We start from the raw sequence: 57671 nt of genomic DNA on the forward strand, positions 1-57671 counted from the left end.
CAAATCCTCGCAAGACACGGATTGGCGGCCTCGGCGGGCCGTTTCCAGCGAGTCTAAACCAATAACGAATTCCGGACTAAGCGTCTTTTAGTGACCGATAAGTTTTGGCTGGTCACATTCGAAATACCCTTTTTCGGGCTCCAGAATGCAGAAAGCCGCTGCAAGAGCAGCGGCTTTCGGGTGCAGCACGGACGATCAGTAGCCGAGCGCGAAGTCTTCTTCGGCCATGTCCATCAGATTGTCGGCACCGGACAGCATGGCTTCCACATGCATGCGGGTGCGCGGCAGGATGCGAGCGAAGTAGAAGCGCGCGGTCTGCAGCTTGGCCTTGTAGAAAGCCTGCTCCTCGGTGCCGGCAGCCAGTTTCTCGGCAGCCAGTCGCGCCATGTCGGCCCAGAAGTAGGCCAGGCAGGCGTAGCCGGAGTACATCAGGTAGTCCACCGATGCGGCGCCGACTTCTTCGCGGTTCTTCATGGCGGCCATACCGACCTTCATGGTCAGTTCGCCCCACTCCTTGTTCAGCTTGGCCAGCGGCTCGACGAATTCCTTGACCGCGTCGTTGCCTTCGTTGGCCTGGCAGAACTTGTGCACGATCTTGGTGAAGCCCTTGAGCGCCTCGCCCTGGGTCATCAGCACCTTGCGGCCCAGCAGATCGAGTGCCTGCACGCCGGTGGTGCCTTCGTACAGGCAGGAGATACGGCTGTCACGCACGTTCTGCTCCATGCCCCATTCGGCGATGAAGCCGTGGCCACCGTAGATCTGCACGCCGTGGTTGGCGGCCTCGAAACCCACTTCGGTCATGAACGCCTTGGCGATCGGGGTGAGGAAGGCCAGCAGGGAATCGGCGGCTTTCTTCTGCTCCTCGTCCTGGCTGCGCTGAACGATGTCCACCTGCTTGGCGGCGAAGTACAGCATCGCGCGGTTACCCTCCGCGAAGGCCTTCATGGTCAGCAGCATACGACGCACGTCTGGATGCACGATGATCGGGTCGGCAGCTTTCTCCGGCGCCTTCGGGCCGGTCAGCGAACGCATCTGCAGCCGCTCGCGGGCATAAGCGATACCGCCCTGGAAGCCCACTTCCGCATGGGCCAGGCCCTGCAGCGCGGTACCCAGGCGGGCGGTGTTCATGAAGGTGAACATGCAGTTCAGGCCCTTGTTCGGCGGGCCGATCAGGAAGCCGGTGGCCGCGTCGAAGTTCATCACGCAGGTGGCGTTGCCGTGGATGCCCATCTTGTGCTCGAGGGAACCGCAGGAAACACCGTTGCGTTCGCCAACCTCACCCGAGGCCGTAGGCAGGAACTTCGGCACGATGAACAGCGAAATGCCCTTGGTGCCTTCCGGTGCATCGGGCAGACGGGCCAGCACGATATGGACGATGTTCTCGGCCATGTCATGCTCGCCAGCGGAAATGAAGATTTTGGTGCCGGTGACCTTGTAGCTGCCGTCAGCCTGCGGCTCGGCCTTGGTGCGCAGCATGCCCAGATCGGTACCGCAGTGCGGCTCGGTCAGGCACATGGTGCCGGTCCACTGGCCGGAAACCAGCTTGGTCAGGTAGGTCTGTTGCTGCTCGCTGGTGCCGTGGGCGTGCAGGGTGTTCATCGCGCCGTGCGACAGGCCCGGGTACATGCCCCAGGACCAGTTGGACTCGCCGACCATTTCGCTGATCGCCATGCCCAGCGACTCGGGCAGACCCTGACCGCCGTGCTCGACGTCATGGGCCAGGCTCGGCCAGCCGCCTTCGACGAACTGCTGGTAGGCCTCCTTGAAGCCAGTCGGAGTGGTCACGCCGGACTCGCTCCAGGTACAGCCTTCGATGTCGCCGACGCGGTTCAACGGAGCCAGCACCTGCTCGCAGAACTTCGCGCCTTCTTCGAGGATGGCATTGACCATGTCCGGGGTGGCGTCTTCACATCCCGGCAGGCTCTGGTAGTGCGCCTCGTAACCGAGCAGCTCGTCGCGGACGAAGCGGATATCGCGCAAGGGGGCCTTGTAGTCGGGCATAACGTAAACCTCAGCGGTGAGTTCTGGTTGCGGCGGTCGGCAGCGGCCGGCCGCGCGGATTCGATTCCGGCCGCCGATCGCAGGCGCGGAGAGTCAAACAGGCGTTTGAAACATACGTTTCGACCCAGGCGATGTCAAGCCGGTGCAAAGCAGCCGCTCATCGGCCGGCAATTCATGCTAGGCGATGCCGCAACGCGTGCAGAGGGACGAAACGGACAGTTGCGACGGCAGTCGCGACGCGCGCGCAGGGGCGGGCTCGGCGGTGAAATCAGCCGCGCCAGAAGAAACAAGAAGAGGGGAAACGACGCGGCCGGCGGGCCGCGCGGAATCAGGCCTGGGTATCGATCAGCGTGCCGAGTACTTCATCGGCGCTGCGAATCAGACGGGCGCCGAGTGCGGCGTTGTGCTCGCCAAGCTTCAGCTCGATCACCTGCTCGCTGATCTCGGTCAGCGCCTGGGAGCTGTCGACCGTCGGCAGACTGGCGGTGGCGATCGCCGAGGCAGCCTGATCGACTCGCTGCTGGGCACCCTGGTAGGCGCTCAGGCCAGCACCAAGAAGACTGTTGGAGATTTGCATGGTCGACTCCGAAGGCGGATTGCCAGCATTCAAGCAGATGGTGCCGTCAACGGCAAGGCGGATGCGCCAGCGCGGCCAGTCGCAGGTATGCGGCGACCCGCGCGGCCGACGCCTCCGCCAGGCGCGGCACGCGGCCCAGGCAGGACGCCGGCACCAGTTCGTCGAGCGTCGCGAGATTCTCTTTCAGCCGCGACATGGCGGGATCGATGATGTTGGCGACCCAGCCGGCCAGCACCAGACCGTCGTGCGCGATCGCCTCGGCGCTCAGCAGTGCGTGACTGATGCAACCCAGCCGCACGCCTACCACCAGAATCACCGGCAGTTGCAGGCGAATCGGCAAGGCGGCCAGCGTCTCCCGCGCGTTCAGCGGCACCCGCCAGCCGCCGGCCCCCTCGACAAGCGTGAAGTCGGCCCGCCGCTCCAGTACGCCCTGTACGGCGTCGGCCAGCGCCTCGGTGCTCAGTGTCACGCCGGCTTCGCGCGCGGCGATGTGCGGGGCGATGGCCGGCGCGAAGGCGAACGGGTTGACCTGTGCATAGTCCAGCGCCGGGCAGCACTCGGCCTGCAGCGCGAGCGCATCGGCATTGCGCAATCCCTGCGGCGTCGCCGTGCAGCCGGAAGCGATCGGCTTGACCGCCGCCGTCGACAGTCCGGCCGCACGCGCCGCATGCAGCAGGCCAGCGGCGATGGTGGTCTTGCCGACGTCGGTATCCGTGCCGGCAATGAAGAACGCGCGATTCAACTCATGACTCCTTGCGTAACACGCCGTAGACCACCTGATAGGTCGCCGGCAATCCCGCGGACTGGCGCAGCTGCTCGTAGGCGGCGACCAGCGCACGCAAACGCGCGCGACCGGTCAGCCCGCCGGGCCGTCCGGGGTTGAGGTTATGCGCACCGAGCGCCTTGAGCTCATGAGTCAGTTGGCGCAGATCGGCGAAATGCAGCACTTCTGGACGCACCTCCAGCGCCAGCGGGCGCAGACCGCTTTCATTGCACAGTGCCTGATAGGTGGCGAGGGGGCGAAAGCGATTGACATGGGCCAGGCCATCCACGGCCTGCCAGCTGTCGCGCAGCTCCTGCAGCGTGCCGCTGCACAGGCTGCTGAAGGCAAACGTACCGCCTGGCTGCAGGACGCGGCGGACTTCGCTGAGCACACCGGCGAAATCCTCGCACCACTGCAAAGCCAGACTGGAAAACACCAGCCCGACGCTGTCCTCGCGCAGCGGCAGATGCTCGGCGTCGCCGACGACGAACTGCCGCGCGCCGCCGGCCGGCCGCGCGTGGCGCAGCATGCCTTCGGCAATATCCAGCGCCACACCGTCGGCCTGCGGGAACCGCGCCGCCAGCGCGCGGGAGAAATAGCCGGTCCCGCTGCCCAGGTCGAGCCAGCGCGTCGGCGACGGCATGTCCGGCAATGCGGCCAGCAGATTGCCGCCGACCCGTCGCTGCAGGGCAGCGACGCTGTCGTAGCTGGCGGCGGCACGGGAAAAGGACGCCGCCACCTGGCGCTTGTCGGGCAGCACGCCCGTCGGGCGCTGGCCGGGGGAAGACTCAGTCATCCTCGCCCTCATCCATAAACGCCAGCATCGCCGTCGCCACGTCCTCGGCGCGCTCCAGCGGCAGGCCGTGACTGGCATTGGCCAGCACGTCGACTTCGACGTCCGGCAGCCAGGCCAGCAGCGCCTCGGCAGCGCTCGCCGGCACCAGCGCATCGCCGCCAGCGAACAGATGCAGCTGCGGCCCGACGTAGCGCTGCAACGCGGCGCGACCGTCCAGTTCGGCCAGCAGGCGCAGCCCGGCAGAGGCGATCGGCTGCGGCTGGTCGAGCAGACTGACCTGCAGCTGGCGCGCCAGCGTGCGCGGATCGTAGGCGCCGCGGCTGCAGAGCAGGCTGAAACGCTTGAGCGTGTCCTGCGGCCCCAGGCGGAAAGCTTCCTCGAAGGCATCGAAGACCTCGGCCGGCATGGCTGCCGCCCAGTCGTCGCGACTACGGAAACAGGGGTTGCTGCACAGCGTCATCAAGCCGGGGCAGTTGTCGCCGCGGCGTGCCGCCAGCTGCGTCGCCAGCATGCCGCCCAACGACCAGCCGGCCAGCCAGCAGTCGGCCGGCAGGCGAGCGTCCAGCTCGTCGAGCCAGGCGCTCGGCTGCTCCAGTGCCGGCAGCGGTGCGATCTCCACCTGCAGATGCGGCTGGCGCTCGCGCAGCACCCCGGCCAGCGGTTCGAGCGCCGCGGGGCCGAATGCCCAGCCCGGTAGCAGAATCAGTCGTTCACGCATCGTCGCGCTCCTCGGGCAGCAGTGCCCAGCAGTCGGCCAGCGCCTCCAGCAGGCGCTCGAGCTGCGCATCGCTATGGGTCGCGGTGAAGGTGATCCGCAACCGTGCGCTGCCGGCCGGAACGGTCGGCGGGCGGATGGCGCCGACCAGGATGCCGCGCTCGCGCAGCAACGCCGATAGCCTCAACGCCCGCTCGCTGCTGCCGACCAGCACTGGCTGGATCGGCGTCGGGCTGTCCATCAGCGTCAGGCCGATCTGCGCGGCGCCCTCGCGGAAACGCGCCACCAGACGCCGCAGATGCTCCCGTCGCCAGCCCTCGCTGCGCAGCAGTTCCAGGCTTTTCAGTGTGGCACAGGCCACCGCCGGCGGCTGGCTGGTGGTATAGATGTACGGGCGGGCGAACTGGATCAGCGTCTCGATCAGCTCCTCGCTGCCCGCAACGAACGCCCCTGCCGTGCCGAACGCCTTGCCGAGGGTGCCGACCAGCACCGGCACATCGTCGATGCCCAGACCGAATTGCTCAACGATGCCGCCGCCGCTCGCACCCAGCGGGCCGAAGCCGTGCGCATCATCGACCATCACCCAGGCGCCGTGCTGCCTGGCCGTGGCGCAGATCGCCGGCAGGTCGGCGAGGTCGCCGTCCATGCTGAACACGCCGTCGGTGACCACCAGGGTGTTGCCGGTGGCTTTCTCCAGGCGCTTGCCAAGGCTGGCAGCATCGCTGTGCAGGTAGCGCGAGAAGCGTGCCCCCGACAGCAGCCCGGCATCGAGCAGCGAGGCATGGTTGAGGCGATCCTCCAGCACCGTGTCGCCCTGTCCGAGCAGCGCGGTGACCGCCGCCAGGTTGGCCATGTAGCCGGTGGAGAACAGTAGCGCGCGCGGTCGTCCGGTGAATTCGGCGAGCGCTTCTTCCAGCCGGTGATGCGGCGTGCTGTGGCCGATCACCAGATGCGAGGCGCCGCCGCCGACACCCCAGGTCGCGGCGCCCTGCTGCATGGCGGCGATCACCTCGGGATGGTTGGCCAGCCCCAGGTAGTCGTTGGAACAGAACGCCAGCAGCCGCTCGCCATCGACGACCACTTCAGGCTGCTGCGGGGTCTGCAGCAATGGACGATGGCGATAGAGATGCGCGGCGCGGCGCTCGACGAGGCGGGAGGCGAGATCGAAGGTCATGGGCAGAACCGGTAACGGTGGATGGCCGCAAGCGGGCCATCCACCCTACGAATAAGTCGGCTTCGCGGTGAATGAGGCTCGGCTCATCCACCGCACCGCACATCAAACAGCCGCGTTGTAGAACAGCTTGGAATCGCGCTGCTCGATCAGCGCCTGCTCGATGGCGGCCTGATGCACCTCGTCGGCGTGCTCGTGGCGCTCTTCCGGCTGGATGCCCAGGCGCGCGAACAGCTGCATGTCCTTATCGGCCTGCGGGTTGGCGGTGGTCAGCAGCTTCTCGCCATAGAAGATCGAGTTGGCGCCAGCGAGGAAGGCCAGTGCCTGCATCTGTTCGTTCATCTGCTCGCGGCCGGCCGACAGACGCACATGGGACTTGGGCATCATGATCCGCGCAACGGCGAGCATGCGGATGAAGTCGAACGGATCGACGTCCTGCTCTTCGGCCAGCGGCGTGCCCTTGACCTTGACCAGCATGTTGATCGGCACCGACTCCGGGTGCTCCGGCAGGTTGGCCAGCTGGATCAGCAGGCCGGCGCGGTCGTCCAGCGACTCGCCCATGCCGAGGATGCCACCGGAGCAGATCTTCATCCCCGCCTCGCGCACGTAGCTCAGCGTTTCCAGACGCTCGGCGTAGGTGCGGGTGGTGATGATGTTGCCGTAGTACTCCGGCGAGGTGTCGAGGTTGTGGTTGTAGTAGTCCAGGCCGGCTGCGGCGAGAGCGCGGGTCTGCTCCTGATCGAGCTTGCCGAGCGTCATGCAGGTTTCCAGGCCCAGGGCCTTGACGCCCTCGACCATCTTCAGCACGTAGGGCATGTCCTTGGCCGACGGATGCTTCCAGGCCGCGCCCATGCAGAAGCGCGTCGAGCCGATGGCCTTGGCTTCGGCCGCGGCCTCCAGCACCTTCTGCACTTCCATCAGCTTCTCTTTATCGAGACCGGTGTTGTAGTGGCCGGACTGCGGGCAGTACTTGCAGTCTTCCGGACAGGCGCCGGTCTTGATCGACAGCAGCGTGGAAACCTGCACGCGGTTAGCGTCGAAGTGCTGGCGGTGCACGGTCTGCGCCTGGAACAGCAGATCGTTGAACGGCTGGGTGAAGAGTGCCTTGACCTCGGCGAGCGTCCAGTCGTGGCGGGTAACGGAAGCGGCGGTGGCGCTCATGGGTGATCCTTGTAATAAATAGCGGCTCGGCGGCCTGGCACGGATGCGGAATGGTTAGCCAAGCCCGATACGCTGTCAACCAGGAACGGAATCATGGTGAACAAGTGGCTATTTATCGAACAACACTGTCTGCTCTGCGACGAACCCTGCGCGGGCGATCCGCTGTGCAGTGCCTGCGAAGCCGATCTGCCCTGGCTCGACGCACGCTGCACGGTCTGCGCCGTGCCGCTGCCGGTGCGCGGACTGGTCTGCGGCGAATGCCTGAAGCGACCGCCTGCCTATGACCACGTCGAGGTGCCCTGGCGTTTCGCCTTTCCGGTCGACACGCTGATCACGCGCTTCAAGCACCAGGCGCACTGGCCGTACGGTCGACTGCTGGGCGAGCGACTGGCGCACCATCTGCGCCACGCCTACGCCGATGGCCTGCCGCGTCCGGACCTGTTGTTGCCGGTGCCCCTGGCCCGCCGCCGGTTGCGTCAGCGCGGCTTCAACCAGGCGCAGATGCTGGCCCGCTGGCTGAGCCGCGAGCTGGCCATCGTGTTCGATGACTGCGCGCTGGAACGGCTGCTCGACACACCGCCGCAACAGCAGCTGGACGCCGCCACGCGCCGACGCAACCTGCGCCAGGCGTTCGCCCTCAGGCCCGGCCGCGACTTGCGCGGGCTCCACCTGGCGCTGATCGACGACGTCCTGACCACCGGCGCCACCGCCGAAGCGCTCGCCCGCTTGCTCAAACGCGCGGGCGCGGCGCGGGTCGATGTCTACTGCCTGGCGCGCACGCCGAAGCCCGGCGACTGAGCGGCTCGACTCGCGGTGGAAATTCGCTGCGCGAGATTTCCACCCTACGACCTGATCGCGGCGGACCCGCGGTTGTTTAAAAGCCCGGGTGCAATACACTGAACGGTCTATCCTGCGGAGCCGGTCATGTCCCATCCCTTCGATACCCTCACGCCGGATCTGGTCCTCGACGCCGTGGAAAGCCTCGGCTATCTCAGCGACGCCCGCGTGCTGGCGCTCAACAGCTACGAAAACCGCGTCTATCAGGTGGGCATCGAGGGCGAAACGCCGTTGATCGCCAAGTTCTATCGCCCGGCGCGCTGGAGCGACGCAGCCATTCTCGAGGAACACCAATTCAGCCTGGAGCTGAGCGAACACGAGGTGCCGGTGGTGGCGCCGCTGGAGCGCGAGGGCAGGACGCTGTTCGCCCATGCCGGCTTTCGCTTCGCACTGTTTCCGCGGCGTGGCGGGCGCGCACCGGAGCCAGGCAATCTCGACCAACTCTATCGCCTCGGCCAACTGCTCGGGCGCCTGCACGCAATCGGTGCCAGCCGGCCGTTCGAGCACCGGGAAACGCTCGGGGTGCAGAACTTCGGTCACGACTCGCTGAACACCCTGCTCGACGGCGGCTTCGTGCCCCGTAGCCTGCTGCCGGCCTACGAGTCGGTGGCGCGCGACCTGCTCAAGCGGGTCGAGGACGTTTTCGCCAACACGAACTTCACGCCCATCCGCCTGCATGGCGACTGCCACCCGGGCAACATCCTGGCGCGCGACGACGCGTTCCATCTGGTCGATCTGGACGACTGCCGCATGGGCCCGGCCGTGCAGGACCTGTGGATGATGCTCGCCGGTGAGCGCCACGAGCGGCTCGGCCAACTGGCCGAACTGGTGGACGGCTACAACGAGTTCCACGACTTCGCCCCGCGCGAACTGCCGCTGATCGAGGCGCTGCGCGCGCTGCGGCTGATGCACTACAGCGCGTGGCTGGCGCGGCGCTGGGACGATCCGGCGTTTCCGATGAGCTTTCCCTGGTTCGGCAGCGAGCGCTATTGGGGCGATCAGGTGCTGATCCTGCGCGAGCAGCTGTCGGCGTTGCAGGAAGAGCCGCTCAGGTTGTTCTGAGGCATGGTGCGGCGGCGGCCGCGTGACGGTGGATGTGAAAAACGACATCCACCCTACGGTTGATCGGGCAGCAGGGTAGATCGCTCTTTATCGAGGCACCGGGTGGCGGTCCACCGGATGGCGATCTCGGCGGCTCAGGCCTCTTCGATCAGCCAATCCAGCCGCCAGCCGCCCCGGCTCTGCGCCAGCTGCTCGGCCAGCCACGGCAGCAGCTCGCGCAACTCGTCCGCCAACCCCCACGGCGGATTGGCGATGGCCAGGCCCGAACCGGCCAGGCGGCCGGCATCGTCCGCGGGGTGAACGAGCAGTTCGGCGCGCAGCAGTTTGGGCGCACCGCTACGGGAGAGGTCCTGGTAGAAGCGCTTGAGCTGGCGCTCGTCCTTGATCGGATACCAGATCACGCCGATGGTCTGACGCATACGCCCCAGCGCCTCCTTCAGCGCCGTCACGCAACGGCTCAGCTCGTCGGCCTGCTCGAACGGCGGGTCGATCAGCAACACCACGCGCTTCTCCTGCGTCGGCATCAACGCGCGCGGCACGAACCAGCCCTCGCCCAGATGCACCGCGACGCGATGGTCACCGGTCATATTGTCCTTGAGCAGCGCGCCGTCCTCGGGATGCTTCTCGTTGAGCTGCAGGCGGTCCTGCTCGCGCGTCAGCTGCCGCGCCAGTTCCGGCGAGCCGGGGTAGTAGCGTAGCGTGCCGTCCGGGTTGAGGGCGCGGATCACGCCGAGGTAGTCGTCGAGCAGCGCCGGGCGCGCCTCGGCCTGCCAGATGCGCGCGATGCCCTGCAGCCACTCGCCGGTGCGGCTGGCCTGATCGCCGGCCAGGTCATACAGCCCGACGCCCGCGTGGCTGTCCAGGTAGGCGAACGGCGCCTCCTTGCGCGACAGCAAAGCGAAGATCCGGCTCAGGACCAGATGTTTGAGCACGTCGGCGTGATTGCCGGCGTGGAAGGCGTGGCGGTAATTCATGTGATCGCTCCTCGGCAGCCGCGCAGTTTACCCGCGCTGCAGGCGCCGCACACCGGCGGCCGGGCCGAAGGTTTCCCCGTTATCGTCCCGGAGGACTAGAGTTACCTATCCCACTATGACTTCTATGGAGTTGCTCATGGACCTGCGCGATCTTCTCGCTATCGAACACCCACTCATCCAGGCACCTATGGCAGGCGCGCAGAATCATGCGCTAGCCGCTGCCGTCTGCGGTGCCGGCGGGCTGGGTTCGATTCCGGCGGGCATGCTCGATGCCCAGGCACTGGAACGCGAACTGAGCGCCATCGAAGCGCTGACCGACCGCCCGTACAACGTGAACTTCTTCTGCCACCAGACGCCCACCGCCGATCCGGCGCACATCGCCGCCTGGCACCAGCTGCTGGCGCCGTACTTCGCCGAGTTCGGCGTCGATCCGGCGCAGATTCCCAGCGGAGCGACCCGCCAGCCGTTCGATGCGACGATGGCTGCCGTACTGGAACAGCACCGTCCGGCACTGGTCAGCTTCCATTTCGGCCTGCCCACGCCCGATCTGCTGAAGCACGCCCGTGCCAGCGGAGCGAAGATCGCCGCCAGCGCCACGACCCTCGAAGAAGGTCTGTGGCTGCAGGAGCACGGCGTCGACGCGGTGATCGCCCAGGGCCTGGAAGCCGGCGGCCATCGCGGCATCTTCCTGGGCGAGGAGCTGACCACCCAGCTCGGCACCTTCGCCCTGCTGCCGCAGCTGGTCCAAGCGCTGAACGTGCCGGTGATCGCCGCCGGCGGGATCGCCGATGCGCGCGGCGTGGCAGCTGCGCAGGCGCTGGGCGCGGCTGGCGTACAGGTCGGCACGGCCTATCTGCTGTGCCCGGAAAGCCTCACCAATCCGCTGCACCGCGCCGCACTGAAGAGCGAGCGTGCCCGGCACACCGCGCTGACCACGCTATTCACCGGCCGCCCGGCACGCGGCATCGTCAACCGCATCATGCGCGAGCTTGGCCCGCTGCCCCATGGCGTGCCGGACTTCCCGCTGGCCGGCAATGCCATCAGCGCGCTACGCGCCAAGACCGAAAGCCTCGATCTGGATCACTGCACACCGCTGTGGGCCGGCCAGAATGCCAGCGGGTGCCGCGAGGTGCCGGCCGCCGAGCTGACCCGCGCGCTGGCCGCCGGCTGGCGCACCTGAGTCAGGCGGGAATGCGGACCAGCGGCGCCTGTGCCAGCGCGGCGAGGTCCGCCGAGCCGCTGCAGAAGCAGGCGATGCGCAGCTGCTCGATCAACACGCGAAAGTGCGCGACCACCGCCTCCGGCGACGCCAGCGCGCTGTCCAGCACGGCAGCGGCCTGCGCCACCAGATCGGCGCCGAGAGCGATGGCCTTCGCCGCGTCGATGCCGTCGCGGATACCACCGGAACCGATCAGCGTGGCCTGCGGACAGGCCCGGCGTACCGTCTGGATCGCCTCGGTGGTGGGAATGCCCCAGTCGGCGAACGCCTCGGCCACCGCGCGCTGATGCGCCGTGGTCGCCCGCGCCGCCTCCACCGCCGCCCAACTGGTGCCGCCGGCACCGGCCACGTCAAGCACCGCAACACCGGCATCCAGCAAGCGCTGCGCCACCGCGGCCGACAACCCGGCGCCGACCTCCTTGGCCACCAGCGGCACCTCCAGCGTGTGCGCCAGTCGTTCGATGGCGGCGAGCACGCCGCGCCAGTCGCGATCGCCGCCCGGCTGCACGGCCTCCTGCAGCGGATTGAGGTGGATGATCAGCGCGTCGGCCTCGATCATCTCCACCGCGCGCCGCGCCTCGTCGACGCCGTAGCCCTGCACCAGCTGCGCAGCACCGAGGTTGCCCAGCAGCGGAACGTCCGGCGCCAGCCGGCGCAGCTCGCCAGTGAGGCCGTGGCTGGACGCGCCGGATTCCAGCGCCACCCGCTGCGAGCCCACGGCCAGGGCGATCCCCAGTTCCTGCGCGGCCTCGGCCAGGTGCCGGTTGATCGTTTCCGCACGCCGGGCACCGCCGGTCATCGAACCGATCAGCAGCGGCGCGGCCAGCGGGCGGCCGAACAGACTGGCGGAGAGGTCCACCGCATCCAGATCCAGCTCCGGCAGCGCGCAGTGCTCGAAGCGCCACGCGGCAAAGCCGGCGCGCTGCACGCCGCGCGTGCGCAACGGGTCCAGCACGATATCCAGATGATCGTTCTTGCGGGTGGTCAGCTCGTTATCAGCCATTGCGTGCCCCTCTACTGCGCGTGCCTGCAGGATGCCAGAAGACGCTCGGTTTTATGCAGGCATCACCCATCTGTATGGAGCTAGGCAGCGACCGGCGGCGCTTCCTAGACTCGGTGGCATCTCAAGGAGGCCGTTCCATGACCGAAACCCTGCTCTGTCCGCGCAACCTGGCGTTCGAACTCTACGAGGTGCTGGATGCCGAGGCCCTGACCCGCCGCGAGCGCTTCGCCGATCACAGCCGCGAAACCTTCGACGCCGCTCTCGGTACCGCGCGCACCATCGCCGAAAAATACTTCGCGCCGCACAACCGCAAGTCCGACGAGCATGAGCCGCAGTACGTCAACGGCGAAGCGGTGCTGATTCCCGAGGTCAAGCCGGCCGTGGACGCCTTCATCGAGGCGGGCTTTCACAACGCCCAGCGCAGCTTCGACGACGGCGGCATGCAGCTACCGAACCTGCTGTCGCGGGCCTGCTTCGCGCATTTCCAGTCGGCCAACATCGCCACCAGCTCCTACCCGATGCTGAGCATGGGCGCCTCGCACCTGATCGAGGCCTTCGGTTCCGAGGAGCAGAAGCAGCGCTTCCTGCAGCCGATGCTCGAGGGCCGGTTCTTCGGCACCATGGCGCTCACCGAGCCGCATGCCGGCTCCTCGCTGTCGGACATCCGCACCCGCGCCGAACCGGCCGGTGACGGCAGCTACCGCCTCAAGGGCAACAAGATCTTCATTTCCGGCGGCGACCACCCGCTGTCGGAAAACATCGTGCACATGGTGCTGGCCAAGCTGCCGGACGCACCGCCCGGGGTTAAGGGCATCAGCCTTTTCATCGTGCCGAAGTTTCTGGTCAACGACGACGGCTCGCTGGGCGAACGCAACGACGTGCTGCTGGCCGGCCTGTTCCACAAGATGGGTTGGCGCGGCACCACCAGCACCGCGCTGAACTTCGGCGACAACGGCAACTGCGTCGGCTACCTGGTAGGCGAGCCGCATAAGGGCCTGGCCTACATGTTCCAGATGATGAACGAGGCGCGCATCGGCGTCGGCATGGGCGCGATCATGCTCGGCTACGCCGGCTACCTCTACTCGCTGAACTACGCCCGCGAGCGTCCGCAGGGCCGCCTGCCGGACGGCAAGGACCCGGCCGCCGCGCAGGTGCCGATCATCGAGCACACCGACGTCAAGCGCATGCTGCTGACGCAGAAGGCCTACGTCGAAGGCGCCTTCGATCTCGGCCTGTACGCCGCGCGCTTGGTGGACGACGAGCACACCGCCGAGAGCGACGAGGAGCGGCGCAACGCCGGCGAGCTGCTCGACCTGCTGACGCCGATCGTCAAGTCCTGGCCATCGGAGTACTGCCTGAAGGCCAACGAGCTGGCCATCCAGATTCTCGGCGGGCATGGCTACACCCGCGAATACCCGGTGGAACAGTACTACCGCGACAACCGCCTCAATCCGATCCACGAAGGCACCCACGGCATCCAGTCGCTGGACCTGCTCGGCCGCAAGCTGATGCAGAACAAGGGCGCCGGCCTGCGCCAGCTGCTCGGGTTGATCCAGGCCAGCTGCGCACGCGCCGCCGAATACGACTCGCTGACCGTACTGCGCCAGCCGCTGGAGCAGCACATCGCCCGCCTCACCCGCGTGACCCAGGCGCTGCTCGGCGATCTGGCGGCCGGCAAGGTGAACCAGGCGCTGGCCAACTCGGCGCTGTATCTGAAGGTGTTCGGCCATGCGGTGATCGGCTGGCGCTGGCTGGAACAGGCGCTGCGCGCCACGCACGGACTGACCGAAGGGCAGCCGGCCGATGCCGACTTCTACCGCGGCAAACTGCAAGCGGCGCGACTGTTCCTCACCTGGGAGCTACCGGGCTGCATGCACGAGCTGGCGCTGCTGGAGCGACGCGACGACACCTGTCTGAACATGGAGGGCGACTGGTTCTGAGCGAGGCGAACGCGCGCCGAGCGCGAGCGGGGTATTTTTGACAGACCGTCAAAACCTCGGGTTAGAATCCTGCTGGCACAGCCCATGCATATCGCGGCTGCATCTACAGGAGAACGCTTTTGGACGTCGGCAACATCAATCACCTGTTTTTCATTGGTGGCTTGCTGGTGGCCATTAGCATTCTCGTCAGTTCGTTATCGGCGCGTGTCGGCGTACCCATTCTGGTGATCTTCCTCGGCGTCGGCATGCTCGCCGGCGTCGATGGCATCGGCGGCATCGTCTTCGAGGATTACAGGCTCGCCTTCGTCATCAGCAACCTGGCACTGGCGGTGATCCTGCTCGACGGCGGCATGCGCACGCGCAAATCCACCTTCCGCGTCGCGCTGTGGCCGTCGATGTCGCTGGCGACCTTCGGCGTCGCCATCACCGCCGGCCTCACCGGCATCGCCGCCGCCTGGCTGTTCGACCTGGAGCTGATCGAGGGTCTGCTGATCGGCGCCATCGTCGGCTCCACCGATGCCGCGGTGGTATTCAACCTGCTCAACGGCAAAGGGCTGAACGAACGGGTCGGACCGACGCTGGAGATCGAGTCGGGCAGTAACGACCCGATGGCGATGTTCCTCACCGTGACCCTGATCGGCATGATCGCCTCGGGCCAGACCGAGTTCACCTGGATGGTGCTGGTGAGCCTGGTGCAGCAGTTCGGCATCGGCATCGCCCTCGGCCTGGGCGGCGGCTGGCTGCTGCTGCAGCTGATCAACCGGCTGTCGGTGGCCGACGGCCTCTACCCGCTGCTGGCGGTGGCCGGCGGCATCATGATCTACGCATTGTCCGGCGCGGTGGGCGGCAGCGGCATCATCGCCGTCTACGTCTGCGGGCTGATGCTGGGCAACCGGCCGATCCGCAACCGCCACGGCATCATGCACATGTTCGACGGCCTGGCCTGGCTCAGCCAGATCGGCATGTTCCTCGTGCTCGGCCTGCTGCTCACGCCCAGCGAACTGCTGCCCATCGCCGTGCCGGCGCTGCTGCTGTCGCTATGGATGATCCTGTTCGCGCGACCGATTTCGGTATTCCTCGGCCTGCTGCCGTTCAAGAGCTTCAACCTGCGCGAGCGCGTCTTCATCTCCTGGATCGGCCTGCGCGGCGCGGTGCCGGTGATCCTCGCGGTGTTTCCGCTGGTGGCCGGGCTGGACAACGCCCAGCTGTTCTTCAACGTCGCCTTCTTCATCGTGCTGGTGTCGCTGCTGCTGCAGGGCACCACGCTCACCTGGGCCGCGAAGAAAGCCCGGGTCGAGGTGCCACCCGCACCCTCGCCGATTTCGCGTACCGGCCTGCAGGTGCATACCACCAGCCAGTGGGAGATCTTCGTCTACCGCCTGTCGAGCAGCAAATGGTGCATCGGCGCCGCGCTGCGCGAGCTGAAGATGCCGCCCGGCACACGCATCGCCGCGCTGTTCCGCGGCAAGGAGCTGCTGCACCCGTCCGGCAGCACGCGGCTGCAGGTCGGCGACATCCTCTGCGTGATCGGCCACGAGGAGGATCTGCCCGCGCTCGGCCAGCTGTTCAGCCAGGCGCCCAAGCGTGGCCAGGACCTGCGTTTCTTCGGTGACTTCATCCTCGAAGGCGAAGCCGAGCTGGGCGCGATCGCCGCGCTCTATGGCCTCAAGCTGGACGGCATCGACGGCAGCCAGCCGATCGGCCAGTTCCTGGCTCAGCAGCTCGGCGGCCAGCCGGTGGTCGGCGACCATGTCGACTGGAACGGCCTGGCCTGGACGATCGCCGCGATGGAAGGCGGCGAAGTGCGCAAGGTCGGCCTGAAATTTCCCGAAGGCGCCAAGCCCGGCCCGCAGCTGATGTTCTGATCGCGGCGGGCGCGGCGCGCCCGTCTCGCGGACTCGCACTCGCCCGGCGCAGACCGTAGACTCAGCAGTCCCTTCGTTTGCGGCTGCATCCATGTTCTCCGTGCGCACCCTACTGCTGGCGGCCCTGGCCGCACTTTCCCTGAACGCGATGCCGGCGCTGGCTCAGGCGCTGGATATCACCGGCAGCAAACCGGCCGCCGAGGCCGAAGCCAAGCCCGCCGCCCCGTCGCTCGCCGAACAGATTCAGCAGCAGGCCGAGCAGACCGCGACCGCGCGCCAGCAGCTCGAAGAGCGCAGGACGCAATTCGCACAGGCGCCCAAGGAGATCGTCGAAGCCCGACGCGCACTCGATGCGCTCAAGGCCAAGCCGGACGAAGACCCGGCCAGGCGCTACGCCGGCCTGAACGTCGCGGCGCTCGATCAGCGCCTGGCCGAACGGATCGACGAGCTGGCCGAGTGGCAGAAACAGCTCAGCGCCGCCAACAGCCTGATCATCACCGCGCAGACCCGCCCGGAGCGTGCGCAGGCCGCCATCGGCAGCGCCCAGGCGCGCATCCAGGAGATCAACGCGCAGCTCAAGAGCGGGCGCGACGGCGGCAAGAGCCTCGGCGACGAGCAGCGCAGCCTGCTCAACGCGGAACTCGAGACCCTCGGCGCACAGATCGAACTGCGCCGCCAGGAGCTGGCCGGCAACAGCCTGATGCAGGACCTGGGCAAGGCACGCCGCGACCTGCTCGCCGAACGCATCGCCCGCGCCGAGCTGGAAACCCAGGCGCTGCAGGCGCTGATCAACGAGAAGCGCCGCGCCGAGTCCGAGCAGACCGTCGCCGAGCTGTCGGCCAAGGCCGAGCAGGCCGGCTCCGATACCCTCCTGGCCGCCGAAAGCGCGGAGAACCTCAAGCTCTCCGACTACCTGCTGCGCGCCACCGAGCGGCTGAACGACCTCAACCAGCAGAACCTGCGCACCCGCCAGCAACTCGACACGCTGACGCAGACCGACCAGGCGCTGGAAGAGCAGATCAGCGTGCTCGAAGGCAGTCTGTTGCTGTCGAAGATCCTCTACCAGCAGAAGCTGACCCTCCCCAAGGTGACGCTGGACAAGAACCTCGCCGACGAGATCGCCGACCTGCGGCTCTACCAGTTCGAGCTGAACCAGGCGCGCGAGAAGGCCGGCAACGCCCAGAGCTACGTCGATCAGCTGCTCGCCAGCCAGCCGGCCGAACAGGCGACAGCGGAGCTGCGCGCCGCGCTGCTGGAACTGCTCAACACCCGCAACGAGCTGCTCGACCGGCTGAACCGCACGCTCAACGCGCTGCTCAACGAATCGATCACCCTGCAGCTGAACCAGAAGCAGCTGCACGATACGGCGAGCGCCCTGAGCGCGACGCTCGACGAGCAGATGTTCTGGATTCCCAGCAACAAGCCGCTGGACCTGAGCTGGCTGGCCAGCGCGCCGCAGCGTCTGGAGCGCCAGCTCGCCAGCATTCCCTGGCGCTCGCTGCTGGGGGAGCTGGGCGCCGGCCTGAAGGAGCGTCCGCTGCTGTTCCTGCCGCTGCTGCTGGCAATTGCCGTACTGCTCTGGCGGCGCCCGGCGATCAACGCCAAGCTCGATGCGCTGAGCCGCGACGTCGGCCATTTCCGTAACGACAGCCAACTGCATACGCCTTTGGCGCTGTTGCTCAACCTGCTGCTGGCGCTGCCCGGTGCGCTGCTGCTGGCGCTGTGCGGCTATCTGCTGCAGATGGACGCGCGTGGGCAGAACCTCGGCCTCGGTGCCGCGCTGTACGAGATGGCCCAAGCCTGGCTGGTGTTCTACACCGCCTACCGCATGCTCTCGCCGGGGCGGGTGGCGGAGCTGCACTTTCGCTGGTCGAAACCGCAAGTGACCTTCCTGCGCGACGAGCTACGCCGCCTCGGGCTGGTGGTGCTCACCCTGGTGGTGGCGGTTAGCATCGCCGAGCAGCAGCCGGCCAATCTCGCCGACGACGTGCTCGGCCTACTGGTGATCATCGCCTGCTATGCGCTGATGAGCTGGCGCATGACGCGCATCCTGCGCAAGGGACCGGCCAGCGAGAATGCGCCGCACGGACGGCTGCTGCTCGGCATGCTGTTCAGCGTGCTGCCGCTGCTGCTGATCGGCGTGGTCGGCATGGGCTACTACTACACGGCGCTCAAGCTCACCGAGCGGCTGATCGACACGCTCTATCTGCTGATGCTCTGGGTCGCGCTGGAGGCCACGCTGGTCCGCGCGCTGACCATCGCCGCGCGGCGCCTGGCCTACCAGCGCGCGCTGGCCAAGCGCCAGAGCAGCGAGGAGAACGGCAACGCCGACACCGAGACGCTGGAGGAACCCGGCCTGGACATCGAGCAGGTCAACCAGCAGTCGCTGCGCCTGACCCGCCTGGCCACCTTCGGCCTGTTCGTCGTCGCGCTGTACTGGGTCTGGTCGGACCTGATCTCGGTGGTGTCCTACCTGGATAACGTCGCGCTCTACGAATTCACCAGCGGCAGCGGCGATACGCTGACAACCTCGGCGATCAGCCTGAACGACCTGCTCGGCGCGCTGGCCATCGTCGTCATCACCCTGGTGCTGGCGCGCAACCTGCCCGGCCTACTGGAGGTCGCGGTGCTGTCGCGGCTGAACCTGGCGCCCGGCAGCGCCTACGCCACCGGCACGCTGCTGTCGTACACGCTGGTGGGCACCGGCATCGTTTCCACGCTGTCGACCCTCGGCGTCAGCTGGGACAAGCTGCAGTGGCTGGTGGCCGCGCTGTCGGTGGGCCTGGGTTTCGGCCTGCAGGAAATCTTCGCCAACTTCGTCTCCGGCCTGATCATCCTGTTCGAGAAACCGGTGCGCATCGGCGACGTGGTGACCATCGGCAACCTCTCCGGAACGGTCAGCCGCATCCGCATCCGTGCCACCACCATCACCGATTTCGACCACAAGGAAATCATCGTTCCGAACAAGACCTTCGTCACCGACCAGCTGCTCAACTGGTCGCTGAGCGACACGGTCACCCGCGTCACCATCCGCATCGGCGTGGAATTCGGCTCGGACCTGGAGCAGGTTCGCGAGCTGCTGTTCCAGGCCGCGCGGGAGAATCCGCGCGTGCTCAAGGACCCGGAGCCGCAGGTGTTCTTCCTCAATTTTGGCGAGAGCCGCCTGGAACACGAGCTGCGCCTGCACGTGCGCGACCTCGGCGACCGCAACCCGGTGATCGACGAGATCAACCGCCGCGTCGACCGCGAGTTCCGCGAGCGCGGCATCGTCATCGCCTTCCGCCAGCTGGACGTGCATCTGAAGGACTACGCCGGACGTGAGCTGCTGCTGCCGAAGAGCCAGCCGGTCGTGACGGGCGGCCCGCTGATCAAGGATCCCGACCCAAGCTGAACCCCACTGCGCGGTAAGAGCCTAATCTGACTGAACGGGCCGCTGGTGCAGCGTGCCGCGAAACGCCGCGCCGCTCTGCCGCCGCACATTCACCGCCCCGCTGCCGGGCATACTTGCGGAGCCATCTTGAAGACCCTTACCGAGCTGCACTTCGACAATCGCTTCGCCCGCCTCGGCGACGCATTCTCGACAGCCGTCGAGCCACAGCCGCTGGCCGATCCGCGCCTGGTGGTGGTCAGCGAAGCCGCACTGGCGCTGCTCGATCTGGACCCAGCAGAGGCCGAGCAGCCGCTGTTCGTCGAGCTGTTTTCCGGGCACAAACTCTGGTCGACCGCCGAGCCGCGGGCGATGGTGTATTCCGGTCATCAGTTCGGCGTCTACAACCCGCAGCTGGGCGACGGCCGCGGCCTGCTGCTCGGCGAGGTGCGGAACGCCGCCGGCGAGCACTGGGACTTACACCTCAAGGGCGCCGGCCAGACGCCCTACTCGCGCATGGGCGATGGCCGCGCGGTGCTGCGCTCGTCGATCCGCGAGTTCCTCGCCAGCGAGCACCTGGCGGCGCTGGGCATCCCCAGCACGCGGGCGCTGTGCGTCACCGCCTCGGCCACGCCGGTCTACCGCGAGCGCCAGGAGCGCGGTGCCATGCTGCTGCGCCTGGCGCCCAGCCACCTGCGCTTCGGCCACTTCGAGTTTTTCTACTACACGCGCCAGCACGCCGAGTTGAAGCAGCTGCTCGACTACAGCCTCGAGGCGCACTTTGCGCAGCTGCGCGAACAGCCCGAACCGTACCTGGCGCTGTTCCGCGAGGTTCTCGAACGAACCGCCGCGCTCGTCGCGCGCTGGCAGGCCTACGGCTTCTGCCACGGCGTGATGAACACCGACAACATGTCGCTGCTGGGCATCACCCTGGACTTCGGCCCGTACGCCTTCCTCGACGATTTCGACGCACGTTTCATCTGCAACCACTCCGACGACCGCGGCCGCTACTCGTTCGAGAACCAGGTGCCGATCGCCCACTGGAACCTCGCCGCGCTGGCGCAGGCACTGACGCCGTTCGTCGAGGTGACGCGCCTGCGCGAGACGATGGAACTGTTCCTGCCACTCTACGAAGCCGAATGGCTGGACCTGATGCGCCGCCGGCTGGGCTTCACACGGGCCGAGGCGGACGACGAACGGCTGGTGCGCCGCCTGCTGCAACTGATGCAGGACAGCGCCGTGGACTACACGCGCTTCTTCCGCGAACTCGGCGACAGCCCGGCGCCGCAGGCCGTGCAACGCCTGCGCGAGGACTTCGTCGACCTGGCCGGCTTCGACGCCTGGGCCGCCGACTATTGCGCGCGCAGCGCCCGCGACGCCACCGAGACCGACCGGCAGGCGCGCATGCACGCGGTGAATCCGAAGTACATCCTGCGCAACTACCTGGCGCAGCAGGCCATCGAGGCCGCCGAACAGGGCGACTATGGCCCGGTGCGTGAGCTGCACGCGGTGCTCGGCCGGCCGTTCGACGAGCAGCCGGGCATGCAGCGCTATGCCGAGCGGCCGCCGGAATGGGGCAAGCATCTGGAAATCAGCTGTTCGTCGTAGGGCGCCGCTCACACCTGACTGCCACATCGCAACGGCAGGTTGCGCCAGCCCTACGGGGCTGAATGTCTTGCGTAGTGGCGATTGGTTTGGAAGCTGTACAGGCAAGAAGAGCCGTAGGGTGGAAAACACGCGCAGCGATGTTCCACCTCCTCGCCGGCAGCGAGGAACTCAGCCCTCCAACGCCGGGCTCTGCAACGGCAAGGTCACCCGAAACAACGCCCCCTGCCCCTCCTCGCTCTCGACCTGGATACGCCCGCCATGCGCGTTGACGATCTGCTCAGCGATGAACAGGCCAAGCCCCAGCCCGGCGCTGCTCTCGCTACCCTCGGCGCGCTCGAACTGGCAGAAGATGCGCGCCAGGCTTTCCGGCTTGATGCCGATACCATGGTCGCGCACCTCGATCCGCGCGCCCTCGGCGCAGGGCCCCACGCTCACCTGCACCGGATTGCCGGCGCCGTAGCGCATGGCGTTGGTGAGCAGGTTGGCCACCACCTGCTCGATGCGAAAGGCGTCCCAGACGCCGACGACCGACTCGGCCTGCTGCAGCTGCAACGTGCAGCCGCGTCCTTCCATTTGCGCGGCGAAGCTCTCCAGCACATGCGCGACCAGCTCGGCGAGGTCGATGCGGCTCGGGCGGATCGACAGCTTGCCGGTGCGGATGCGCGAAACATCCAGCATGTCGTCGATCAGGCGAATCAGGCTCTGCACCTGCCGCTCGTCCTTCTCGACCATGCTGCGCAAACGGTCCTCGCTGAAGGCGGCGAAATTACCGCGCGCCAGCTGCAGCTTGCGCAGCTGCACTTCGAGGATCAGCGTGTTGAGCGGGGTCTTCAGCTCGTGAGAGACGATGGACATGAAGTCGTCGCGCATGCGCACGGCATTCTCCAGTTCGGCCTGGGTGCTGCGCAGCTCGTCAAGCAGCACCTCCTGCTCGCGCCGGCTCTTTTCCAGCGCCTCCAGCTGACGCGCCATGCGCTTGCGGTTGCGATAGAGGTCGACGAACACGCTGGCCTTGCTGCGCACCGCGTGCGCATCCAGCGGCTTGTGCAGGAAGTCCACCGCACCGCTCTCGTAACCCTTGAAGGCGTAGTTGAGCTCGCGCCCGGCGGCGCTGACGAAGACGATGGGAATGTGCTTGGTGCGCTCGGTGCCGCGCATCAGCTCGGCCAGCTGGAAGCCATCCATACCGGGCATCTGCACGTCGAGGATCGCCAGCGCGAATTCGTGCTGCAGCAACAGTTCCAGCGCCTGCTCGGCCGATTCGGCCTCATGCACGCGGATGCCCGGTGCCTGCAACAGCGCGCCGAGCGCCAGCAGGTTCTCCGGTAGGTCGTCGACGATCAGCAGATTCGCCTCATCGGTTTGATAGGGCATGGCTCACTCCAGTTCGCGCAACAATCGGTGTATGTCGCGCAGAGGCAAAATGTAGTCCGGCGCGAAGCGCTGGAGTGCGGCGCGCGGCATGCTGTCGACTTCCGCCTCGTCCGGATCCTGGACGATGGTCAGACCACCGGCGCGATGAATCGCTTCGAGGCCGGCGGCGCCGTCCTCGTTGGCGCCGGTCAGCAGGATGCCGGCCACGCGCTCGCCCCAGGCGTCGGCGGCGGACTCGAACAGCACGTCGATCGACGGCCGGGAAAAATGCACGCTGTCGTCCTGACTCAGCGACAGGCTGGCGTCCTGCTCGACCAGCAGGTGATAGCCGGGCGCGGCAAAATACAGGGTGCCGCCGCGCACCGTCTCCTTCTCGTCGGCTTCCTTGACGTGCAGGCCGGTCTTGCGCCGGAAAATCTCCGCCAGCTGCGTCGGCACGCCTGACGGGATGTGCTGCACCACCAGCAGCGGCAGACGGAACGTCGCCGCCAGCCCGTCGACCAGCACGCTGAGCGCGGCCAGGCCGCCCGCCGAGGTGCCGATAACCACCGCCTCGATGGGCGGCTGCCGCTTGCCGGCCACGCGCCGGGGTGCCTGGCTGCTCATAGCTTGCGGAAGATCCGTTCCGATTTGTCGAAGGCCTCGAACTGCCCGGCGTAGGCGGAGAATTCCACCGTTTCCTTGGCGCCCAGGCCAAGGAAACCGCGATGGCAGAGCGAGTCGTGGAACAGTCCGAAGGCACGGTCCTGCAGCGACTTGTTGAAATAGATCAGCACGTTGCGGCAGGAGATCAGCTGGGTTTCGGCAAACACGCTGTCGGTCGCCAGGCTGTGATCGGCGAAAGTGACGTTCTGCTTGAGCGCCTTGTCCATCAGCACCGCGTCGTAGGCGACCGTGCAATAGTCGGCGAAGCTGGTCCGGCCGCCGGCCTGCTGATAGTTGTCGGTGTATTTGTTCAGGTGCTGGACGGGGAAGATGCCCCGGCGCGCCTGTGCCAGCGAGCGCGGGTTGATATCGGTGGCATAGATCAGCGAGCGCTCCAGCAGGCCTTCCTCCTTGAGCAGGATGGCCATCGAGTAGACCTCCTCGCCGGTACTGCAGCCGGCGATCCAGATCTTCAGCGACGGGTAGGTGCGCAGTACCGGCACCACCTGCTCGCGCAGTGCGCGAAAGTATCCGGGGTCGCGAAACATCTCGCTGACCGGGATGGTCAGGTACTGCAGCAGATCCATGAAGGCCCGCGCGTCATGGAGAATGCGGTGCTGCAGCGCCGAGATGTTCTCGCAGTCCAGCTGCTTGAGCGCAAGCGCCACCCGGCGCTTGAGCGAAGCGCCGGAATAGTCGCGAAAGTCGTAGCTGTACCTGAGGTAGATCGCCTCGATCAGCAGCTTCAGCTCGATATCGGTGCTGCGCTCGGGCATGTCACAGCAGCTCCACTTTCGGCAGCCAGACGCGGATCAGCGAGAACAGCCGGTCGAGGTCGATCGGCTTGGCCAGGTAATCGTTGGCACCGGCGCTCAGGCTGCGGTCCTGGTCGGTTTTCATCGCCTTGGCGGTGACGGCGATGATCGGCAGCTTGGCCAGACGCGGGTCCTTGCGGATTTCCTGCATGGCGGTGAAACCGTCCATCTCCGGCATCATGATGTCCATCAACACCAGATCGATGGTGCTGTCGTGCCGCAGCTTGGCGATGGCTTCCAGGCCGTTGCGGGCGATCTCCACCACGGCGCCCTTCTGTTCCAGCGCGCTGGTCAGGGCGAAGACGTTACGCACGTCGTCGTCGACCACCAGCAGCTTGCGTCCCTCGAAGGCCTTCTCGCGGCTGCGCGCGCTCTTGAGCATTCTCTGCCGCTCCGGCGGCATGTCCGACTCGACCTTGTGCAGGAACAGCGTGACCTCGTCGAGCAGCCGTTCCGGCGAGCGCGCGCCCTTGATGATGATCGAGCGCGAATACTTGAGCAGCGCCGCCTCCTCATCGCGGGTCAGGTTGCGCCCGGTGTAGACGATCACCGGCGGGAAAGAGCAGATGTCCTCCTTGGCCATGCGCTCGAGCAGCTCGCTGCCGTCCATGTCCGGCAGCTTGAGGTCGATGATCATGCAATCGAAGGCGGTGCTGCGCAGCAGCTCGAGCGCCTGCTCGCCGAACTCGACAGCGGTGATCTCGATATCCACATCCTCGATCAGCCGCGACACGCTCTCGCGCTGGCGGGCGTCGTCCTCGACCAGCAGGATGCGCTTGACCTTCTGCGCCAGCTTGGCCTCCAGACGGCTGAACACCTCCTTGAGCTCGTCGCGGGTGGTGGGCTTGAGCGCGTAGCCCACCGCGCCCATCTGCAGCGCGGCCTCCTTGCGATCCTCCACCGAGACCACGTGCACCGGGATGTGCCGGGTCGCCGGGTTCTCCTTCAGGCGTTCGAGCACGGTCAGCCCGGAATGGTCGGGCAGGCGCATGTCCAGCAGGATGGCATCTGGCTTGTACTGCACGGCGGTGTCGAAACCGTCGTCGGCGTTCTGCGCGATCAGGCAGCTGTACTGCAGCTCGTGCGCCAGCTCGCGCAGGATGCCGGCAAACTGCGGCTCGTCCTCGATGACCAGCACCGAGCGGGCGGTGAACGGATAGGCGTCGCGATCATCGGCAATCGACGCGACGACCGGCCTGGGCGCCGGTGCCGGTGCCGGTGCCGGTGCCGGTGCTTCGGCGCGCGACACGACGGGCGATGCGACAGGCAGTGGCGCAGGCGGCACCACGCGGCTGGGAGCGGCGTAATGCTCCGGCAGCAGCAGGGTGAAGGTGCTGCCCATGCCGACCTCGCTCTGCACCTCGAGCGAGCCACCGAGCAACTGCGCCAGCTCGCGCGAGATCGACAGCCCCAGCCCGGTGCCGCCATAGCGTCGGTTGGTGGTGCCGTCGGCCTGGCGGAAGGCCTCGAAGATCGCCGCTTGATGCTCCGGCGCGATGCCGATGCCGGTGTCACTGACGCTGAAGGCGATCCGGCCGTCGCCGTGCGGTGCGATGCGCAGGCACACCGAGCCGCTCTCGGTGAACTTGAAGGCATTGGCCAGCAGGTTCTTGAGAATCTGCTCCAGACGCTGGCGATCGGTGTACAGGCTCGGCGGCAGGTCGTCGGCCAATTCGACGCGCAGCTCCAGCGCCTTCTCCAGCGACTGTGCCAGGAACAGGCTCTTCAGCCCGTCGGCCAGCCGGGCCAGAAGAGTTGCCTCGGGGTGCACGTCGAGCTTGCCGGCTTCGACCTTGGCGATGTCGAGGATATCGTTGATCAGCGTGAGCAGATCGTTGCCGGCCGAATAGATCGAGCGGGCGAACTGCACCTGATCGTCACTGAGGTTGCCCTGCGGATTGTCGGCCAGCAGCTTGGCGAGGATCAGCGAACTGTTCAGCGGCGTGCGCAGTTCGTGCGACATGTTGGCGAGGAATTCGGACTTGTAACGGCTGGCGCGCTGCAGTTCGTCGGCGCGCTCCTCGAGCAGCAGCTGCGCCTCGCGCAGACGCCCGTTCTTCTCGTCCATCTCGTCGCGCTGGCGGGCCAGGGTATCGGCCTGCTCGGCCAGCTGCTCATTGGTCTGCTCCAGCTCGACCTGCTGCTCCTCCAGATGCATCTGCGATTCGCGCAGGGCGCTGGACTGCTCCTCCAGCTCCTCGTTGGCGGCGCGCAGTTCTTCCTGTTGCACCTGCAGTTCTTCGTTGAGCTGCTGGGTTTCGGCGAGCACGCGCTGCAGCCGCTGACGATAACGCGCCGCCTCGATGGCCGCGCCGATGGCCGCGCCGACCCGGCGCAGCAACTCGCGATCCTGCTCGCGCAGGGGACGCAGGAAGCCGAGTTCGATCACCGCGTTGAGCATGCCGCTGTCTTCCACCGGCACGATCAGTACCGAGCTCGGCACGGTCGCGCCCAGTGCCGAGCTGACGCGCAGATAGTCGGCCGGCAGCTGTTCGAGGGCCAGTTCGCGCCGCTCCAGCGCGGCCTGGCCAACCAGCCCGGCGCCGAATTCGAGCACAAGGTTGTCGTCCAGCCGCTGCGGATCGTAGGCGAACTCGGCGACGCGCTGCAGCTTGCCGTCCTGCACCACGTAGAGCGCACCGACGGCGATGTCGAGATAGCGCGCAAGAAACTGCAGGATGCTCTGACCCAGCGCCGGCAGCGCCATCTCGCCGATGATCGCCTCGCCCAGCTGGCTTTGCCCGGTGCGGTACCAGGCCTGTTGTTCAAGCAAACGGGCGTGCGCCTGCTGCCCGGCGAGCAGCGTGCTGTAGGTGTTCGACAGGCCGAGCAGATCGCGGCGGCCGAACCAGGCCAGCAGGCCGCTGAAGATCAGGCTGAACAGCAGGAAACCGCCGATCAGCGCGGTGGTGGTCATCTCGCTGAAGTCGGTACGTTCGGCGCGAATCTGCCGCTCGGTGGCGATGAAATCGTTGAGGAATTGGCGAATCTTGCCGGACAGATTCAGCCCGCGCGCCGTGGCCACCAGCTCCTGGATCGATTCGCCATGATCACGCGCGGCAATGCCCTGCTCGGCGAACCGCACCCATTCGGCGAACACCGAGCGCGCCTGCTCGACCCGGCTGAGCTGCATCGGGTTGCCACGGGCGTAGCGCTGCAGGTCGTCCAGCTGCTGGCGCATCAGCGGCAGCTCGCGGTTGTAGGGCTCCAGGAAAACCGCCTCGCCGGTGATCAGGTAGCCACGCATGGAGGCTTCCAGGTCACCCATCATCTTCGCCGCCTCATGGGCGTGGGCGACGCCGCGCACCGATTCGTCGACCCAGTGGCTCACCTGGAGCAGGTAGTAGACGATGACGCTGAAGAAGAACGCGCTGAGAAATCCGAAGCCCAGTGGAACGGTCACGTTGCGGCTGAGGATGCGTTTGAAGTTGCTCTGCTCGACGAAGGAATCGCTCATCTGGTGTCCTTTCCGGCGGCCACTGGCATCGCGCGCGGCAACCGCTGTCCGCGCGTGACCCATCGGTCACGAAATTCCGTGATCTTCCGGCATGTTCTTGAGTGTTGCGCGACGCTAATAGGTTTCCGCGCAGCGAGCTGGGGACTGTACACAACCCGTTCTGGCAGCACAAAAGTAGCTGACGTCAGGTCCGCGCGCGGCTCAGCGTCGGGCGATGATCCACACGGCATGGATGATGCCCGGGATGTAGCCCAGCAGCGTGAGCAGGATGTTCAGCCAGAAGGCACCGGCGAACCCCACCTGCAGGAATACGCCGAGGGGCGGCAGAAGGATGGCAACAATGATGCGGATCAGGTCCATGTCGGGTCTCCGTCGGGTCTACAAGACGGCCTGGCGGCCTGTGCAGTCGACCGGAATGAGGTCTGACGGTTCCGTTTCGCGCGGAAGGGGAACGGCAACCGCCGCCGATTGGCAGCGGTTGGCAGCTCCGGGAGGCGTCCGGGTCGGACGCCAGGGTGCGCCAACAGGCGCAGGAGTGAGGGTGGACGCGACCGGCCAGTCGTGGAGCCGGTCTGTTGCGTCCGGCGCCATCCGCCTTGTGGGCGAACAGCGCGACCAAGCGGTTCGCTTAGTGTGCTAACTATTTCAAAGAAGAACTGCCTGGGCCATTGGCGGAAGGTCGAATCCCGGCCGGCTTGCGCGGCGCATCGTCTATCCTGCCGGGACGCTGGAATACCGGAACGTCTGGGCCGGGCGGCAGTCATCTGCTCGAGCGCCAGAAATTTCACAGGAACCGTCATGCCCAAGCCCCTGCTATCGCGCCTGCGCCTGCTTGCCCTCGCGCTGCTCGCCCTGAGCCTGTCCGCCTGTGCGCTGCTGCCCTCGCACGACCCGCTCGAGGTGCAGGTCGCCGGCATCCAGCCGCTGCCGGGCGAAGGGCTGGAGTTGCGCCTGCTGGTCAAGCTGCGCCTGCAGAATCCCAACGACGCCGCAGTGGACTACGACGGCGTGGCGCTGAGCCTCTCGGTCAACGACCGACGCCTGGCCAGCGGGGTCAGCGACCAGCGCGGCAGCGTGCCACGCTTCGGCGAGCGCGTAGTCAGCGTGCCGGTGACCATCTCGGCGCTGTCGGTTGCGCGGCAGGCGCTCGGGCTGGCCGATGGCAGCCGGCTCGATGCGCTGCCCTACGTGCTGCGCGGCAAGCTCGGCGGCGGGCTGTTCGGCACGCGGCGCTTCACCGACAAGGGCACGCTGGACCTGTCCGGCGTCGCCAATCCGTATCGCCCGCTGCCGTAGCGCTGGTTAGTCCGGCCGACAACGGCCGGCGCGGCAGCGGTTGGCTTGGTGCCCGGGGTCTTCCTGCATCAGCTTGCGGGTCACGCCGTTGGTCCAGCCGAAGCCGTCCTGACGCTGGTATTCGCCGCCGCTCGCGGCCTCGGTACAGGGCCGCAGCACGTACTTTTCAACCAGCTTGTTTTCGCGCTCGAACAGGTAGCTGACGATCTCCAGCCAGCGCCGTTCGATCTCCAGCGCCAGCGCTTGATGGCCGTAGTGCTGCAGGCCGCGAATGCCTATCCACTGCAGCGGCGCCCAGCCGTTGGGGCAGTCCCATTGCTCGCCGCTGCCATACACCTCGGTCGTGCGCAGGCCACCGGGTGCCAGCAGCCGCGTGCGCACCACCTCGGCCACACGTGCCGCCTGTCGCGGGTCGGCCAGCTGGACGAACAGCGGCATCAGGGTGGCGGCGGTGAGGTTGTCGCGCTGGCGCTGAATCGCCCAGTCATAGTCGAAGTAGGCGCCGCCGACGTCGTTCCACATATGGCGCTGCATCGCCGCGCGCCGCCGCTCAGCATAGTCGTGGAATTGCCCGGCATCGCGACGCAACCCCTCGACCGCACAAAGCCGGGCGATCTGCCGCTCCAGCTGGTAAAGCAGCGCATTGAGATCGACCGGCAGGATGCAGGTGGTGCGGATGCTTGCCAGGCGACACGGATCGTCCAGCCAGCGCGAGCTGAAATCCCAGCCGGACTCGGCCGCGGCACGCAGGTGGCGATATACCTCATGCGCCGGACGCGAGGAGTGCCGCGCGGTCTCGACGTCCTCGCGATAGGCCTCCTCGCGCGGCGTGTCGCGTTCGTCCCAGTAGCGGTTGAGCAGGCAGCCGTCGGCCAGGCGCACGCAGCGCCGATGCGCCTCGCCCGGACGCAGCTCGGCGCCGCCGTCCATCCAGAAGGCATATTCCTTGCGCAGCTGCGGCAGGTAGTCGGTGGCGGGATGCACGCCGGTCTGCTCGAACAGTTCGGTCATCAGGGCGAATACCGGCGGCTGCGAGCGGCCGAGGTAGTAGCTGCGATTGCCGTTGGGCACGTGGCCGTAGGTATCGATCAGGTAGGCGAAGTTATCGGCCATCGAGCGCAGCAGCTCGCAGTGGCCGCTCTCGTCGAGGCCGAGCATGGTGAAGTACGAGTCCCAGTAGTACAGCTCGGTGAAGCGTCCGCCCGGCACCACGTAAGGGTGCGGCAACGGCAGCAGCGAGGAGAACGGCGGATGCTCGCGCGGCTGGCGGGTCAGCACCGGCCACAGCCGATCGATGTGCGCCGCCAGGCTGTCGTCCGGGTTGGCGACGAACGCCTTCGGCGGTAACTCGTACGGGCTGAAGTTGGCGTGCACGAATGCGCCGAGGTCGAAGTTCGCGGCATCGCGCTGTGCGCGGTAGTCGTCGAGAATCGCCTGCGGCTCGCGGCACGGCACGCAGTCAACGAAGGTCTTGCTGTCGACGAACACGCGCTGCATCTGCACCGCGACGAACAGCTCCTCGTAGCGCTCGGCTGGGGTCAGGCTGTCGGCCATGCCGGCAAGCTCGACGGCGGGGGCGATGTCGGTCATTGCTCGTGATAGTTCCATAGCAGGCCGCCGTCGACCACCAGCGTCGTGCCGGTGATGTAATCGGCCTCGTCCGAGGCGAGAAAGGCCACCGCGCCGGCGATGTCGCGCGGCTGGCCGAGCCGGCGTGCGGGAATGTCCCGCAGCAGGCCGGCGAGCTTGTCCGGCTGCTGCAGCAGCTCGCGGTTGATCGGCGTTTCGATGGCGCCGGGCGCGACGTTGTTGACGGTGATGCCCAGCGGCGCCAGCTCGATGGCGAGGTTGCGCATGAGCATCTTCAGCCCGCCCTTGCTGGCGCAGTAGCTGGCGAAGTTGGGGTGCGGCAGCTCCTCGTGCACCGAACTGTTGTTGATGATGCGCCCGCCGTGGCCGGCCTCGCGCAGATGGCGGGCAAAAGCCTGGGCGAGGAAGAACGGCCCGCGCAGGTTGACCGCCAGCACCCGCTCGTAATCCTCCAGGCTCGCGTCGAGAAAGCCCGCCTGCGTCTGGATGCCGGCGTTATTGACCAGGATGTCCAGCCGCCCGAGCTGCGCCACGCTCTCGCGCACCAGCCGCTGGCAATCCTCCACGCGGGACACGTCGGCGGCGACGATGCAGGCACGGCGCCCGGTGGCGCGGACCTGCGCCGCGCTTTCGCGGGCGTCGGCATCGTCTTCGCGACCGTTGATGACGACATCGGCGCCGGCCTGCGCCAGACGCACGGCGATGCCGCGGCCGATGCCCTGGGTACTGCCGGTCACCAGTGCGACCCTGCCATGCAAATTCATGCGTGATCTCCACCGCGGGCGTTCGCCCATGCCGTTCTGACGCGCCCCGTCCCGGCATGTTCCGCCGTCCCGCCAGGCGGCGCGCGAGAGGCGGCCGCTGCGCTTTCTCGGACTGCGACAAAAGCGCACAATAGAGCGCTTTCCGCCGCCCCGAAGAAGGACTTCATGACCACCCCCGACCTGCGCAAAGGCTACCTGCTGGGGCTCGTCACCTTCGGCATCTGGGGCATGTTCCCGCTGTACTTCAAATCCATCGAACAGTTCGGCGCCCTGGAGATCGTCACCCAGCGCGCGATCTGGTCGGCGCTGTTCGGCACGCTGGTGCTGCTGGTCTGGCGCCACCCCGGCTGGCTGCGCGAGCTGCTCGAACACCCGCGGCGCATCGGCGTGCTGGCGATCTCCAGCCTGCTCATCGCCAGCAACTGGCTGATCTACGTCTGGGCGGTGAACCACGGTCACATGGTCGCGGCCAGCCTGGGCTACTACATCAATCCGCTGGTCAACGTGCTGCTCGGGCTGATCGTGCTGCGCGAGCGGCTGCGTCCGCTGCAGTGGCTGGCGGTGGCGATGGCAGCTGCCGGCGTGGCCTTGCAGCTGCTGACGCTGGGCGAGTTTCCGTGGATCTCCATCGCGCTGGCGCTGAGCTTCGGCAGCTATGGGCTGTTGCGCAAACAGGCGCCGGTGGCGGCGCTGCCCGGGCTGGTGGTGGAAACCTGGCTGCTGCTGCCGGTGGCGCTGATCTGGCTGTTCTTCTTCGGCAACGGCGCGAGCACCGAGCCGGCGCTGTGGACCACCCGCGAAGCGCTCTGGCTGATGGCCGCCGGGCCGGTGACGCTGATCCCGCTGCTGTGCTTCAACGCTGCCGCGCGCCACCTGCCCTACTCAACGCTCGGGTTTCTGCAGTACATCACCCCGACGCTGTTGCTGATTCTCGCCGTGCAGCTGTTCGACGAGCCCTTCCCGGCGGACAAGCAGCTGGCGTTCTTTTTCATCTGGGCGGGGCTGGCGGTGTACAGCGTCGATACCTGGCGGCTGATGCGCAAGACCGCAACGGCCTGACCGCGACCGCGCCGCTCACTCCGGCGCTTGCAGCTTGAGTTCCACCATCAGGTCGTCGGCCAGGGTTTCCAGGCGGCCTTGCAGGACTTCCAGCGACAGCTCGCTGGGCACCGCCAGCCGCGCCTCGGCACGGAACAGCGGCTCGCCGCTCATCGGCGCCGACAGCACGTCGGTGTCAAGACTCTCCAGGTTGACGCCATGCTCGGCGAGCAGGCGGGTGATGTCGCGCACGATGCCGGGACGGTCGTTGCCGACCAGCTCCAGCTCGATTTCCTGCCAGCTGGTCGGCGGCTCGCTGCCGCTGTGCGCCAGCAGTACGCGAATGCCCTGCGCCTGCAAACCCTGCAGCGCCGCGGTGAGTGCGGCATGGGCTTCGCTCGGCACCGCCACCCGCAGGATTCCGGCGAACTGCCCGGCCATGCGCGACATGCGGCTCTCCAGCCAGTTACCGCCATGTTCGGCGATGCACTGAGCCAGCCGCTCGACCAGCCCGGGCTGATCCTCGGCGATGACGGTGAGTACGAGGTGATCCATTGCCTGCTCCTTTGACGCTAAGCGGTTCGCATGAAAAGACGTTTTCTAGGTATAGCAGGCAGCGACGCAGCGGCCGGCGCCGGGCACAACCGGCCATCGCCGCGCGGCAGGAAAGCGCCACTTTCAGCGGACTGATTTTCCCCGGCGCTTCATGTAGTATCCGCCGACCCGGACTACAAGAAATTGCATCCGACAGTTTTGAAAGAAGAACCAAGTGAGGCGAGTAATGACTGAGCGCGTTCAAGTCGGTGGCCTGCAGGTCGCCAAAGTCCTGTACGACTTCGTGAACAACGAAGCGATTCCCGGTACTGGCGTCGATGCCGCGGCCTTCTGGGCCGGCGCTGATCGCGTCATCCACGACCTGGCGCCGAAGAACCGCGCGCTGCTCGCCAAGCGTGACGAACTGCAGGCCAAGATCGACGCCTGGCACCAGGCGCGTGCCGGTCAGGCTCACGATGCCGTCGCCTACAAGGCCTTCCTGCAGGAAATCGGCTACCTGCTGCCGGAAGCCGAAGACTTCCAGGCCACCACGCAGAACGTCGACGAAGAAATCGCCGCCATGGCCGGCCCGCAGCTGGTGGTGCCGATCATGAACGCGCGCTTCGCGCTGAACGCCGCCAACGCTCGCTGGGGCTCGCTGTACGACGCCCTCTACGGCACCGACGCGATCTCCGAAGAAGGCGGCGCGACCAAGGGCCCGGGCTACAACGAGATCCGCGGCAACAAGGTCATCGCCTACGCGCGCAACTTCCTCGATGAAGCCGCGCCGCTGGAAAGCGGCTCGCACGTCGATTCCACCGGCTACCGCATCGAAGGCGGCAAGCTGGTCGTCGCACTGAAGAACGGCAGCACCACCGGCCTGAAGAACCCGGCGCAGCTGCAGGGCTTCCAGGGCGAGGCCGGCGCACCGGTCGCCGTGCTGCTGAAGAACCACGGCATCCACTTCGAGATCCAGATCGACCCGTCCAGCCCGATCGGCCGGACCGACGCCGCCGGCGTGAAAGACATCCTGATGGAAGCGGCGCTGACCACCATCATGGACTGCGAAGACTCCATCGCCGCCGTCGACGCCGACGACAAGACCGTCGTCTACCGCAACTGGCTCGGCCTGATGAAGGGCGACCTGGTCGAGGAGCTGGAAAAGGGCGGCAAGCGCATCACCCGCGCGATGAATCCGGACCGCGTCTACACCAAGGCCGACGGCAACGGCGAGCTGACCCTGCACGGCCGTTCGCTGCTGTTCGTGCGTAACGTCGGCCACCTGATGACCAACGACGCCATCCTCGACAAGGACGGCAACGAAGTGCCGGAAGGCATCCTCGACGGTCTCTTCACCAGCCTGTGCGCGATGCACAACCTCAAGGGCAACACCACCCGCAAGAACACCCGCACCGGCTCGGTCTACATCGTCAAGCCGAAGATGCACGGCCCGGAAGAAGTCGCCTTCGCCACCGAGCTGTTCGGCCGTGTCGAGGACGTCCTTGGACTGCCGCGTAACACCCTGAAGGTCGGCATCATGGACGAGGAGCGTCGCACCACGATCAACCTCAAGGCGTGCATCAAGGAAGCGCGCGAGCGCGTGGTGTTCATCAACACCGGCTTCCTCGACCGCACCGGCGACGAAATCCACACTTCCATGGAAGCCGGCCCGGTGGTGCGCAAGGCCGCCATGAAGGCCGAGAAGTGGATCAGCGCCTACGAGAACAACAACGTCGACGTCGGTCTGGCCTGCGGCCTGCAGGGCAAGGCGCAGATCGGCAAGGGCATGTGGGCCATGCCCGACCTGATGGCGGCGATGCTCGAGCAGAAGGTCGGCCACCCCATGGCCGGCGCCAACACCGCCTGGGTCCCGTCGCCGACCGCCGCCACCCTGCACGCCATGCACTACCACAAGGTCGACGTGCAGGCACGCCAGGCCGAGCTGGCCAAGCGCGAGAAGGCGTCCATCGACGACATCCTCACCCTGCCGCTGGCGCAAGACACCAACTGGAGCGAGGAAGAGAAGCGCAACGAGCTGGACAACAACTCGCAGGGCATCCTCGGCTACATGGTCCGCTGGGTCGAACAGGGCGTCGGCTGCTCCAAGGTGCCGGACATCAACGACATCGCGCTGATGGAAGACCGCGCCACCCTGCGTATCTCCAGCCAGCACGTGGCCAACTGGATGCGCCATGGCGTGGTGACCCAGGAGCAGGTGGTCGAGAGCCTCAAGCGCATGGCCGCCGTGGTTGACCGCCAGAACGAAGGCGACCCGCTGTACCGCCCGATGGCGCCGAACTTCGACAACAGCGTGGCCTTCCAGGCGGCCCTGGAGTTGGTCCTCGAAGGCACCAAGCAGCCCAACGGCTACACCGAGCCAGTGCTGCATCGCCGCCGTCGCGAGTTCAAGGCCAAGAACGGCCTGTAACCCGCATCAACGCGACACAAGAACCGCCCCCCGGGGCGGTTTTTTTATGCCTGTCGGTTTCCCGGCGTTAAATATCAGGCGTTTTACAATCCGTAACGTGACCCGATTTGCCTCTTCAGTCACAATCTCGGCCAGGCTGGCTTTTGGCTATCACTTTCCACGGCCTGCACCGGAGTCGACGCATGCTGAAGAATTTCTCGCTGACCGCCAAATTGTCCCTGGTCCCCGCCGTGGCGCTGTTCGGGCTGGTGCTGTACGTTTTCTACACCTCGCTGCAACTCTCGGCGACCGACTCCCGGCTGGAGCGGCTGGAAACCCGCAGCTACCCGACGCTGGAAAAGACCGACGCAGTGATCTTCCAGTTCTCCCGCGTGCCGGCGTTGTTGAACAACGCCGTGGCCGCCGGCGAACCCGGCGTGCTCGACGAGGCGCGCCAGGTACTGCAGCAGATCGACACGCAACAGCAGTCGCTGGCCACGCTGCTGGCCGACCAGCGCGCCCAGCAACAGGCGCTGGAGGAGTGGCGCACGGCAGTGCGCGGCTATGCCGACAACGCCCTCGCCGCCTCCGGCAAGCTGATCGACGGCAGCGCCTCGTTCGACGATCTGCGCCCGAGCCTCGACCGCATGGCCAGCGAGCTGGCCCAGGCCCAGCAGCTGGGCAGCACCTTCCGCGCGCAGGCCTACGGCGACTTCCAGCAGACCCTGGCACAGACCCGCGAGACCAATGCGGCCACCACGCGCCTGGGCATCGTCATCAGCCTGGTGCTGGTGGTGCTGGTGGGGCTCGGCGCCTGGCTGGTGATCCGCAGCGTGATGGCCAACGTGCGCGGCGTGATCGCCTCGCTGCAATCGATCGCCCGCGGCGACGGCGACCTGAGCCAGCGCGTCAACGTCGAGTCGAACGACGAGATCGGCGCCATGATCGAGCTGTTCAACGGCTTTCTCGACAAGCTGCAGGGCACCATCCGCCAGATCATCGAGGCGGCCAACCCGCTCGGCCAGGTTTCCAAGGAGCTGTACCAGCTCACCCAGGGCGCGGAAGAGAACGCCAAGTCGCAGCAGCACCACACCGACTCGATCACTCGCGACATCCTCACCATGACCGGCAGCATCCAGGAAGTGGCGCAGCGTTCGCGGCAGGCCTCCGATCAGGCCAACGCCGCGGCGCGCCAGACCGCCAGCGCGCGCGAGCACGTCAGCAGCCTGTCGACCGGCATCAGCGACCTGGGCGACAGCGTGATGGGCGCGGTCAAGGCGATGGAGCAGCTGGAAGAAGAAACCCAGGAAGTCGGCTCGGTGCTGACCGTGATCCGCAGCATCGCCGAACAGACCAACCTGCTGGCGCTGAACGCCGCCATCGAAGCGGCCCGCGCCGGCGAGCAGGGCCGTGGCTTCGCCGTGGTCGCCGACGAGGTGCGCAACCTGGCGCAGAAAACCGCCGCGTCCACCGCCGAGATCCAGCAGATCATCCAGCGCCTGCAGAACAGCGCCAACACGGTGCTCAACGTGATGACCAGCAATGGCGAGAAGTCCCGCGCCAGCATCCAGCGCTCGGTCGAGGCCACCGAGCTGCTGCAGACCATCGCCCGCACGGTCAACCAGATCGACGAACTCAACGCCGGCATCGCCCAGTTCACTCAGGAGCAGATCGGCCTGTCGAGTTCCATCCAACAAGAAACCCAAGTGTTGCAGCAGGACGCACAAGCAACCGCCAACGGCGCCGAAGCCACCGCCCGCCTGGGCGAGCAGCTGGTGACGACCGGAGACCACCTGCGCGCCGCCACCAATCAATTCCGCGTTTAACCTTCTGGAGCATCACATGACTGCACTTCGTGTCGCCGGTCTGGCAGCCATCTGCCTGGCCGCCACCCCGGCCTTCGCCCTGGAACAGGGTGAACACCGTTTCAACGGTTTCGGGACCGTCGGCGTCACTCACCTGGGCGGTGAGGATGACGGCCGCAGCTACGGCATCAATGGCCAGACCAACGATTCCTGGCGCGGCGATCAGCTGTCCAAGTTCGGCGCGCAACTGAGCTATGGCCTCACCGACAGCGTCGGCGTGACCGTACAGGCCACCGCCAAGGCGCAGCAGGACGAGTGGAAAGCCAATCTGGAATGGGCCTACCTGTCCTGGCAGACCACCGACCAGCTGATGCTGCGCGCCGGCCGCCTGCGCAGCCCGGTGTACATGTATTCCGAAAGCCTCGACGTCGGCTACAGCTACCCGTGGCTGCGCCTGCCCGACGAGGTCTACAGCCAGGTGCAGGTGACCAACTACGAAGGTCTCGACGCGGTCTACACCGTGCCGTTGTCCTACGGTTCGGTGACCTTCCAGCTCGCCGGCGGCCAGGCCAAGAACCGTGACTATTACGCCTACGACGACCAGTTCGATATCGATTACGACAAGCTGTTCGGCGCCAGCGTCAGCCTGGCCACCAACCAGTTCGGCACGCTGCGCATCGGTTACGTCGAAGCGGATATCACCACCGATATCAACGGCACCGTGAACAACTACCTCACCGGCAATCCGAACGACAACCTTTCGCTGCTGGTGCTGGACAAGGAAAAGGGCAAGTTCACCTCGATCGGCTACCAGTACGACAACGGCACCTGGGTCAGCAACAACGAGTGGACCTCGCGCATGATCGAGAACGACGGTCTGGAAGCGATCGACTCGTTCTACCTGATGGGTGGTCGCCGCTTCGGCGATTTCCTGCCGCACGTCACCTATGCGCAGCTGGACGACAACGGCGGTCGCCAGAGTTCCTGGACGCTGGGCCTGAACTACCAGGCGGCGCCGACTGTGGTGGTGAAGGGCGAGTACAAGCGCGTCGACACCCAGAACGGCTACGACGGCGTGTTCACCCGTAACGCCCAGGAAGTCTTCGACAACGAAGTCCACAGCCGCTTCGGTGGTGCACTCGGCGGCGCTCCGGCCCGCAACTACGACGGCGACATCGTTTCCGTCGGCGTCGATTTCGTCTTCTGAGGAGCGTCCCGATGAAAGCATTCCTTCGCATCCTCACCGCCGCCACGCTGCTCGGCGCAGCTTCCCTGGCCCAGGCCGAGGTCGCGGTGATCGTCAATTCCGCCGCGGCCAAGACGCCGTCGCAGTCGGACGTCGCCAACATCTTCCTCGGCAAGGACAAGTCCATGAAGGGCGTCGACCAGGCCGGCTGGAATCCGGTCAAGGAAGCCTTCTACGCCGGTGTGACCAGCAAGAATGAGTCGCAGCTGAAGTCCTACTGGTCCGGGCTGATCTTCACCGGCAAGGGTCAGCCGCTGCCCAGCGTCGCCGACGATGCCGCCGTGGTGGCCAAGGTCGGCGCCGAAGCCGATGCCATCGGCTATGTCGACAGCGCCGCGGTCAACGGCTCGGTCAAGGTGCTGTTCACCCTGCCCTGATCCAGGCCGCAGCGAAAGCCGCCCCTCCGGGCGGCTTTTTCATCCCCGCCTCAATAAGCGCCGCGCGCGCCGCCTTCGCCGCCCGTGCCGGTGCTGCCCGGCTCGCCATGCCGCTTGCCGTCGGCGCCCTGGTCGATTTCCGTGGCCTTGGAGCCATCGTTGCCGGTGCCCTGGGTATCGGTACTGCCACCCTTGCCGGTGGCGGAATTCTGCGCCGCGCTGCCGAAGCCCTTGCCGCTGTAATCGCCTCCGTGGGCGCTTTCCTCCATCGCCTCCTGGCCGTTCTCCGAACGGCTATTGGCGTTGTCGGGAGCGGCCTGCACGCCAGCGGCCAGCAGGGCGGCAAACGCCAGTACGGTCATCTGAATCGGCTTCATGATCGTCACCTCTGTGAGGGGTTGCCTAAATTCGGGCAACGGCGAACGCACAAGGTTTCATCGCGCCGGGAACAACCGGGCGGTCGGCGCACGGCTTAAGCGCTCGCGCTCGTTGCTAGCAATCCTCCTACTGATTGCCATCACGTTGGCGACCGTTTCCCGCACCACAACTGAACTTCGCCACAGAGTGCTGGTCGCTTATTAACTTTTTCCACCACTCCCCGCTCGACTGACCAGGTACCGAACATGGATGAAGATCGTACGCAGGACGCCCACGCGCCGACCGTCACGCTGCTGACCGGCAATGAACTGCTGGGGCTGTTCTTCCGCCACTTTCTGGGCGAGCAGGCGCAACTGAACGTCCGTCTGGCCGATTTCCGCCAGGCGCCGGAGGCACGCGCGGATCTGATCCTCGTCGATGCCGGCCAGGCGCAGACCGAAGAGCTGTCCGGGCTGATCGATCAGCTCGACGAACGCGCGCCGCTGGCACTGGTGAACATCGTTCCGCAACAGGCCGAGCAGCTGCTCGACAAGCATCCGGGCATACGCGGCGTGTTCTACAGCCACGCCACCCGCGAGCACCTGCTCAAGGGCATCGGCACGCTGCTCGCCGGCGGCGACTGGCTGCCGCGCCTGCTGATGGAGCGCCTGCTCGGCCAGCTGCGGCGGATGCGCCGGCTGGCCGAGAGCAAGGCCACGCTGACACTGCGCGAGCGGGAAATTCTCACGCTGGCCGGCAAGGGCCTGTCGAATGCGGAAATCGCCGAGCAGCTGTGCCTGAGCCCGCACACCATCAAGAGTCACATCCACAACCTGCTGCGCAAGATCGGTGCATCCAACCGGGCCGAGGCGGCCTACCTGCTGCGCAGCCGCCTCGACTGGGACGAATGCCGCGCCTGACCACCCGTCGCCCGAGGAATCACCCATGTTCAGAACTTCGTCATTCGCCCTGCTCCTGCTGTTCGGTGCCACCGCTGCGCTCGCCGAAAACAGCGCGCGTCAGGAACAGGACGGCAGCGCCAACCTCGCCAGCGTGACGCAAAGCCAGGCCATAGACGCCCGCGCCGAGCAGCTGCAGTCCGGCGACGACAATACCAGCGACCTCCAGCAGAGCGGCGAAGGCAACAGTGCGCTGATTCGACAACTGGGCGAAGGCAACGACGCCCGCGTGCAGCAGGTCGCCGATAGCCATTTCAACCAAGCCGCCATCTACCAGCAGGGCGCCGGCAACGCCATCGAGGTGGAGCAGAGCGGGCGGGCCAACGTGCTGCAGGCACACAGCGTGGGCGAGGACAACCTCATCCGCGTGCAACAGACCGGCTTCGCCAACGCCGAGGTGAGCCAGATCGGCGTCGGCAATCTGCTGAGCGTCGTCCAGCAGGGCTTTTACGAAGGCTCGACCCTGGTCGTGGCGCAGGATGGCGAGGCCAACCTGGCGATGATCGAGCAAGGCGATGGCAATCGCCTGCGCCTCGAACAGAGCGGGGTGCTGAACAGCGCGGCGATCCGCCAGGACAGCTACCACAACGAACTCGACTTCGCCCAGCGTGGCAACGACAACCGCCTCGACGTGGCGCAGACCGGCTACGGCTCGCGCATCGAGGGCAGCACGAGCGGCAATCGCAACGCGGTAGAGATCAGCCAGTCGCATGCGCTGAACCGCGCCAGCGTGGTGCAGAACGGCGACGACAACCTGGCCCGCATCGAGCAGGCCTACGAGAACCATCAGGCCGAGATCAGCCAGCTCGGCAGCGCCAACGAAGCCGTCATCCGTCAGAGCATGGCGGCCGGCGTCTACACTGGTCACAGTGCCCTGATCCAGCAGAACGGCAACGGCAACCAGGCGACCATCGTCCAGCAGTGACGCCACGCCCGCCGCGCCACGGATTGGCTGCGCACCGCCCGGCGCTGTCGAGCGGTGCCTTTCGAGGAGGCAGAACGGATGCTCGACCTGATTTTCGCCCAGTGGCTCGCCGCCACGGCACCCGCAGTGGCACCCGCAGTGGATGCCAGCCTGGAGCTGCGCGGCGTCGCCGAGCAGCGCGTGGAGCTGGCGCTGTGCTTCCAGGGTAGCGGCCAGCACGTGCGTTACCGGCTGCAGGTCCGCTCGCGCAGTCAGGCCGGCACCTCGCGCAGCGACCAGGCCGGTGCGCTGGTGGCCGGCGCCACCCGTCAGTGCCCGCTGCGCAATCGTCTCGGCGTGGCGCAGGACGGCCAGATCAGCGCCGAACTGCACTGGTGGATCGACGATGTCGAACAGCCGTTGCTCGAACGCCGCTGGCCGCAGGAGGAAGACGAAGCCCCACCCGCGCTGCCGCCGCGCGAAGGCGAAGTGGTCGCCTGAGGCAGTGTCAGCCCGGCGCCGGCGCGCCACCGGCCAGATGCTCGATGAACCAGTCGCCAGCCAGCCGGGTCACTTCATCCAGCGTGCCCGGCTCGTCGAACAGGTGCGTCGCGCCGGCCACCACCTCCAGCCGACGCACACCCGGCAGATATTCGAGCGCTGCCCGGTTGAGCGCCAACACTTCGCCATCCCGGCCACCGACGATGAACAGCGTCGGCACGCCAACCTGCGCCAGCGAATGCTCGGCCAGATCGACCCGGCCGCCACGCGATACCACCGCCGCAATGTCCGCCGGGCGCGACGCCGCGGTGATCAGCGCCGCGGCGGCACCGGTACTGGCACCGAACAGGCCGATGCGCAGCGCGCGCAACGATTCGTCCTGACGCAGCTGGTCGATCACCCCGGTCAGGCGCTGGCTGAGCAGCGGAATATCGAAGCGCAGCTGGCGGGTGAGCTCGTCGAGCGGCTGTTCATGCTCGGTGAGCAGGTCGAACAGCAGCGTCGCCAGCCCGCGCGTGTTGAACGCCCGCGCCACGCGCTGGTTGCGCGGGCTGTGCCGGCTGCTGCCACTGCCGTGGACGAACACCACCAGGCCGCCGGCGTTCGCCGGCACGCAGAGCTCACCGTGCAGCCGCGCCTTGCCGAGGGTAAAGCGCATGGGTATCGCGCCAGCAGTATTCATGGGCGCTGCCCTCCCCGGTTCCAGGCGCGCTGCAGCAGCTCCACGACCTCGGCGTCCGAGGTCTGGTCGAAGTTCACATACCAGCGGCCGATCGCGTAGAGATCGTGCGGCTGGTGCACGCAGACGACCTGCTCGGCCAGCTGCGCGAGCTGCGCAACGCTCTCCGGTGCCGCCACCGGCACGGCCACCACCACGCGCCCGGCACCCATCGCGCGCACCGCCCGTACCGCCGCGCGCATGGTCGCGCCGGTGGCCAGACCGTCGTCCACCAGAATCACCGTGCGCCCCTCCACCGCCGGGCGCGGATGCTGGCCCCGATAGGCCTGTTCGCGACGCTGCAGTTCGTGGCTTTCGCGGGCGATGGTGCCGTCGATTTCGGCCTGCGAGGCCTGGGTATAACGCACGATGTCCTCGTTCATCACCCGCACGCCGCCGCTGGCGATGGCGCCCATCGCCAGTTCGCGATTGCCCGGTGCGCCGAGCTTGCGCACGACGAGGATGTCCAGCTCCAGGCCGAGCCGTTCAGCGACCTCGAAGGCGACCGGCACGCCACCGCGCGGCAGGGCGAGTACCAGCGCGTCGGGCCAGTCGCCGGATTGCGCCAGTTGCTCGGCCAGCGCCCGACCGGCCTCGACGCGATCGGGGAAGGGAATGGTCGGTGACATAAGCAGACCTCCTCGGCGGACAGACCTATTCAGTCTGGCTCAGGAATGCACGGCTGTCGGCAAATCCGCGGCACCCTGCGATCTGCCACGGACGAGCTGTACGATGGCGCCGCTGGACTACGCTGAAATAGCCCTTTCACACCGTGTTGAGACTTCGCCATGGACAAGCATCGTCAAAGCATCAGCGACAAGCTGCTCAAACCCGAACACCACGATCCCTACCTCAGACCCTGGCACCAGCGCAGCGACACGCTATGCCCACAGTGCGGCGCGGCCTACCAGGCCGGGCGCTGGACCTGGCACGGTCTGGTCGACGCGAGCAACGCGGAAGAGGCCACCTGCCCAGCCTGCCAGCGCATCGCCGAGAACGTGCCGGCCGGCACGGTCAGCCTGCGCGGAGCCTTCGTCAAGCAGCATGCCGATGAGCTGTGCGGGCTGGTCCGCAACACCGAGGAGCTGGAGAAGAGCGAGCATCCGCTGGAACGGCTGATCGCCATCAGCGACAGCGCCGACGGCCTGGATGTGACCACCACCGGCCTGCACCTGGCTCAGCGCATCGGCCACGCGCTGGAGGCGGCCTACGACGGTGAATTGCAAATCCACTACAACCACGAGGAGTACTACGTCGACATCCACTGGCAGCGCGACTGAGCGCGCTCAGCAGGGCTGCGGCGGCAGGCAGGTCGCCGCGACCTGGCCGCTGGCCGCCAGCAGCCGCAGGTACTCATCGTAGCGATAGGTCGGCCCGTCGACGCAGGCATAGCTGCTGCCGATGTAGCAGTGCCCGCACAGCCCCACACCGCAATGCATGCGCCGCTCCAGCGACAGCCAGATCCGGCTGGCCGCCAGGCCCTGGTCGATACAGCGGCGCGCTACCGCCAGCATCAGCGGCTCCGGCCCGCAGCAAAGCACCTTGGTCGGCACCTCGGCCTCATTCAGCGCCCACGCCAGCGCCTCCAGCGGACTGCCCTGGGGCAGGCCGTCATTGCCCTGGTCGAGCGTCTCGACCAGCCTCAGGCGCCCACACCAGCGCACCCGTTCGCGCGCCAGCACCTGATAGGAGCGGTTGCGCGCAGCGTAGATCAACTGCAGCTCGCCATCGGTACTGTCGATCAACCCGGCCAATGGCGCCAGCCCGCAGCCGCCGGCCACCAGCAGCAGCCGCTCGCCCGGTTCGACCGCAGGCCAACCGCGACCAAACGGCCCGCGATAGCCGAGCACGGCGCCCGGCGCGAGGGCGAACAGCGCCGCGGTAAGTGTGCCGGTCTGGCGGATCAGCGCGCTGAAGCGGCCGTCGGCATCCGGCGGGCTGACATAGGTGAAGACCGCCTCGCCCACGCCCGGCACGGCGAGCATGAAGAACTGCCCGGGCTGCACCACCGGCTCATCGGCCAGCGGCTCGATGGCGAAGCTGAAGTGCCGCGCCGCCTCGCCATCGTCGTAGTACTCCAGCAGGCGCATGGGCCGTGGCGTCAGGTCGATCATGGCTGGCCGATCCTCTTCATCACCTGGTGCACACCGATGCCGCCGGGGCACACCGCATCGCAGCGTCCGCAACCGACGCAGCCGTCGCGGCCGAAGCGCTGGCGGAAGTCGTCGCCGAACTTGTGGTACCAGAAGCGTTGCACGCGCTGGCCCGGTGTGGCGCTGGGGTTGTGCCCGCTAGCCTCCTTCTGGAAGCCCTGATACAGGCAGGAATCCCACACGCGCTCCTGCACCACGCCACCCGCGCTTGGCTGCTGCAGCGGCGCGAAGCAGGAACAGGTCGGGCACACCGAGGTGCACCCGGAGCAACCCAGACAGCGCAGGCCCAGTGCTTCCCAGGTCTGGCTATCGACGGTTTCGCCATTGAGCGCCGCGCAGCCGAGCGCGATCTCAGCCTGTTCGCCCTGCTCGACGGCCACCTGCATCGCCTGAGCGTCGCGCTGCTGCGCCCAGTCCGCCGGCGCGGGCGTAAGCGCCAGGCCCGTCAGCGCCCGCTCGCCCTGCTCGGAGGCGACCAGCAGCAGCCAGCGCTGCTCCAGCGGGCAGAGGATCAGATCGGCGGTGTGTGGCCGCACCTCAGGGCCGCTGTCCATCATCGCGCAGAAGCCGTGCCGGCAGCTGTGCGCGCAATCCACTCCGACCAGCAGGGTCGCCGCGCGGCGCGCCTGGTAATGCGGGTCGGCGGCGAAGAAGCGGTCCTGATAGGCCACCGCCGTCAGATCGCAGGCGGCGAGGCCGAACAGCACCTGCGGACGCACCGCCGGCGGCAGCGCGATGAACTGGCCATTCTCGTAGCGAAACAGCGCCTCGCGCTCGGCGAAGAAGAACGCCTTGGCGGAAAACACCGGCGGCTCGGCCGGCATCACGAAGGGTCGCTCGTCGTCAGCGTTCAGCCGTTGCCAGCGCAGCGTGCCCTGCCCGTCCGCCAGCGGTTGGTACAGCTGTCGCGCGCACGCCAGATGCGCACGCAGGCGCTCGGGACGATCCAGCTCATAGGCCTGCATGCTCGGCCTCCTGCGGACGTTCCAGCTCGCTGCGCGGCGCCTGGCCGGGCGGCAACGGCGTCAGCGCCACGGCGCAGGCCTTGAGTTCCGGCATGTGGCTGATCGGGTCCTGCGCACTGCTGGTCAGACGATTACAGGGCGCCTCGCGGAAGTGATAGGGCATGGCGACGGTGCCCGGCGGCACGTCGTCGGTCAGGTGCGCACGCGTTTCCAAGACGCCGCGGCGCGACGCCACGCGCACGCCCTGCGCCTCGTCCAGGCCCAGCCGCGCGGCGTCCTGCGGGTGGATGAACAGCAGGCCGGCGGGAATCTCCCGCTCCAGCAGCGGAGACTTGCGCGTCATCGCCCCGCCGCCGTAGTGGAAGTGCAGACGCTGGGTGGTGAAACAGAATGGGTAGTCGGCATCCGGGCATTCGTCCGGTTCGACCTGCGACACCGGGATCAGCTGCGCGCGGCCACGCGGGAAACAGTGCCGGTGGAGGATCGCCGTGCCGGCCGGGTGCGCCTCGTCGCACGGCCATTGCAGCCCGCCCGCCGGCGCCAGCCGCGCGTGGCTGATGGCGCTGAACAGCGGCGCCAGCGCGGCCATTTCGGCGAACACCTCCGCCGCGCTGGTCCAGCGCATGCCCTCGTAGCCCATGCGCTCGGCCAGCGCGGCGAGGATCTGCCAGTCCGCCCGCGCCTGCCCGGGCGGTTCGATGGCCTTGTGCAGCAGCTGCATGCGCCGCTCGCAGTTGCTGAAGGTGCCGTCCTTCTCGGCGAACGACGCGGCGGGCAACACCACGTCGGCGAAGCGCGCGGTCTCGCTCAGGGTCAGCTCGACCACCACCAGGAAATCCAGCGCCTGTAGCGCGCGGGCCAGCTTGTGCTGGTCCGGGTCGGTGACCACCAGTTCCTCGCCAAGCACCATGAGCGCGCGGAACTCGCCGCGCAGCGCCGCCTCGCTCATGCCCAGCGAGGCCAGCCCAGGCGCCGACGGCTGCTCCACGCCCCAGGCGCGGGCGAACTTCTCGCGCACCTCCGGGTCGCTGACCTTCTGGTAGCCGGGGTAGACGTCCGGCAGGCAGCCCATGTCGCAGGCGCCCTGCACGTTGTTCTGTCCGCGCAACGGATTGACCCCGGTGCCCGGCCGGCCGAGCTGGCCGCAGACCAGCGCCAGGTTGGCCACCGCGATGACGTTGTGGGTGCCGCTCTGGAACTGGGTGATGCCCATGCCGTAGGCGATGAAGGCGCGCCGCGCCTGGCTGTAGGCGCGCGCCAGCTCGATCAGCGCCAGCACCGGCACGCCGGTCTGCGCGCTGGTGATCTCCGGGGTGAGGTCGCGCACATGGGCGCGCAACGCCGCCTCGTTGTCGCAGCGGCAGGCGAGGAAGTCGCGGTCCTCCCAGCCGTTGGCGAAGATGATATGCAGCAACCCGTTGAGCAGCGCGATGTTGCTGCCCACGCGCAGCTGTACGTGCTGGTCGGCCAGCCGCGCCAAGCGCGTGCGTCGCGGGTCGACGACGATCAGCCGGGCGCCACGCGCCTGGGCCCGCAGCATGCGCGCGCCGATCATCGCGTGGTTCTCGCTGACGTCGGCGCCGATCACCAGGATCAAGTCAGCCTCGTCGATATCGGCGATGGAATTGGTCATCGCCCCGGAGCCCAGGGTGCGGCTCAGTCCGGCTACCGACGGGCTGTGACAGATGCGCGCGCAGTGGTCGATGTTGGCGGTGCCGAGCACCGCGCGGGCGAATTTCTGCGCGGCGTAGTTATCCTCATTGGTGGCGTGGGCGCAGCTGATCACCCCGACGCCGTCCGGCCCGACTGCTTCCAGCGCCGCACGGAACTCGCTGGCCACCAGCGCCAGCGCCTCGTCCCAGCTGGCTTCGCGAAACTGTCCGTGCTCCTTGATCAGCGGCATGCGCAGGCGGTTGCCGGTGTCGATGGCAAAACCGCTGGCCCAGCCCTTGGCACACAGCTGCCCGGCGCTCACCGGATGCCCCGGTTGCGGCTCGACGCCGACCACGCGGCCGTCCTCGACGCGCAGGCCCAGCCCGCAGCCGACGCCGCAGAAGGTGCAGATGCTCGCGATGGTCTGCATGACGGTGCCCGATGAGTCGTTCAACTCTCAGCATAGGCCAGTCAGGCCGGACGTCGACCGCGCCCGTCACCGGCGGCCGACGGGCGCTGGATCAGGCTGCGCGCTGCGCCAGGCCCTTGAGGACGTTGCGCAACAGCTGGTCGCCGCAGACGCGATAGTTGCTATGCCCGGGCTTGCGGAACAGCGCGTTCAGCTCGGATTTGGACAGCGGCAAATCCACCGCCTGCAGAATCGCCTGCAGATCGTCGTCGCGCAGCTCGAAAGCCACGCGCAGTTTCTTCAGGATCTGGTTGTTGCTGACCGGCAGCTCCAGCGGCGGCGTCGGACGGCTGTCGTCCTTGCCGCGCTTGAAGTACACCAGGCCATCCAGAAAACGCGCCATCGCCGGGTCCGGGCATTCGGCGTAGCCGTCCTCGTCTTCGCGCTTGAGCCAGGCGCGCACCTCGCCTTCACTCGTGGCACAGCCGCCGAGCGCCGCAATCTCGCTCATCTGCGCATCGCTGGCGTTGAGGATGTAGCGCAGGCTGCGCAGCACATCGTTGTTGAGCATGAAAAATCCCTAGTTCGTTGAATGGCGAGCGCGGCGGCCCGCAAAAGCCGGGGAGTATAAAAAGGATAGCCGTGCGTTTCAGGAATTCGCCCCGGCCGGCCGCACAATGACCGCCCGCGAACCGCTCGCTAACCTGCGCGCCTTGCCGTTTCCACCTGCGAGGTCCGCATCACCGAACTGCAACTGCCGCTCGACCTCGTACCGAGGCGCTGCGCGCCACCATCGTCACGCGGGCTGAAGATCCGCGACGCCGAGCGGCTCGACTTCATGTTCAAACGCAGCCACGACGCACGCAGGATTTCGCACAGTAGTGAAGTCACCGCGCGGGTGAAACCCACGGCGTTTGTCGAGCTGGAATAAAAAAAGGCAGGCTCAAAGAGCCTGCCAAAAGGAGCACCACAACAACACAGGAGAAAACTTTGGATCGTGCAGCCAGCCGGGCCGCGCCTCAGCCAGGCAGCTGGCGCAGCAGGGCGAACGCATCCTGCAGGCGCCCTTCGCTGACCACGAAACCGCGCAGTTGCGCTTGCGCATCGAAAGCGCGGGCAAGCATGCCCAGTTCGTCGAAACTGAGCTGCCAGTCGAGGTGGTCGCCGGTGGTCTCGCCGGCCAGTTGCAGCGGCAGGCGCGGGGTCTTCACGCGGATCAGCATGGGCGGCAGCTGCAGCGCCTGCGGTTGACCGAGCAACTTTTTGGCAAGGGCACTGGCCGCCAGTTGCGTCGGCTGCAGGAACGGCAGCACGCGGCCGTCGATCTCGGCGCAGTCGCCGAGGGCATGGATATGCTCGACGCTGCTGCGCAGGAGGCGGTCGACCTGAATGCCGCGGCCCACTGCCAGCCCGCTGCGGCGCGCCAGCTCCACGTTGGGGCGCAGGCCGATGGCGGCGATCGCACTGTCGCAGTCGACCACATGACCGTCGTTCAGATAGGCGCGAATGCCGTCGCCGCTTCGCTCGAGGCGCTGCAGGCCGCTGCCCAGGCGCAGCTGAACACCGCTTCCGGCCAGGCAGGCCTGCAGCCGCGCGCTGACGGTCGCCGGCATCAGCGATGCCAGGACGCTGCTGGCCTGGTCGACCAGCACCACCTGCTTGCCGCTGCTGTGCAGGTCCATCGCCAGCTCGCTGCCGATCAGCCCGGCGCCCAGCACCAGCACGCGACGGGCGTCACGCAGCTGCGCCTCGGCAGCCTGGTACTCGCCCTGGCTGTTGAGCGTCAGCAGCAGCTCATGACCCGGCACGGGCGGCACCAGGGCATTGGCGCCGGTGGCGAGCACCAGTTGGCCGTAGGCATGGCTGGCGTCGGCGGTATGCACGCGGCGCGTCTGCGGGTCGATCGACTCGACCCGGGTGAAGGGCTGCACGGTCACCTGGTACTGCTCGGCGAAGCGTGCGGCGCTCAGACGGGTCAGGTCCGCGCTGCTGCGGCCCTGGCTGAATACATGGCTGATGTCCGGCTTGTTGTACTCGTCGCCGCTGTCGGCGGTGAGCATGCGGATGGGCACCTCCACGTCCAGTTTGCGCAGGCTCTTGACCAGTTGGCAGGCGGCGAACCCCGAGCCGATGATGAGGATTTCGCGGCTCATGCGGCTTTCTCCCGCAGCACGTCGAAGACATCCTTGCCCAGGCTGCAGTCGGGGCAGAGGAAATTGTCCGGCACCTCGCTCCAGGGGGTACCGGCAGCGACGCCTTGGATTGGTTCGCCGAGTTCAGGTCGGTAAACCCACTGGCAGACGCTGCACTGCATGGCCGGGCCGGCGTCGCCCGAAAGCACCACGGACGGCGGGATCGCCGCTTCGGGCGTGACGGGCGTGGCGCTCGGGTTGACCCCTGGCGGTGTGTTCAAGGCCCATTCGCGCGCCAGTTGCCGGCCATGCGCGCGGCAGGCTCCCAGGGCGCTGCCATCGGGGCGCCATTTGCTCTTGAGCGATAGCGAGGTGCTGAAGCCGGCATCCATCAGGCGGGTCTGGATGCGGTCTACGGCGCCGCCGTTCCAACCGTAGCTGCCGAAGGCGGCCGCCTTCTTGTTGCGAAAGCGCAGGCCGGTGATCTCCTCCAGCATGCCGGCGATCTTCGGCATCATCACATTGTTCATGGTCGAGGAGCCGACCAGGATGGCCTTGGAGCGGAACACCTGGGTGAGGATCTCGTTCTTGTCGTGGCGAGCGACGTTGAAGATCTTCACCGCCACGCTCGGATCGGCCTCGTGGATGCCCTGGGCCAAGGCATCGGCCATCATCCGGGTGTTGTTCGACATGCTGTCGTAGAACAGGGTGATGCGGTTTTCCTGGTAGTGATCGGCCCACTCCAGATACTTGCCGACGATCTGTGCCGGATCGGTGCGCCAGACCACGCCGTGGGCGGTGGCGATCATCGACAGCGGCAGATTGAAGCCGAGCACCTCGTTGATCTTGGCGGTGACCAGCGGGCTGAAAGGCGTGAGGATGTTGGCGTAGTAACGCAGGCACTGCTCCAGCAGCTCCTGCTGATCGACCTCGTCGTTGAACAGGTGCTCGTCGCAATAGTGCTGGCCGAAGGCGTCGTTGCTGAACAACACGGCGTCGCCGCTGAGATAGGTCATCATGCTGTCGGGCCAGTGCAGCATCGGCGTTTCGATGAACACCAGTTGCTTGCCATTGCCGATGTCCAGGCTGTCGCCGGTCTTCACCGGGATGAAGTTCCAGTGCGGCTGGTGGTGATGGCCGGTGATCGAATCGATGGCATTGGCGGTGCAGTAGATCGGTGTGCCCGGGATGTGCGCCATCAGCTCGGACAGCGCGCCGGCGTGGTCCTCTTCGGCATGGTTGATGACGATGTAATCGATGCTCGCCAGGTCGATCTGGCTGGCCAGGTTGAGGATGAACTCGCGGCTGAAGCGATGGTCGACGGTGTCGATCAGTACGGTCTTCTCCTCGCGGATCAGATAACTGTTGTAGCTGGTGCCCTTGAGGGTCTTGTATTCGGTGCCGTGAAAGTCACGAACCTCCCAATCGCGCTGACCGACCCAGTGGATGTTTTCTTTGAGCAAAATCGTCATGCGGAGGATTACCTTGCAGAGGTGGATAAAAAAGCCTGCCCACCCTCTATTGCAGGTGCCGTGCCATTACTTAAGCAATTGATATATATCGATTTTTAGCATTCTATTTGTCCTAATGACAAAGCCCTTGTATTGTCCGATCGACATATATGAGTCAAAAGGACAGAAGATGGCGCTTTCGATGGACAGCCTGGCCCGCATCGCACTCGACCTGCAGTGGGGCATCTCCAACCAGGACCGTTTCCAGCAACTGATCAACAGCCTGCGTCAGTTGCTGCTGTGCAATGCGCTGGCCCTGCTGCGCTACGAGGGGCAGATGTTCCGCCCGCTGGCGATCGAGGGGCTGGCCCCCGACGTGCTCGGGAGGCGCTTCCGCCTCGGCGAGCATCCGCGCCTGGAGGCCATCGCCCGCGCCGGTGACGTGGTGCGCTTTCCTGCCGACAGTCAGTTGCCCGACCCCTATGACAACTTGATCCTGCCGAGCCGCGAGCAGCTCAAGGTGCATGCCTGCATCGGCCTGCCCCTGTTCGCCAACCAGACGCTGATCGGCGCGCTGACCATCGACGGTTACGACCCCGCCCAGTTCGATCACTTCAACGACGAGGAACTGCGCCTGATCGGCGCGCTAGCCTCGGCGGCGCTGAGTAATGCGCTGCTGGTCGAGCGTCTGGAACAGCAGACTGTGGCACCCATCAGTAACGCACCGGCAAACAAACCCGGCGCCGACGAGATCGTCGGGCTGTCGACCAGCATGTTGCAGCTGAAGAGGGAGATCGGCGTGGTCGCCGGTTCCGACCTGAACGTGCTGATCACCGGCGAGACTGGGGTCGGCAAGGAGCTGGTGGCCAAGGCCATCCACCTCGCCTCGCCGCGCGCCGGCCATCCGCTGGTCTACCTGAACTGTGCCGCACTGCCCGAGTCGGTGGCCGAAAGCGAGCTGTTCGGCCACGTCAAGGGCGCCTTCACCGGAGCCATACACCACCGCGCCGGCAAGTTCGAGATGGCCGACAAGGGCACGCTGTTTCTCGACGAGATCGGCGAGCTGTCGCTGACCTTGCAGGCCAAGCTGCTGCGCGTGCTGCAGTACGGCGACCTGCAGCGCATCGGCGACGACCGCAGCCTCAAGGTCAACGTGCGCATCCTCGCCGCCACCAACCGTGACTTGAAAAGCGCGGTGCTGGCCGGGGAGTTTCGTGCCGACCTCTACCACCGCCTCAGCGTGTTCCCGATCAGGGTGCCGGCACTGCGCGAGCGGCAGGAAGACATCGCCCTGCTCAGCGGCTTCTTCTGCGAACGGTGCCGCAGCCAGCTGGGCCTCGGCGGACTGGCGCTGAGCAAGGCCGCGCTGACGCTGCTGCAGCGCTACCCCTGGCCTGGCAACGTGCGCGAACTGGAGCATGCCATCCACCGCGCGGCGGTACTGGCGCGGGCCGAACAGGGCACGGGGGAGGTGCTGCTCAAACCGTCCTATTTCTGCCTGGAAGGGCCGACTGCCACCGTCAGCCAGCTGCCACCGGCACCCGCCGGCCTGTCCGGCGTTGGTTTGCGCGAGGCACTCGACGAATTCCAGGCGCGCCTGATTCGCCAGACGCTGGAGAGCTTCAACGGCAACTGGTCGGCCACCGCCCGCGAGCTGCAACTCGATACCGGCAATCTGCATCGCCTGGCAAGGCGCCTGGGCATCAAGTAGCCGGACACGCAGTCTGGTCAGCCTCGCGTCGGCTGTCGTTTGCTCGCATACCGGCTCGCTCTGCCGGCCCAGGCGAGCGGCACTGCAGCGAGTCGCTGCCATTGCGGGTCTCCCGGTGGTAGACGTAGCGGGAAAAGAAGCGGCTATCCCCCGTCGGCTGGCCGCGCTGCCGACCTTCACAAATCAGCGATAGCTCCGCTTGCGATACGGCGCCATGAACGAACGTTCGATATCGCTCGCTCCGCTGCTGCGCAGTGTTCCCTAACGCCGGGTAGCAGGGATCGGCCACCATTGGTGCACGGACAGGGTTCAGTCGGAGACGCGCGAAGCGGTTTGTAGCGCGCGTGACGAACACGTCCGGAAAATAAATCCCTCCCCTTTTTGCTCACCGCGGTGCTAGCGCCGATGGGCCGGGCGCGTCAGATCGGCTCCTCGGCGGCCTTGCCCGCCGGGTTCGCCCGCGTCGGCATGGCGAGGATTTCCGGCACTACCTCGCGGGCAAACACCCGATGCAGCCGGCGCAGCTCCGTCAGCGGCTCGCGGTGATGATCGACGCGGATGTCCCACAGCGGATATTCCTCCTGATCCACCACATAGACGGTCGCCGAGGACTCGCCGCAGCGGTCGCCACCACCGGCGTCACCCGCCGCGAGCGCTTCCATCAGCCGCTCCACCAGCGGGCGCGCGCTGGCGCGGCGATAGGCCTCGGCCGCCGCCTCCAGCACCGTGCGCCCGGCCAGGCGGTTGCCCTGCACGCAGAACTGTTCGGCGGCGATGGCACCGGCCCAGGGCGGGCATTTCGCGCCGGTCCAGCAGGCCACCTCGCCGCGTCGGTCGATCACCGCGCACTGGCGCAGCTCCATGCACGGATCGATGTCCCTGAGCCGCTCGATCACCTCGGCCGCGGCACACCCCTCGCGCAACAGACGCAGGCCGTCGATGCCGAGGTAAGGGTTGATCTGCGCCTGCGTCGCTACCGCGCCAACGCGCGCGGCGGCATGGCTTAGCAGCTTGCCGACCGCCGGCATGGCGGTGGCCGCAGCCACCCCGAACTGCCCCGTGCGCGGGCAGCGGGCGATGATCGAAAAGGTCATGGGCTCGATTCCAGAAGGGGATGAAACTTGGAAGGCGCCTCGGCCCGCTTCGTTCCAGCCCCTCCGCCAATCAGCGCATGCGGCTGCGACCTGCCCGATCAGGCAGCGCGAAAATAGCCAACCTTGCGGTTGAGTTCCTGGGCGAGCTGGGTGAGGTCCGCGCTGGAGGAAGCGACCTGGTTCGACGCCGCCGAGCTGGCGACCGTCGAGTCATGGATGCGCGTCACGCTCTGGTTGACCTCTTCCGCCACGGCGCTCTGCTCCTCGGCGGCGGTGGCGATCTGCGCATTCATCTCGTTGATCGAGCCGACCTCCTGGCGAATCTTGGCCAGCGCGCTTTCCGCCTGCAGCGTCTGTTCGACGGTCTGTTGCGCCAGCTGCCGGCTCGACTGCATGACCTCCACCGCCCGGCCGGCGCCCGCTTGCAGCGAGGCGATCATGGCGCTGATCTCGCTGGACGACTGCTGCGTGCGATTGGCCAGCGAGCGCACCTCGTCAGCCACCACCGCAAAGCCGCGGCCATGCTCGCCGGCACGCGCCGCCTCGATGGCCGCATTGAGGGCCAGCAGGTTGGTCTGCTCGGCGATGGCGGTGATGACCTGCAGGATCTTCTCGATGTCGCCGCTTTCGGCCGACAGCTGGTTGACCGTATCGGTGGCAGTCTCCAGCACCTGGGCAAGGTTGTGGATCGACGACGCCGTCTCGCCCACGATGCGTGTGCCAGTCTCGACCTGCTCGTCCGCGCTCTTCGCTGCGGCCGCCGCCTGGGCCGCGAAGCTCGCGACCTCATTCACCGTCGCGGCCATCTGGTTGATCGCCGTGGCCACTTGCTCGGCCTCGGCAGATTGATGCTGGATCTGCTGATTGCTGCTCGCTGACGAGCTGAGCAATTCGCCCGACGCCGTACCGACGCCACTCGCCGCCGCGCGCACCTCGGCGATGATCGCCGTCAGCTGCGTGGCCATCTTCGCCGTCGCGCCCATGACACTATTGGGGAACGGCGTGACGATCACCTGTCCGAGGTCACCACTGGCCAGGTTGTTGATCACGCGGGCCACCTCGTCCGGCTCGGCGCCGAGCGTCGAGCGCAGCTTGCGGATGATCACCAGGGCGATGGCCGCGCCGAGCAACACGGCGATCCCGGTCACCGCGACGATCAAGGCGAGGAAGCCGCTGGCGGTGTCGCGCACGATGGTCACGTCCTCGTTGATGCTCGCTTCCTGATGGTCGATGAACGCGTTGATCAGGCGCAGCCACTCGGTGTAAGCGCCAGCGACGTTATCCAGCAGGAAGGCATGGGCGCGCTCCGAGCCTTCGGCGAAGCGCAGCTCGACCACCTGTTGCGTCAGCGCGTTGGTTTTCGCCTCGATGGCTTCGATCTGCCCCATCAGCTGCTTCTCCACAGCGTCGGCCGCGGACTGCGCGAGCATTGCCTTCATCGGCGCCGCCGAGTCCGCATAGAGCTGCGCCAGGCGCTCGATCTCGGCCACCTGGCTACGCGCGAATACCGGATCGGCGGCACTGACGGCATCGCGCACAGCGATTGCCCGGTCATGCACGCTGCCACGGAAGTTGATCGCGTAGCGCTGCTTCAGGCCTGCCTGGGTGCCGATCTGGTTCATGCTGCGGTCGATGATGCCGACCTTCACGGCACTGAGGACCGCCACCGCGACCATCAGCGCCAGGATCACGCAGAACCCCAGCCCCAGGCGCATGGATACCGACATCTGCCTGTTCATTCGCTGTTTCCCCTGTTAGCTACTTCAATCGTTACCGGCCGAACGAAGCTCGGCGGCCCTGAGGCAAAAAACCTGTACAAGGTACTGTCACCCTGCCACTACCTTGTACAAGTTTTTCCGCACGCCGTACACACGAACAAAAGCCGCATAGCGCCAGAAACCGTCAAGCGGGCGGCAAGCAGAAGGAAACAAAACTTTACGCCCTCAACATCTTGTACAGATTTCGAGCAATGCGTGGCGGCGCGGTAGGCGCTGGCACCCCGCGCGGCGGAAGGGTCGTACCGCGGCGCCCGGACAGCCGACCTGCAACCGACAGGCGAATGCCGATCGAAACGACACGTCCGACGAGGCGCGGCGTGCTCGCCAAGCATCCTCCCGGCATGACGCATGCCGCGATCATCGCGGTCGCATCGCCGCCGACAGCGTCCGCAACAGAACCCCGAAACAGGACGACTCGAAGGGCATATGTGACGAGAACCAACCGGTCAGGCGGTCAGGCGCAACGGGGCGGAATCGTCGCTGGTAGAGTCGGCGGCGCCTTCCCGATCACTGGAGAAATCATGCGTCCACTGTTCAATGCCCTGTTGCTGGCCCTGCCCCTTTCGCTCTCGTCACTGGCCTTCGCTGCCGAGTCGCCAGCCGGGCGCTGGCAGACCATCGACGACGAAACCGGCAAGCCCAAGTCCATCGTCGAGATTCAGCAGACTGCTGACGGCTCGCTGACCGGCAAGGTCGTGGAAATCCTGCATTCGGAGCACGGGCCGAACCCGCTGTGCGACGAGTGCGAAGGTGAGCGCAAGGGCCAGCCCATCACCGGCATGACCATCCTCTGGGACCTGAAACCGGACGGTGAGCAGGTCTGGAGCAACGGCACCATCCTCGACCCGGCCAATGGCAAGACCTACCGCTCCAAGGCCACATTGCTCGATGGCGGCGACAAGCTCGAAGTACGCGGCTACATCGGCATCGAGGCGCTGGGACGCAGCCAGACCTGGGTTCGTCAGTAACCCCGGCGAGCAGCCACCCGAGCCACCCCGCAGACAGCAAAAAGGCGCCCTTGGGCGCCTTTTTTATTGCGGTCAGCTACCTGCCGATCAGACCTTGCTGCGCTCGAAGCGCTTGCGGTCGTTCTCGTTGAGGTACTTTTTGCGCAGACGGATCGACTTCGGCGTCACTTCCACCAGCTCGTCGTCGGCGATGAATTCCAGCGCCTGCTCGAGGGTGAACTTGATCGGCGGCACCAGGGCGATGACCTCGTCCTTGCCGGAAGCGCGCATGTTGTCGAGCTTCTTGCCCTTGGTGGGGTTGATCACCAGGTCGTTGTCACGGCTGTTGATACCGCACAGCTGGCCTTCGTAGATCTCCTGGCCCGGCTCGAGGAACAGCTTGCCGCGGGCCTGCAGGGTTTCCAGCGAGTAGGTCAGCGCGGTGCCGGTGGCCATCGAGACCAGCACGCCGTTCTGGCGATTGGTGACTTCGCCGGCCTTGATCGGGCCGTAGTGGCTAAACGTCGAGGTCAGGATGCCGGTGCCGGAGGTCAGGGTCAGGAAGTTGTTGCGGAAGCCGATCAGGCCGCGCGCCGGAATGGTGTACTCCAGGCGCACGCGGCCCTTGCCGTCCGGGATCATGTTGGTCAGATCGCCCTTGCGCAGGCCCATCTGCTCCATCACCGGCCCCTGGTGCTGCTCCTCGATGTCGATGGTGACGTTCTCGTACGGTTCCTGCTTCTCGCCGGCCTCGTTCTCGATGATCACCACTTCCGGACGGCCGACGGCCAGCTCGAAGCCTTCGCGACGCATGGTTTCGATCAGCACCGACAGGTGCAGCTCGCCACGGCCGGAAACCTTGAACTTCTCGGGGCTCTCGCCCGGCTCGACGCGCAGCGCCACGTTATGCAGCAGCTCCTTGTCCAGACGGTCCTTGATGTTGCGGCTGGTGACGAACTTGCCTTCTTTGCCGGCGAATGGCGAGTCGTTGACCTGGAAGGTCATGCTCACGGTCGGCTGGTCGACGGTCAGCGGCGGCAGCGCCTCGACGGCGTTCTGGTCGCACAGGGTGTCGGAGATGTACAGCTCGTCCATACCGGACACGCAGACGATGTCACCGGCTTCGGCTTCGGCGACTTCGACGCGCTGCAGGCCGGAGTGACCCATGATCTTCAGGATGCGGCCGTTGCGCTTCTTGCCGTCGGCGCCGATGGCGGTGACCGGGCTGTTGGCCTTGATGGTGCCGCGGGCGATGCGGCCGATGCCGATCACGCCGAGGAAGCTGTTGTAGTCCAGCTGGGAGATCTGCATCTGGAACGGGCCGTCGAGGTCGACCTTGGGCGCCGGCACGTGATCGATGATGGCCTGGAACAGCGGGTCCATGTTGTCTTCCAGCTTCTCGTGGTCCAGACCGGCGATGCCGTTCAGGGCGCTGGCGTAGACGATCGGGAAGTCGAGCTGCTCGTCGGTGGCGCCGAGGTTGTCGAACAGGTCGAAGATCTGGTCGACAACCCAGTCCGGACGCGCGCCGG

48 protein-coding genes (1 of these 48 cut by a window edge) are annotated in these 57671 nt (G+C 66.8%); 19 read left to right on the forward strand and 29 right to left on the reverse strand.

What is annotated here, in order from left to right:
* Positions 1-195: 195 nt before the first annotated feature.
* From HU825_RS03280 to bioB, 7 genes are all read right to left on the reverse strand, one after another.
* A complete protein-coding gene (locus HU825_RS03280; protein ID WP_043295453.1) occupies positions 196-2001 on the reverse strand; it encodes a phenylacyl-CoA dehydrogenase in 1806 nt (601 codons plus the stop codon).
* 328 nt (positions 2002-2329) lie between these two features.
* A complete protein-coding gene (locus HU825_RS03285) occupies positions 2330-2578 on the reverse strand; it encodes a hypothetical protein (RefSeq protein WP_234302900.1) in 249 nt (82 codons plus the stop codon).
* A 46-nt stretch (positions 2579-2624) separates the two neighbouring features.
* Complete coding sequence (gene bioD, locus HU825_RS03290; protein WP_234302901.1) at positions 2625-3320, reverse strand: dethiobiotin synthase; 696 nt, start codon at positions 3318-3320, stop codon at positions 2625-2627.
* Between the two features lies 1 nt (position 3321).
* On the reverse strand, positions 3322-4137 hold the full coding sequence (gene bioC, locus HU825_RS03295; RefSeq protein WP_043295450.1) for a malonyl-ACP O-methyltransferase BioC: 816 nt from the start codon (positions 4135-4137) through the stop codon (positions 3322-3324).
* Positions 4130-4855: an alpha/beta fold hydrolase gene (locus tag HU825_RS03300; RefSeq protein WP_234302902.1), complete on the reverse strand. Its 726-nt coding sequence runs from the start codon at positions 4853-4855 to the stop codon at positions 4130-4132. The genes bioC and HU825_RS03300 overlap by 8 nt, the downstream gene beginning before the upstream one ends.
* The gene (gene bioF / locus HU825_RS03305; RefSeq protein WP_234302903.1) at positions 4848-6026 is read right to left on the reverse strand and encodes an 8-amino-7-oxononanoate synthase; all 1179 of its coding nucleotides are present in this window, start codon (positions 6024-6026) and stop codon (positions 4848-4850) included. Before bioF ends, HU825_RS03300 begins: the two co-directional genes overlap by 8 nt.
* 102 nt (positions 6027-6128) lie before the next feature.
* Positions 6129-7184, reverse strand: coding sequence for a biotin synthase BioB (gene bioB, locus HU825_RS03310; RefSeq protein WP_043295447.1), 1056 nt, complete (start codon positions 7182-7184; stop codon positions 6129-6131).
* A gap of 93 nt (positions 7185-7277) precedes the next feature.
* On the opposite strand from bioB, the gene HU825_RS03315 reads away from it, so the two are divergent.
* Positions 7278-7982, forward strand: a complete 705-nt coding sequence (locus HU825_RS03315; protein ID WP_054094029.1) for a ComF family protein — start codon at positions 7278-7280, stop codon at positions 7980-7982.
* Between the two features lie 126 nt (positions 7983-8108).
* On the forward strand, positions 8109-9083 hold the full coding sequence (locus HU825_RS03320; RefSeq protein WP_043295445.1) for a serine/threonine protein kinase: 975 nt from the start codon (positions 8109-8111) through the stop codon (positions 9081-9083).
* A 134-nt stretch (positions 9084-9217) separates the two neighbouring features.
* On the opposite strand, the gene HU825_RS03325 is transcribed toward HU825_RS03320, so the two are convergent.
* Positions 9218-10057, reverse strand: coding sequence for a 23S rRNA (adenine(2030)-N(6))-methyltransferase RlmJ (locus HU825_RS03325; RefSeq protein WP_234302904.1), 840 nt, complete (start codon positions 10055-10057; stop codon positions 9218-9220).
* Positions 10058-10193: 136 nt separating this feature from the next.
* On the opposite strand from HU825_RS03325, the gene HU825_RS03330 reads away from it, so the two are divergent.
* Positions 10194-11237 carry an NAD(P)H-dependent flavin oxidoreductase gene (locus tag HU825_RS03330; RefSeq protein WP_043295443.1) on the forward strand — a complete coding sequence of 348 codons (1044 nt, stop codon included), beginning with the start codon at positions 10194-10196 and terminating at the stop codon, positions 11235-11237.
* A 1-nt stretch (position 11238) separates the two neighbouring features.
* Here the strand turns inward: HU825_RS03330 and fni are convergent, their stop codons facing one another.
* Entirely contained in the window at positions 11239-12279 is a 1041-nt protein-coding gene (gene fni / locus HU825_RS03335) for a type 2 isopentenyl-diphosphate Delta-isomerase (RefSeq protein ID WP_234302905.1), read from the reverse strand.
* 137 nt (positions 12280-12416) lie between these two features.
* On the opposite strand from fni, the gene HU825_RS03340 reads away from it, so the two are divergent.
* From HU825_RS03340 to selO, 4 genes are all read left to right on the forward strand, one after another.
* Entirely contained in the window at positions 12417-14219 is a 1803-nt protein-coding gene (locus tag HU825_RS03340; protein WP_234302906.1) for an acyl-CoA dehydrogenase, read from the forward strand.
* Between the two features lie 119 nt (positions 14220-14338).
* Entirely contained in the window at positions 14339-16084 is a 1746-nt protein-coding gene (locus tag HU825_RS03345; protein ID WP_054094023.1) for a potassium/proton antiporter, read from the forward strand.
* 91 nt (positions 16085-16175) lie between these two features.
* A complete protein-coding gene (gene mscK, locus HU825_RS03350; protein ID WP_234302907.1) occupies positions 16176-19475 on the forward strand; it encodes a mechanosensitive channel MscK in 3300 nt (1099 codons plus the stop codon).
* A gap of 126 nt (positions 19476-19601) precedes the next feature.
* Positions 19602-21059, forward strand: a complete 1458-nt coding sequence (gene selO / locus HU825_RS03355; protein ID WP_234302908.1) for a protein adenylyltransferase SelO — start codon at positions 19602-19604, stop codon at positions 21057-21059.
* Between the two features lie 168 nt (positions 21060-21227).
* On the opposite strand, the gene HU825_RS03360 is transcribed toward selO, so the two are convergent.
* From HU825_RS03360 to HU825_RS03380, 5 genes are all read right to left on the reverse strand, one after another.
* Positions 21228-22433, reverse strand: a complete 1206-nt coding sequence (locus tag HU825_RS03360) for a hybrid sensor histidine kinase/response regulator (protein WP_234302909.1) — start codon at positions 22431-22433, stop codon at positions 21228-21230.
* 3 nt (positions 22434-22436) lie between these two features.
* Positions 22437-23039, reverse strand: a complete 603-nt coding sequence (locus HU825_RS03365; RefSeq protein ID WP_043295436.1) for a chemotaxis protein CheB — start codon at positions 23037-23039, stop codon at positions 22437-22439.
* Positions 23036-23854, reverse strand: coding sequence for a CheR family methyltransferase (locus HU825_RS03370; protein WP_054094019.1), 819 nt, complete (start codon positions 23852-23854; stop codon positions 23036-23038). Before HU825_RS03370 ends, HU825_RS03365 begins: the two co-directional genes overlap by 4 nt.
* Before the next feature lies 1 nt (position 23855).
* Entirely contained in the window at positions 23856-27350 is a 3495-nt protein-coding gene (locus tag HU825_RS03375; RefSeq protein WP_234302910.1) for a response regulator, read from the reverse strand.
* 201 nt (positions 27351-27551) lie between these two features.
* Entirely contained in the window at positions 27552-27710 is a 159-nt protein-coding gene (locus tag HU825_RS03380) for a YqaE/Pmp3 family membrane protein (RefSeq protein ID WP_015275395.1), read from the reverse strand.
* A gap of 438 nt (positions 27711-28148) precedes the next feature.
* On the opposite strand from HU825_RS03380, the gene HU825_RS03385 reads away from it, so the two are divergent.
* Positions 28149-28646, forward strand: coding sequence for an LEA/WHy family protein (locus tag HU825_RS03385; RefSeq protein WP_003286663.1), 498 nt, complete (start codon positions 28149-28151; stop codon positions 28644-28646).
* A 6-nt stretch (positions 28647-28652) separates the two neighbouring features.
* Here the strand turns inward: HU825_RS03385 and treF are convergent, their stop codons facing one another.
* Together treF and HU825_RS03395 are read right to left on the reverse strand one after the other, a co-directional pair.
* The gene (gene treF / locus HU825_RS03390) at positions 28653-30236 is read right to left on the reverse strand and encodes an alpha,alpha-trehalase TreF (RefSeq protein ID WP_234302911.1); all 1584 of its coding nucleotides are present in this window, start codon (positions 30234-30236) and stop codon (positions 28653-28655) included.
* Positions 30233-31000, reverse strand: coding sequence for an SDR family oxidoreductase (locus tag HU825_RS03395; protein ID WP_054094016.1), 768 nt, complete (start codon positions 30998-31000; stop codon positions 30233-30235). Before HU825_RS03395 ends, treF begins: the two co-directional genes overlap by 4 nt.
* A 165-nt stretch (positions 31001-31165) precedes the next feature.
* Between HU825_RS03395 and rarD the strand changes: the two genes are divergently transcribed.
* On the forward strand, positions 31166-32059 hold the full coding sequence (gene rarD, locus HU825_RS03400) for an EamA family transporter RarD (RefSeq protein ID WP_054094015.1): 894 nt from the start codon (positions 31166-31168) through the stop codon (positions 32057-32059).
* 15 nt (positions 32060-32074) lie between these two features.
* Here rarD and HU825_RS03405 read toward each other — a convergent pair whose 3' ends face one another.
* Positions 32075-32593: a glycine cleavage system transcriptional repressor gene (locus HU825_RS03405; protein ID WP_003286668.1), complete on the reverse strand. Its 519-nt coding sequence runs from the start codon at positions 32591-32593 to the stop codon at positions 32075-32077.
* Positions 32594-32819: 226 nt separating this feature from the next.
* On the opposite strand from HU825_RS03405, the gene HU825_RS03410 reads away from it, so the two are divergent.
* The 4 genes from HU825_RS03410 (at position 32820) to HU825_RS03425 (ending at position 38407) form a co-directional block, all read left to right on the forward strand.
* Positions 32820-35000, forward strand: coding sequence for a malate synthase G (locus HU825_RS03410; RefSeq protein WP_077682215.1), 2181 nt, complete (start codon positions 32820-32822; stop codon positions 34998-35000).
* A gap of 182 nt (positions 35001-35182) precedes the next feature.
* Complete coding sequence (locus HU825_RS03415) at positions 35183-36805, forward strand: methyl-accepting chemotaxis protein (protein ID WP_043295429.1); 1623 nt, start codon at positions 35183-35185, stop codon at positions 36803-36805.
* 16 nt (positions 36806-36821) lie between these two features.
* On the forward strand, positions 36822-37991 hold the full coding sequence (locus tag HU825_RS03420; RefSeq protein ID WP_234302912.1) for a hypothetical protein: 1170 nt from the start codon (positions 36822-36824) through the stop codon (positions 37989-37991).
* A gap of 11 nt (positions 37992-38002) precedes the next feature.
* Positions 38003-38407 carry a phosphate ABC transporter substrate-binding protein gene (locus HU825_RS03425; protein WP_156715603.1) on the forward strand — a complete coding sequence of 135 codons (405 nt, stop codon included), beginning with the start codon at positions 38003-38005 and terminating at the stop codon, positions 38405-38407.
* A gap of 50 nt (positions 38408-38457) precedes the next feature.
* Here the strand turns inward: HU825_RS03425 and HU825_RS03430 are convergent, their stop codons facing one another.
* On the reverse strand, positions 38458-38784 hold the full coding sequence (locus HU825_RS03430; protein ID WP_234302913.1) for a hypothetical protein: 327 nt from the start codon (positions 38782-38784) through the stop codon (positions 38458-38460).
* 318 nt (positions 38785-39102) lie between these two features.
* Between HU825_RS03430 and HU825_RS03435 the strand changes: the two genes are divergently transcribed.
* The 3 genes from HU825_RS03435 to HU825_RS03445 all read left to right on the forward strand — a co-directional run bounded on the left by HU825_RS03435 (position 39103) and on the right by HU825_RS03445 (position 41128).
* On the forward strand, positions 39103-39684 hold the full coding sequence (locus tag HU825_RS03435; RefSeq protein WP_043295498.1) for a helix-turn-helix transcriptional regulator: 582 nt from the start codon (positions 39103-39105) through the stop codon (positions 39682-39684).
* Between the two features lie 25 nt (positions 39685-39709).
* Positions 39710-40648: a hypothetical protein gene (locus HU825_RS03440; RefSeq protein WP_234302914.1), complete on the forward strand. Its 939-nt coding sequence runs from the start codon at positions 39710-39712 to the stop codon at positions 40646-40648.
* A 78-nt stretch (positions 40649-40726) separates the two neighbouring features.
* Positions 40727-41128: a hypothetical protein gene (locus HU825_RS03445; protein ID WP_043295424.1), complete on the forward strand. Its 402-nt coding sequence runs from the start codon at positions 40727-40729 to the stop codon at positions 41126-41128.
* 7 nt (positions 41129-41135) lie between these two features.
* On the opposite strand, the gene HU825_RS03450 is transcribed toward HU825_RS03445, so the two are convergent.
* Positions 41136-41810, reverse strand: a complete 675-nt coding sequence (locus HU825_RS03450) for a dienelactone hydrolase family protein (RefSeq protein ID WP_081002754.1) — start codon at positions 41808-41810, stop codon at positions 41136-41138.
* On the reverse strand, positions 41807-42475 hold the full coding sequence (locus tag HU825_RS03455; protein WP_008569491.1) for a phosphoribosyltransferase: 669 nt from the start codon (positions 42473-42475) through the stop codon (positions 41807-41809). Before HU825_RS03455 ends, HU825_RS03450 begins: the two co-directional genes overlap by 4 nt.
* Positions 42476-42634: 159 nt before the next feature.
* Here HU825_RS03455 and HU825_RS03460 point away from each other — a divergent pair, with 159 nt between their 5' ends.
* Positions 42635-43126: a BCAM0308 family protein gene (locus HU825_RS03460; RefSeq protein WP_008569490.1), complete on the forward strand. Its 492-nt coding sequence runs from the start codon at positions 42635-42637 to the stop codon at positions 43124-43126.
* Positions 43127-43132: 6 nt separating this feature from the next.
* On the opposite strand, the gene HU825_RS03465 is transcribed toward HU825_RS03460, so the two are convergent.
* The 6 genes from HU825_RS03465 to norV all read right to left on the reverse strand — a co-directional run bounded on the left by HU825_RS03465 (position 43133) and on the right by norV (position 50630).
* Entirely contained in the window at positions 43133-43960 is an 828-nt protein-coding gene (locus tag HU825_RS03465; protein WP_234302915.1) for an FAD/NAD(P)-binding protein, read from the reverse strand.
* Positions 43957-44964 (reverse strand): 4Fe-4S dicluster domain-containing protein, encoded by a 1008-nt coding sequence (locus HU825_RS03470; protein ID WP_234302916.1) that lies wholly within the window; start codon positions 44962-44964, stop codon positions 43957-43959. The genes HU825_RS03465 and HU825_RS03470 overlap by 4 nt, the downstream gene beginning before the upstream one ends.
* A complete protein-coding gene (gene fdhF / locus HU825_RS03475; RefSeq protein ID WP_234302917.1) occupies positions 44951-47047 on the reverse strand; it encodes a formate dehydrogenase subunit alpha in 2097 nt (698 codons plus the stop codon). Before fdhF ends, HU825_RS03470 begins: the two co-directional genes overlap by 14 nt.
* A 91-nt stretch (positions 47048-47138) precedes the next feature.
* Entirely contained in the window at positions 47139-47597 is a 459-nt protein-coding gene (locus HU825_RS03480; protein WP_043295418.1) for a YehS family protein, read from the reverse strand.
* A 448-nt stretch (positions 47598-48045) separates the two neighbouring features.
* Complete coding sequence (norW, locus tag HU825_RS03485) at positions 48046-49179, reverse strand: NADH:flavorubredoxin reductase NorW (RefSeq protein WP_234302918.1); 1134 nt, start codon at positions 49177-49179, stop codon at positions 48046-48048.
* Positions 49176-50630 (reverse strand): anaerobic nitric oxide reductase flavorubredoxin, encoded by a 1455-nt coding sequence (norV, locus tag HU825_RS03490; RefSeq protein WP_234302919.1) that lies wholly within the window; start codon positions 50628-50630, stop codon positions 49176-49178. The genes norW and norV overlap by 4 nt, the downstream gene beginning before the upstream one ends.
* Before the next feature lie 169 nt (positions 50631-50799).
* Between norV and norR the strand changes: the two genes are divergently transcribed.
* Positions 50800-52320 carry a nitric oxide reductase transcriptional regulator NorR gene (norR, locus tag HU825_RS03495; RefSeq protein ID WP_043295415.1) on the forward strand — a complete coding sequence of 507 codons (1521 nt, stop codon included), beginning with the start codon at positions 50800-50802 and terminating at the stop codon, positions 52318-52320.
* 419 nt (positions 52321-52739) lie between these two features.
* On the opposite strand, the gene HU825_RS03500 is transcribed toward norR, so the two are convergent.
* Positions 52740-53414, reverse strand: coding sequence for a DUF1028 domain-containing protein (locus HU825_RS03500; protein WP_043295414.1), 675 nt, complete (start codon positions 53412-53414; stop codon positions 52740-52742).
* A 98-nt stretch (positions 53415-53512) separates the two neighbouring features.
* Positions 53513-55153: a methyl-accepting chemotaxis protein gene (locus HU825_RS03505; RefSeq protein WP_054094002.1), complete on the reverse strand. Its 1641-nt coding sequence runs from the start codon at positions 55151-55153 to the stop codon at positions 53513-53515.
* Positions 55154-55713: 560 nt separating this feature from the next.
* On the opposite strand from HU825_RS03505, the gene HU825_RS03510 reads away from it, so the two are divergent.
* Complete coding sequence (locus tag HU825_RS03510) at positions 55714-56160, forward strand: DUF2147 domain-containing protein (RefSeq protein WP_043295412.1); 447 nt, start codon at positions 55714-55716, stop codon at positions 56158-56160.
* Positions 56161-56247: 87 nt separating this feature from the next.
* Here the strand turns inward: HU825_RS03510 and typA are convergent, their stop codons facing one another.
* Positions 56248-57671, reverse strand: the 3' portion of a protein-coding gene (gene typA / locus HU825_RS03515) for a translational GTPase TypA (protein WP_043295407.1). The gene runs 397 nt beyond the window's last position; only the last 1424 of its 1821 coding nucleotides appear in the window; its start codon lies off the right edge, out of view — the gene reads right to left on this strand; its stop codon occupies positions 56248-56250.

The sequence above is a fragment of the Pseudomonas phenolilytica genome, assembly GCF_021432765.1.
Lineage (GTDB): Bacteria > Pseudomonadota > Gammaproteobacteria > Pseudomonadales > Pseudomonadaceae > Stutzerimonas > Stutzerimonas phenolilytica.

Excerpts from the sequence above, each read along its gene's own strand:
- HU825_RS03280 (WP_043295453.1), bottom strand. The coding sequence starts at position 2,001 with ATGCCCGACTACAAGGCCCCCTTGCGCGATATCCGCTTCGTCCGCGAC.
- HU825_RS03285 (WP_234302900.1), bottom strand. The coding sequence starts at position 2,578 with ATGCAAATCTCCAACAGTCTTCTTGGTGCTGGCCTGAGCGCCTACCAG.
- bioC (WP_043295450.1), bottom strand. The coding sequence starts at position 4,137 with ATGACTGAGTCTTCCCCCGGCCAGCGCCCGACGGGCGTGCTGCCCGAC.
- HU825_RS03300 (WP_234302902.1), bottom strand. The coding sequence starts at position 4,855 with ATGCGTGAACGACTGATTCTGCTACCGGGCTGGGCATTCGGCCCCGCG.
- bioF (WP_234302903.1), bottom strand. The coding sequence starts at position 6,026 with ATGACCTTCGATCTCGCCTCCCGCCTCGTCGAGCGCCGCGCCGCGCAT.
- bioB (WP_043295447.1), bottom strand. The coding sequence starts at position 7,184 with ATGAGCGCCACCGCCGCTTCCGTTACCCGCCACGACTGGACGCTCGCC.
- HU825_RS03315 (WP_054094029.1), top strand. The coding sequence starts at position 7,278 with ATGGTGAACAAGTGGCTATTTATCGAACAACACTGTCTGCTCTGCGAC.
- HU825_RS03320 (WP_043295445.1), top strand. The coding sequence starts at position 8,109 with ATGTCCCATCCCTTCGATACCCTCACGCCGGATCTGGTCCTCGACGCC.
- HU825_RS03325 (WP_234302904.1), bottom strand. The coding sequence starts at position 10,057 with ATGAATTACCGCCACGCCTTCCACGCCGGCAATCACGCCGACGTGCTC.
- HU825_RS03330 (WP_043295443.1), top strand. The coding sequence starts at position 10,194 with ATGGACCTGCGCGATCTTCTCGCTATCGAACACCCACTCATCCAGGCA.
- fni (WP_234302905.1), bottom strand. The coding sequence starts at position 12,279 with ATGGCTGATAACGAGCTGACCACCCGCAAGAACGATCATCTGGATATC.
- HU825_RS03340 (WP_234302906.1), top strand. The coding sequence starts at position 12,417 with ATGACCGAAACCCTGCTCTGTCCGCGCAACCTGGCGTTCGAACTCTAC.
- mscK (WP_234302907.1), top strand. The coding sequence starts at position 16,176 with ATGTTCTCCGTGCGCACCCTACTGCTGGCGGCCCTGGCCGCACTTTCC.
- HU825_RS03360 (WP_234302909.1), bottom strand. The coding sequence starts at position 22,433 with ATGCCCTATCAAACCGATGAGGCGAATCTGCTGATCGTCGACGACCTA.
- HU825_RS03365 (WP_043295436.1), bottom strand. The coding sequence starts at position 23,039 with ATGAGCAGCCAGGCACCCCGGCGCGTGGCCGGCAAGCGGCAGCCGCCC.
- HU825_RS03370 (WP_054094019.1), bottom strand. The coding sequence starts at position 23,854 with ATGCCCGAGCGCAGCACCGATATCGAGCTGAAGCTGCTGATCGAGGCG.
- HU825_RS03375 (WP_234302910.1), bottom strand. The coding sequence starts at position 27,350 with ATGAGCGATTCCTTCGTCGAGCAGAGCAACTTCAAACGCATCCTCAGC.
- HU825_RS03380 (WP_015275395.1), bottom strand. The coding sequence starts at position 27,710 with ATGGACCTGATCCGCATCATTGTTGCCATCCTTCTGCCGCCCCTCGGC.
- HU825_RS03385 (WP_003286663.1), top strand. The coding sequence starts at position 28,149 with ATGCCCAAGCCCCTGCTATCGCGCCTGCGCCTGCTTGCCCTCGCGCTG.
- treF (WP_234302911.1), bottom strand. The coding sequence starts at position 30,236 with ATGACCGACATCGCCCCCGCCGTCGAGCTTGCCGGCATGGCCGACAGC.
- HU825_RS03395 (WP_054094016.1), bottom strand. The coding sequence starts at position 31,000 with ATGAATTTGCATGGCAGGGTCGCACTGGTGACCGGCAGTACCCAGGGC.
- rarD (WP_054094015.1), top strand. The coding sequence starts at position 31,166 with ATGACCACCCCCGACCTGCGCAAAGGCTACCTGCTGGGGCTCGTCACC.
- HU825_RS03405 (WP_003286668.1), bottom strand. The coding sequence starts at position 32,593 with ATGGATCACCTCGTACTCACCGTCATCGCCGAGGATCAGCCCGGGCTG.
- HU825_RS03410 (WP_077682215.1), top strand. The coding sequence starts at position 32,820 with ATGACTGAGCGCGTTCAAGTCGGTGGCCTGCAGGTCGCCAAAGTCCTG.
- HU825_RS03415 (WP_043295429.1), top strand. The coding sequence starts at position 35,183 with ATGCTGAAGAATTTCTCGCTGACCGCCAAATTGTCCCTGGTCCCCGCC.
- HU825_RS03420 (WP_234302912.1), top strand. The coding sequence starts at position 36,822 with ATGACTGCACTTCGTGTCGCCGGTCTGGCAGCCATCTGCCTGGCCGCC.
- HU825_RS03425 (WP_156715603.1), top strand. The coding sequence starts at position 38,003 with ATGAAAGCATTCCTTCGCATCCTCACCGCCGCCACGCTGCTCGGCGCA.
- HU825_RS03430 (WP_234302913.1), bottom strand. The coding sequence starts at position 38,784 with ATGAAGCCGATTCAGATGACCGTACTGGCGTTTGCCGCCCTGCTGGCC.
- HU825_RS03440 (WP_234302914.1), top strand. The coding sequence starts at position 39,710 with ATGTTCAGAACTTCGTCATTCGCCCTGCTCCTGCTGTTCGGTGCCACC.
- HU825_RS03445 (WP_043295424.1), top strand. The coding sequence starts at position 40,727 with ATGCTCGACCTGATTTTCGCCCAGTGGCTCGCCGCCACGGCACCCGCA.
- HU825_RS03450 (WP_081002754.1), bottom strand. The coding sequence starts at position 41,810 with ATGAATACTGCTGGCGCGATACCCATGCGCTTTACCCTCGGCAAGGCG.
- HU825_RS03455 (WP_008569491.1), bottom strand. The coding sequence starts at position 42,475 with ATGTCACCGACCATTCCCTTCCCCGATCGCGTCGAGGCCGGTCGGGCG.
- HU825_RS03460 (WP_008569490.1), top strand. The coding sequence starts at position 42,635 with ATGGACAAGCATCGTCAAAGCATCAGCGACAAGCTGCTCAAACCCGAA.
- HU825_RS03465 (WP_234302915.1), bottom strand. The coding sequence starts at position 43,960 with ATGATCGACCTGACGCCACGGCCCATGCGCCTGCTGGAGTACTACGAC.
- HU825_RS03470 (WP_234302916.1), bottom strand. The coding sequence starts at position 44,964 with ATGCAGGCCTATGAGCTGGATCGTCCCGAGCGCCTGCGTGCGCATCTG.
- fdhF (WP_234302917.1), bottom strand. The coding sequence starts at position 47,047 with ATGCAGACCATCGCGAGCATCTGCACCTTCTGCGGCGTCGGCTGCGGG.
- HU825_RS03480 (WP_043295418.1), bottom strand. The coding sequence starts at position 47,597 with ATGCTCAACAACGATGTGCTGCGCAGCCTGCGCTACATCCTCAACGCC.
- norW (WP_234302918.1), bottom strand. The coding sequence starts at position 49,179 with ATGAGCCGCGAAATCCTCATCATCGGCTCGGGGTTCGCCGCCTGCCAA.
- norV (WP_234302919.1), bottom strand. The coding sequence starts at position 50,630 with ATGACGATTTTGCTCAAAGAAAACATCCACTGGGTCGGTCAGCGCGAT.
- norR (WP_043295415.1), top strand. The coding sequence starts at position 50,800 with ATGGCGCTTTCGATGGACAGCCTGGCCCGCATCGCACTCGACCTGCAG.
- HU825_RS03500 (WP_043295414.1), bottom strand. The coding sequence starts at position 53,414 with ATGACCTTTTCGATCATCGCCCGCTGCCCGCGCACGGGGCAGTTCGGG.
- HU825_RS03505 (WP_054094002.1), bottom strand. The coding sequence starts at position 55,153 with ATGAACAGGCAGATGTCGGTATCCATGCGCCTGGGGCTGGGGTTCTGC.
- HU825_RS03510 (WP_043295412.1), top strand. The coding sequence starts at position 55,714 with ATGCGTCCACTGTTCAATGCCCTGTTGCTGGCCCTGCCCCTTTCGCTC.